This window comes from Bacillus sp. FSL W7-1354, from assembly GCF_038002405.1.
Classification (GTDB): Bacteria; Bacillota; Bacilli; order Bacillales; family Bacillaceae; genus Bacillus; species Bacillus paralicheniformis.
Window position 1 is genome coordinate 3,703,015 of record NZ_JBBOCL010000001.1, and the last position, 57,671, is coordinate 3,760,685.

50 protein-coding genes and 1 riboswitch (2 of these 51 only partly in view) are annotated in these 57,671 nt (G+C 46.6%); of the genes, 37 read left to right on the forward strand and 13 right to left on the reverse strand.

Features of this window, described 5'->3' with window-relative positions; all coding sequences use genetic code 11:
- On the reverse strand, positions 1–641 hold the 5' portion of the coding sequence (locus MKZ04_RS18860; RefSeq protein ID WP_026580491.1) for an ABC transporter ATP-binding protein. It extends 247 nt beyond the left edge of the window; the window shows 641 of its 888 coding nt (coding positions 1–641); its start codon is at positions 639–641; its stop codon lies beyond the left edge, outside the window.
- Positions 642–789: 148 nt separating this feature from the next.
- Between MKZ04_RS18860 and MKZ04_RS18865 the strand changes: the two genes are divergently transcribed.
- Both MKZ04_RS18865 and MKZ04_RS18870 read left to right on the forward strand, forming a co-directional pair.
- A complete protein-coding gene (locus tag MKZ04_RS18865) occupies positions 790–1,377 on the forward strand; it encodes a TetR/AcrR family transcriptional regulator (RefSeq protein ID WP_023857800.1) in 588 nt (195 codons plus the stop codon).
- A 113-nt stretch (positions 1,378–1,490) separates the two neighbouring features.
- The gene (locus tag MKZ04_RS18870; RefSeq protein ID WP_026580492.1) at positions 1,491–3,386 is read left to right on the forward strand and encodes a DUF2207 domain-containing protein; all 1,896 of its coding nucleotides are present in this window, start codon (positions 1,491–1,493) and stop codon (positions 3,384–3,386) included.
- A gap of 44 nt (positions 3,387–3,430) precedes the next feature.
- Here the strand turns inward: MKZ04_RS18870 and MKZ04_RS18875 are convergent, their stop codons facing one another.
- Both MKZ04_RS18875 and MKZ04_RS18880 read right to left on the reverse strand, forming a co-directional pair.
- Complete coding sequence (locus MKZ04_RS18875; protein WP_023857802.1) at positions 3,431–3,919, reverse strand: DUF4188 domain-containing protein; 489 nt, start codon at positions 3,917–3,919, stop codon at positions 3,431–3,433.
- The gene (locus MKZ04_RS18880; protein WP_025810795.1) at positions 3,912–4,475 is read right to left on the reverse strand and encodes a PadR family transcriptional regulator; all 564 of its coding nucleotides are present in this window, start codon (positions 4,473–4,475) and stop codon (positions 3,912–3,914) included. Before MKZ04_RS18880 ends, MKZ04_RS18875 begins: the two co-directional genes overlap by 8 nt.
- Positions 4,476–4,790: 315 nt before the next feature.
- On the opposite strand from MKZ04_RS18880, the gene MKZ04_RS18885 reads away from it, so the two are divergent.
- The 10 genes from MKZ04_RS18885 to MKZ04_RS18930 all read left to right on the forward strand — a co-directional run bounded on the left by MKZ04_RS18885 (position 4,791) and on the right by MKZ04_RS18930 (position 12,952).
- Complete coding sequence (locus MKZ04_RS18885; protein WP_020450063.1) at positions 4,791–5,393, forward strand: TerD family protein; 603 nt, start codon at positions 4,791–4,793, stop codon at positions 5,391–5,393.
- Between the two features lie 27 nt (positions 5,394–5,420).
- Positions 5,421–6,002, forward strand: coding sequence for a TerD family protein (locus tag MKZ04_RS18890; protein WP_020450064.1), 582 nt, complete (start codon positions 5,421–5,423; stop codon positions 6,000–6,002).
- Between the two features lie 78 nt (positions 6,003–6,080).
- Complete coding sequence (locus MKZ04_RS18895; RefSeq protein WP_020450065.1) at positions 6,081–6,659, forward strand: TerD family protein; 579 nt, start codon at positions 6,081–6,083, stop codon at positions 6,657–6,659.
- 65 nt (positions 6,660–6,724) lie between these two features.
- Positions 6,725–7,498: a TerC family protein gene (locus MKZ04_RS18900; RefSeq protein WP_020450066.1), complete on the forward strand. Its 774-nt coding sequence runs from the start codon at positions 6,725–6,727 to the stop codon at positions 7,496–7,498.
- A gap of 92 nt (positions 7,499–7,590) precedes the next feature.
- On the forward strand, positions 7,591–8,772 hold the full coding sequence (locus MKZ04_RS18905) for an HpcH/HpaI aldolase/citrate lyase family protein (RefSeq protein WP_020450067.1): 1,182 nt from the start codon (positions 7,591–7,593) through the stop codon (positions 8,770–8,772).
- Positions 8,773–8,921: 149 nt separating this feature from the next.
- Positions 8,922–9,143 carry a helix-turn-helix domain-containing protein gene (locus MKZ04_RS18910; protein WP_003178729.1) on the forward strand — a complete coding sequence of 74 codons (222 nt, stop codon included), beginning with the start codon at positions 8,922–8,924 and terminating at the stop codon, positions 9,141–9,143.
- A gap of 5 nt (positions 9,144–9,148) precedes the next feature.
- Complete coding sequence (locus MKZ04_RS18915; protein WP_043054041.1) at positions 9,149–10,753, forward strand: YceG family protein; 1,605 nt, start codon at positions 9,149–9,151, stop codon at positions 10,751–10,753.
- Positions 10,754–10,769: 16 nt separating this feature from the next.
- On the forward strand, positions 10,770–11,864 hold the full coding sequence (locus MKZ04_RS18920) for a toxic anion resistance protein (RefSeq protein ID WP_020450069.1): 1,095 nt from the start codon (positions 10,770–10,772) through the stop codon (positions 11,862–11,864).
- Positions 11,865–12,015: 151 nt separating this feature from the next.
- Positions 12,016–12,717: a cytochrome c biogenesis CcdA family protein gene (locus tag MKZ04_RS18925; protein WP_026580495.1), complete on the forward strand. Its 702-nt coding sequence runs from the start codon at positions 12,016–12,018 to the stop codon at positions 12,715–12,717.
- 64 nt (positions 12,718–12,781) lie between these two features.
- Positions 12,782–12,952 carry a hypothetical protein gene (locus MKZ04_RS18930; protein ID WP_020450071.1) on the forward strand — a complete coding sequence of 57 codons (171 nt, stop codon included), beginning with the start codon at positions 12,782–12,784 and terminating at the stop codon, positions 12,950–12,952.
- 88 nt (positions 12,953–13,040) lie between these two features.
- Here the strand turns inward: MKZ04_RS18930 and MKZ04_RS18935 are convergent, their stop codons facing one another.
- Positions 13,041–14,246, reverse strand: coding sequence for a nitrate/nitrite transporter (locus tag MKZ04_RS18935; RefSeq protein WP_023857806.1), 1,206 nt, complete (start codon positions 14,244–14,246; stop codon positions 13,041–13,043).
- A gap of 450 nt (positions 14,247–14,696) precedes the next feature.
- Between MKZ04_RS18935 and MKZ04_RS18940 the strand changes: the two genes are divergently transcribed.
- The 3 genes from MKZ04_RS18940 to MKZ04_RS18950 all read left to right on the forward strand — a co-directional run bounded on the left by MKZ04_RS18940 (position 14,697) and on the right by MKZ04_RS18950 (position 18,076).
- Positions 14,697–15,656: an L-lactate dehydrogenase gene (locus tag MKZ04_RS18940; RefSeq protein ID WP_020450073.1), complete on the forward strand. Its 960-nt coding sequence runs from the start codon at positions 14,697–14,699 to the stop codon at positions 15,654–15,656.
- A 49-nt stretch (positions 15,657–15,705) separates the two neighbouring features.
- A complete protein-coding gene (locus tag MKZ04_RS18945) occupies positions 15,706–17,328 on the forward strand; it encodes an L-lactate permease (protein WP_023857807.1) in 1,623 nt (540 codons plus the stop codon).
- 109 nt (positions 17,329–17,437) lie between these two features.
- A complete protein-coding gene (locus MKZ04_RS18950; protein ID WP_341047183.1) occupies positions 17,438–18,076 on the forward strand; it encodes a LysE family translocator in 639 nt (212 codons plus the stop codon).
- On the opposite strand, the gene MKZ04_RS18955 is transcribed toward MKZ04_RS18950, so the two are convergent.
- Complete coding sequence (locus tag MKZ04_RS18955) at positions 18,077–19,411, reverse strand: amino acid permease (RefSeq protein ID WP_023855683.1); 1,335 nt, start codon at positions 19,409–19,411, stop codon at positions 18,077–18,079.
- Between the two features lie 176 nt (positions 19,412–19,587).
- On the opposite strand from MKZ04_RS18955, the gene nadE reads away from it, so the two are divergent.
- The 7 genes from nadE to MKZ04_RS18990 all read left to right on the forward strand — a co-directional run bounded on the left by nadE (position 19,588) and on the right by MKZ04_RS18990 (position 27,928).
- Positions 19,588–20,406, forward strand: coding sequence for an ammonia-dependent NAD(+) synthetase (gene nadE / locus MKZ04_RS18960; protein ID WP_020450077.1), 819 nt, complete (start codon positions 19,588–19,590; stop codon positions 20,404–20,406).
- A gap of 121 nt (positions 20,407–20,527) precedes the next feature.
- Complete coding sequence (locus tag MKZ04_RS18965) at positions 20,528–21,055, forward strand: shikimate kinase (protein WP_020450078.1); 528 nt, start codon at positions 20,528–20,530, stop codon at positions 21,053–21,055.
- Between the two features lie 261 nt (positions 21,056–21,316).
- Positions 21,317–22,087, forward strand: coding sequence for a nucleotidyltransferase domain-containing protein (locus MKZ04_RS18970; RefSeq protein WP_020450079.1), 771 nt, complete (start codon positions 21,317–21,319; stop codon positions 22,085–22,087).
- A 370-nt stretch (positions 22,088–22,457) separates the two neighbouring features.
- Positions 22,458–23,369: a proline dehydrogenase family protein gene (locus MKZ04_RS18975; protein WP_173401204.1), complete on the forward strand. Its 912-nt coding sequence runs from the start codon at positions 22,458–22,460 to the stop codon at positions 23,367–23,369.
- A 23-nt stretch (positions 23,370–23,392) separates the two neighbouring features.
- Positions 23,393–24,943, forward strand: a complete 1,551-nt coding sequence (pruA, locus tag MKZ04_RS18980; protein ID WP_341046714.1) for an L-glutamate gamma-semialdehyde dehydrogenase — start codon at positions 23,393–23,395, stop codon at positions 24,941–24,943.
- 129 nt (positions 24,944–25,072) lie between these two features.
- Positions 25,073–26,527: a sodium/proline symporter PutP gene (putP, locus tag MKZ04_RS18985; RefSeq protein ID WP_026580502.1), complete on the forward strand. Its 1,455-nt coding sequence runs from the start codon at positions 25,073–25,075 to the stop codon at positions 26,525–26,527.
- Between the two features lie 156 nt (positions 26,528–26,683).
- Positions 26,684–27,928, forward strand: a complete 1,245-nt coding sequence (locus MKZ04_RS18990) for a PucR family transcriptional regulator (RefSeq protein WP_023855679.1) — start codon at positions 26,684–26,686, stop codon at positions 27,926–27,928.
- A 37-nt stretch (positions 27,929–27,965) separates the two neighbouring features.
- Here the strand turns inward: MKZ04_RS18990 and MKZ04_RS18995 are convergent, their stop codons facing one another.
- A complete protein-coding gene (locus MKZ04_RS18995; RefSeq protein WP_023855678.1) occupies positions 27,966–28,811 on the reverse strand; it encodes a TIGR03943 family putative permease subunit in 846 nt (281 codons plus the stop codon).
- Positions 28,812–28,815: 4 nt separating this feature from the next.
- A complete protein-coding gene (locus MKZ04_RS19000; RefSeq protein WP_049937190.1) occupies positions 28,816–29,727 on the reverse strand; it encodes a permease in 912 nt (303 codons plus the stop codon).
- 179 nt (positions 29,728–29,906) lie between these two features.
- On the opposite strand from MKZ04_RS19000, the gene MKZ04_RS19005 reads away from it, so the two are divergent.
- From MKZ04_RS19005 to MKZ04_RS19015, 3 genes are all read left to right on the forward strand, one after another.
- A complete protein-coding gene (locus MKZ04_RS19005) occupies positions 29,907–30,863 on the forward strand; it encodes an acetylxylan esterase (protein WP_023855676.1) in 957 nt (318 codons plus the stop codon).
- A gap of 86 nt (positions 30,864–30,949) precedes the next feature.
- Positions 30,950–31,378, forward strand: a complete 429-nt coding sequence (locus MKZ04_RS19010; protein ID WP_025810789.1) for a MarR family winged helix-turn-helix transcriptional regulator — start codon at positions 30,950–30,952, stop codon at positions 31,376–31,378.
- Positions 31,369–31,710, forward strand: a complete 342-nt coding sequence (locus MKZ04_RS19015; protein WP_020450088.1) for a DUF3147 family protein — start codon at positions 31,369–31,371, stop codon at positions 31,708–31,710. The genes MKZ04_RS19010 and MKZ04_RS19015 overlap by 10 nt, the downstream gene beginning before the upstream one ends.
- Before the next feature lie 86 nt (positions 31,711–31,796).
- On the opposite strand, the gene MKZ04_RS19020 is transcribed toward MKZ04_RS19015, so the two are convergent.
- The 3 genes from MKZ04_RS19020 to MKZ04_RS19030 all read right to left on the reverse strand — a co-directional run bounded on the left by MKZ04_RS19020 (position 31,797) and on the right by MKZ04_RS19030 (position 34,227).
- Positions 31,797–32,123 carry a hypothetical protein gene (locus MKZ04_RS19020; protein WP_229105605.1) on the reverse strand — a complete coding sequence of 109 codons (327 nt, stop codon included), beginning with the start codon at positions 32,121–32,123 and terminating at the stop codon, positions 31,797–31,799.
- Between the two features lie 533 nt (positions 32,124–32,656).
- The gene (locus MKZ04_RS19025; RefSeq protein WP_026580507.1) at positions 32,657–33,340 is read right to left on the reverse strand and encodes an amino acid ABC transporter permease; all 684 of its coding nucleotides are present in this window, start codon (positions 33,338–33,340) and stop codon (positions 32,657–32,659) included.
- A gap of 11 nt (positions 33,341–33,351) precedes the next feature.
- Entirely contained in the window at positions 33,352–34,227 is an 876-nt protein-coding gene (locus MKZ04_RS19030) for a transporter substrate-binding domain-containing protein (RefSeq protein ID WP_059230708.1), read from the reverse strand.
- A gap of 183 nt (positions 34,228–34,410) precedes the next feature.
- Between MKZ04_RS19030 and MKZ04_RS19035 the strand changes: the two genes are divergently transcribed.
- From MKZ04_RS19035 to MKZ04_RS19045, 3 genes are all read left to right on the forward strand, one after another.
- Positions 34,411–34,962, forward strand: a complete 552-nt coding sequence (locus tag MKZ04_RS19035; protein ID WP_039073173.1) for an NAD(P)H-dependent oxidoreductase — start codon at positions 34,411–34,413, stop codon at positions 34,960–34,962.
- A 95-nt stretch (positions 34,963–35,057) separates the two neighbouring features.
- Entirely contained in the window at positions 35,058–35,783 is a 726-nt protein-coding gene (locus tag MKZ04_RS19040; protein WP_020450093.1) for an AAA family ATPase, read from the forward strand.
- A gap of 69 nt (positions 35,784–35,852) precedes the next feature.
- A complete protein-coding gene (locus tag MKZ04_RS19045; protein ID WP_059230706.1) occupies positions 35,853–37,289 on the forward strand; it encodes a glycoside hydrolase family 1 protein in 1,437 nt (478 codons plus the stop codon).
- A 39-nt stretch (positions 37,290–37,328) separates the two neighbouring features.
- Here the strand turns inward: MKZ04_RS19045 and MKZ04_RS19050 are convergent, their stop codons facing one another.
- Both MKZ04_RS19050 and MKZ04_RS19055 read right to left on the reverse strand, forming a co-directional pair.
- A complete protein-coding gene (locus MKZ04_RS19050; protein WP_059230704.1) occupies positions 37,329–37,727 on the reverse strand; it encodes a competence protein ComJ in 399 nt (132 codons plus the stop codon).
- Positions 37,728–37,744: 17 nt separating this feature from the next.
- Positions 37,745–38,191: a NucA/NucB deoxyribonuclease domain-containing protein gene (locus MKZ04_RS19055; RefSeq protein WP_020450096.1), complete on the reverse strand. Its 447-nt coding sequence runs from the start codon at positions 38,189–38,191 to the stop codon at positions 37,745–37,747.
- Positions 38,192–38,493: 302 nt separating this feature from the next.
- Between MKZ04_RS19055 and MKZ04_RS19060 the strand changes: the two genes are divergently transcribed.
- Positions 38,494–38,664, forward strand: a complete 171-nt coding sequence (locus tag MKZ04_RS19060) for a hypothetical protein (RefSeq protein ID WP_023855671.1) — start codon at positions 38,494–38,496, stop codon at positions 38,662–38,664.
- A 5-nt stretch (positions 38,665–38,669) separates the two neighbouring features.
- Positions 38,670–39,473, forward strand: a complete 804-nt coding sequence (locus tag MKZ04_RS19065) for a serine/threonine protein kinase (protein WP_059230702.1) — start codon at positions 38,670–38,672, stop codon at positions 39,471–39,473.
- 404 nt (positions 39,474–39,877) lie between these two features.
- Here MKZ04_RS19065 and MKZ04_RS19070 read toward each other — a convergent pair whose 3' ends face one another.
- Positions 39,878–40,618: a ribonuclease YeeF family protein gene (locus MKZ04_RS19070; RefSeq protein WP_020450098.1), complete on the reverse strand. Its 741-nt coding sequence runs from the start codon at positions 40,616–40,618 to the stop codon at positions 39,878–39,880.
- A gap of 403 nt (positions 40,619–41,021) precedes the next feature.
- On the opposite strand from MKZ04_RS19070, the gene MKZ04_RS19075 reads away from it, so the two are divergent.
- The 7 genes from MKZ04_RS19075 to licA all read left to right on the forward strand — a co-directional run.
- A complete protein-coding gene (locus MKZ04_RS19075; protein ID WP_075212963.1) occupies positions 41,022–43,076 on the forward strand; it encodes a hydantoinase/oxoprolinase family protein in 2,055 nt (684 codons plus the stop codon).
- Between the two features lie 2 nt (positions 43,077–43,078).
- Positions 43,079–45,073 (forward strand): hydantoinase B/oxoprolinase family protein, encoded by a 1,995-nt coding sequence (locus tag MKZ04_RS19080; RefSeq protein WP_103750327.1) that lies wholly within the window; start codon positions 43,079–43,081, stop codon positions 45,071–45,073.
- Complete coding sequence (locus tag MKZ04_RS19085; protein ID WP_020450101.1) at positions 45,070–46,158, forward strand: ABC transporter substrate-binding protein; 1,089 nt, start codon at positions 45,070–45,072, stop codon at positions 46,156–46,158. Before MKZ04_RS19080 ends, MKZ04_RS19085 begins: the two co-directional genes overlap by 4 nt.
- A gap of 9 nt (positions 46,159–46,167) precedes the next feature.
- Positions 46,168–47,286, forward strand: coding sequence for an ABC transporter ATP-binding protein (locus MKZ04_RS19090; RefSeq protein WP_026580514.1), 1,119 nt, complete (start codon positions 46,168–46,170; stop codon positions 47,284–47,286).
- On the forward strand, positions 47,273–48,139 hold the full coding sequence (locus MKZ04_RS19095; protein WP_025810784.1) for an ABC transporter permease: 867 nt from the start codon (positions 47,273–47,275) through the stop codon (positions 48,137–48,139). The genes MKZ04_RS19090 and MKZ04_RS19095 overlap by 14 nt, the downstream gene beginning before the upstream one ends.
- A complete protein-coding gene (locus MKZ04_RS19100) occupies positions 48,132–48,944 on the forward strand; it encodes an ABC transporter permease (protein ID WP_101561643.1) in 813 nt (270 codons plus the stop codon). Before MKZ04_RS19095 ends, MKZ04_RS19100 begins: the two co-directional genes overlap by 8 nt.
- 467 nt (positions 48,945–49,411) lie before the next feature.
- A riboswitch (cyclic di-GMP riboswitch) is annotated at positions 49,412–49,498 on the forward strand.
- Between the two features lie 184 nt (positions 49,499–49,682).
- Positions 49,683–57,671, forward strand: the 5' portion of a protein-coding gene (gene licA, locus MKZ04_RS19105; protein WP_341046729.1) for a lichenysin non-ribosomal peptide synthetase LicA. The gene runs 2,772 nt beyond the window's last position; 7,989 of the gene's 10,761 nt are visible here — the first part of the coding sequence; its start codon is at positions 49,683–49,685; the stop codon falls past the right edge of the window.

Consider the following 57,671-nt stretch of genomic DNA (forward strand, 5'->3'; position numbering starts at 1 on the left):
AGTTCATGGATATCTTTGACGGCAATGATGATGCCGTCTTTTATAATGGCGGCTCTGTCACAGGTTCGTTCGATTTCAGGAAAGCTGTGGGAAGACATTAAAAACGTCGTTCCTCTCGCTTTTTCTTCGAGCACGATTTCAATAAACACTTTTTGCATCAGCGGATCGAGGCCTGAGGTCGGTTCATCAAGAATGATGACTTCAGGGCTGTGCATAAAGGCAGCGACAATCCCGACTTTTTGCTTCATTCCTTTCGACATTTTTCTGATCGGCGTATGAACATCGAATTGGAGCCGTTCGATGAGTTCATTGCGCTTAGCTGTATCTTTTAAACCGTGCATGTTTGCCATGAAATCGAGAAATTGTTTTCCCGTCATTCCTTCGATAAATGCAATCTCTCCGGGAAGATAGCCGATATGCCGCTGAATGTCGCCTTGATGATTCCGGATGTTCATTCCGTTTACTTTGATATCGCCTTGATCAGGCTTCATAAACCCCATGATATGTCGAATGGTTGTTGATTTTCCAGCTCCGTTTGGACCTAAAAATCCAAACACTTCACCTTTTTGAACATGAAATGAAACATCAAATATACCTTTGCCATTGGAAAACTTTTTCGTAAGACGTTCAACTGTCAGCATGTGACACCTCCAAAATGAAAATTATGAAATAATAGTGATTAATAATTACAAAACTAATTTTACGTTCTTATGAACTTTTTTGTCAACGGAATTAGTGAAATATTTTTATGTTATAATTTCATTAAGAAAGATATGTAAGGATGGTTATATGAACGGATTTGAAAAAAGGGCTTTGCTGATTAAAGAGAAAATCAAAAAGACGGCTTTGGATATGCTCAAAACATGGGAGCCAAAGCGCATCCGGATAACCGATATCGCAAAAGCGGCAAATGTTTCGCAGGTGACGATCTATAATTACTTTGGAAGCAAAGAAGCGCTCCTGAAAGAGGTTTTCAAAGACTATATCGATCAGTCCATCAGCGATTTTGAAGAATATATGAACAAAGATATTTCCGTTAAAGAAAAGATCGAATTGATGATTTTGCAGAAAAGGGAAGCCAATAATCAAAAATTTGCTCTAACGGTCGTCAAAGAGGTGATGATCGAAGACAGTGAAATAATGGATTATGTAAAGCGGCAATACGATGAAAAAATCATTCCCCTTATGCTCCAAATGATTGAAAAAGGTCATCGGTCAGGCGAAATCTCTCCCAAGATCACCGCGGAAAGCTTTCTCATCTTTATGAATATGATCATTGAACATTCAAAAACTCTGGGTGAAGCCTTTGAAAAAAACAGACAGTTTACAGAGGAAATGATGCATATTTTCTTTTATGGCTTGTGCGGCAGACCGTAGATGTGCTTTTATAATAAAATTGTCATCTCTGTCATTTCTGTGAACCGCTGAAACAATTTCCTTGCTTTTCCGTATATAAGGCAGATACAAAAAACGAAAGGATTTACTAAACGATGAAGCACTCCTTTTTCTTTTTTATGTTCATTGCCTTTTTTCTCGTCACAGGCTTTTCTGAAGCAGGCAAATCCTTTTCGATCGAGCGGGCTGATATACGCGCGACAGTAAAAGAAAACGGTAATTTAAGCGTAGAGGAAGTTTACACATACGATTTTAAAGGCTCTTTCGAAGGGGCGACAAGATCGTTCAGCGAAGAAACCGCGAGCCGCTTGAAGAATTTTAAAGCCTATCTGCTTCCCAATCATCAAAAAAAAGGCGATCAAGCCATCCCGTTGAAGACAAAGAAAGAAGACGGGACTTATTATGCTTATTCGGCATCAAAGGATGAAACAAAAAAAGTGATGTTTCGCTATGTGATCGAAGATGCCGCCCAAAAGTTTGAAGACACGTCGATTTTGATTCATTCATTTTACCAAAAGGCAAATACGGATTTCGGCCGGGTAAAGATTGAAGTGCATCTGCCTGATTCGGTAAAGGCACGTGATATTCATGCGTTTTTGCGTGAAAAAGGAAACGGAAAGATTACGAAGGTGAACGATTCATCAGTCATCTACGAGACAGGACTCTATCGCGCAGGCACGGGCTCGGAACTGAGGATATATTTTCCGCAGAGCGCCTTGAAAGAGGCGGTCCGGCACCCTTCTTATCAGACAAAGGATGAGCTGCTGAAGGAGGAGAAAGACGAGGCGAAACGCTACGCCGATCGGGATGAACGGATTGCCGGCGCAGACAGGATGATTTGGATATTTTCGGGGATTGTCGGGTTCATGGTCATCATGGCTGTCATGCTTTCGTTTTTGAAGAAGAGACGCCGTGCCATGCTTTCGTTTGCAGAACTCGAGTCCTTAGATCCTGTACTTGTCGCTTTTCTTTACAAAAAAGGCCGTTTCACAGACCGTGATCTCCTGGCCGGCATGCTTTCGCTTTATCAACGGGGATTGGTCACTATGCGGAAGGTACAGGCGGAAGAAAGGTTTCTTGACGATCCTGAGGCGCCTGATGACACATACCAATTCGAATTTTCCGGGAGCAAGGCGGATTTGCCAAAGCCTGATCAGCTCTTAATTGAAAAACTTTTTGAGCAAACGGGCAGCGATACCTATATGTTCAGGCTGGATTCCCTCAGCGGGCCGACTGAGGAAGAATGCAAGCATAAGGAACAGCTGGGCAAATATGAACGAAAGAGGATCATTCTTCAAAACGTGGTTCAAAAATGGACGGAAAGTGTCAGACAAGCGCCTGAATTCAAGGAGCTGTTTCAAGAAAACCGCTGGCTGAGAATGCTGTCGCTTTCACTGCTTTCGGTCCATACCGGACTCCTGCTCTTTATCCTGTATGCAGACGTGGTGCATCAGGCCGGATTCATGGCGGCTTGCGTCATATTTGGCTTTGCACTGTCGGCGGGCATTGTTCTTGCAAAATCAAAGCTGTATACGATTTTGTTTTTGGCCGGCTTGTTTTTAGCATCTGTGTTTATCGACAGCATCCATACCATTTTGTATTACGGCATATGCGTCGGGCTGTCTATCTTATTGATTGCCTTCATTCCGGCCGTAAAAGAGAGCAGGTACGCTTCCATCTGCCGAAGATCGATTCTTTCTTGGAGAAACCATCTGAGAAAAGAAGATTTGTTTTCAGGGAGAAGCCTGTCTCAAAACGAAAAGACGATGATCTATGCAATTGTGCTTGAAGTTGAGGATGAATCTGCAGGATGGTTTAATCAATCAGCAAGCAGGCTTGATTACGCTTCCCCTGTCCTGGGTATGGCCGCAGCAGGCTGTTTGCATTATCCGTTTTACAGCTGGCAGCTGCCGTCTTCGCAGGAGCACGCCGGGGCATATGATGCGGGCGGTCCCGGAGCGGGCGGAGGCGACGGGGCAGGAGCTTTTTAAGCAGAAAAGGGGCCTATCGGGTAACCGATAAGGCTCCTTTCTGCTTATTTCCCCGCTATATCTGATCCCCGCATTCGCTGCTCAGCGGTTTTGATTCTGCTGGTGACAGGTTGATGTCCGTACGCTTTTGCCAAGCCGAACAACGGCATGTTATGGTAAAAAGCCTCATAGCGCCCTTTTGGAACTGTATACGTTTCATGATAGATGCCAACGGCTCCTGATGCGGCAGTTTTCTGATAAAAACGGCGCCAAGCCGCCATATGTTTATCAGCCTTTGCATATGCTGTCAAATCTTCGAAAGAACGCCAATATTGAATGAGAAAAATCGTCCTGAAATTGATGGATGATTCCGTTGCCAGAAAGCCGAGGTCTTTGTTTTGATGAAGCTCTTTTATCATAGGGGCCATGGCGGTAAAAACCGGCCACCATTTATGAACAGCATGCCACTTGTTTATTCTCATCCCGATCACAAATACAACGACTTCATCTTCAGGGGCGGCAGTAAAAGGCTTGTTGATGATCGTTTTACCCATTGGTCCCTTCCTTTCCATTCAGCCGGTTGATTGTGGCTTCACACCATTCAATTCCGGCCGAGGTGGTGCGTTTTCCATAATCCAAAGTGAAAAGCCAGTACTCTCTGTCCTTTGAATGGGAGCTGCATGAAAGAATTGACTGCTCGATTGCTTGATATGCCTCAAGCCGTTCTTCAAGCTTTCGTTGGTACTCCTTGACTTTCAAAGCGGTTTTCTCCCGCTCTTCTTCCTTGCTGAAAAACAGCTTCAGCAAAAATTCGTTTTTTTCTGAGGCGATGCCATTGATCGGTTCTTCAAGCCAGCTATGCAGCGCTTTTTGACCTTCATCGGTAATCAGGTACTCTTTTCTGTCCGGCTTTTTGTCCGAGAGCGTCGGAGATGCAGCGACCCAGCCTGCTTCTGTTAATTGGCGCAGCGCGGGATAAATTTGGCCGTAGCTGATTTTCCAAAAATGATTCAAACTTTGGTCGATCATTCGTTTCATTTCGTAACCCGTCTGGTAGCCGGCCGTAATCAATCCAAGGAGAGCGTAAGTCGTGTGATTTCTTTTTGTCATACATACCGCCTTCTGTATCTTTTTGATATATATCTTTTAGATATACTATACCAAACACGATGACTTCGTGCAATCGCTACTATTGTCGTCTCTCTTTTGGCCAGGATGAAAAGATGATAAAAAAATATTGAAAAACCGCGAAACTTTCCCCTGAATCTTTCCGTATATATAGTTAAGCAGGTTAAATAATGATTCATTGGTCTTGTAGTTGTGAAGATATGAATCACGCTGGCGTGATAATTGGATCTATCAAACTCTTATTCTCATCCAGCACTGTGATCTTGAAAGTCATGATTCAACGGAGGAGTGAACAGTTTGGCTATTTCTTTAGAGAAAGGTCAGCGGATTGATTTAACAAAAGGGAAAGCGGGGCTTTCGAAGATTTTGGTCGGTCTCGGCTGGGACCCGGTAGCATCCGGAAGCGGCGGTTTTTTTGGAAAGCTGTTTGGAGGAGGAGCCCCGAATATTGACTGTGACGCATCCGTGCTGATGCTGGAAAACGGAAGAGTCACAGAGAACAAGAACGTCATTTATTTCGGAAACTTGAAGAGCAGATGCGGCAGCATCGAACATACCGGAGATAATCTGACAGGGGAAGGCAGCGGAGATGATGAACAAATCATCGTAGATTTGCAAAAAGTTCCTTCGCATATTCATAAGCTTGTCTTTGTCGTGAATATATACGATTGCGTGAAACGAAGCCAGCATTTCGGAATGATTGAAAATGCCTTCATACGCATCGTCAATATGAACGATCGCGTGGAGATGGTCAAATACAATCTGCGGGACGATTATTCTGGACGGACAAGCCTGATCGCGGGCGAGATTTACCGTGACGGCGCCGAGTGGAAATTCACCGCTGTCGGAGAAGGCACAAACGATACGAGCATTACGGAAATCGTCAAACGCTACGCCTGACATTCATAAAAGAAATGGGGAGATAACATGGCAATTTCATTAGCGAAAGGACAAAAGATCGATTTAACAAAAACAAATCCCGGATTGTCGAAAGTCGTCGTGGGCCTTGGCTGGGACGTCAATCAATATGACGGCGGCGCTGATTTTGACCTGGATGCGAGCGTGTTTCTGCTCAATGCAGAAGGCAAATGCGCTTCTGAAAAGGACTTTATTTTCTATAATCAGACCGAAGGCGCAGGCGGAGCTGTCATACATACAGGCGATAATCGAACAGGTGAAGGCGAAGGAGACGATGAGCAGGTAAAAATCAATTTGAATGCAGTGCCTGCCGACATTCAAAAGATTTCTTTTGTGATTACGATTCATGAAGCGGAAGCGCGCCGCCAAAACTTTGGACAGGTGTCAAATGCTTATGTTCGCGTGATCAATGAAGACTCGAATGAAGAGTTAATCCGCTATGATCTGGGTGAAGATTTCTCGATTGAAACAGCGCTGATCACGGGAGAGCTGTACCGTCACGGAGAAGAATGGAAATTCTCAGCGATCGGCTCAGGCTATCAAGGCGGGCTGGCGAGGATCGCCACCGATTTCGGCCTGCAGGTCGGCTGATTTTGACGATTGGACAGCAGTCGCCGCCCTGGCGTCCGTTTGTCCGGTGCCTGACATTTCTTAAAGGAGGTCCTATCGATGGCGATTCAATTATCTAAAGGGCAAAGGATCGATTTAACGAAAACGAACCCCGGTTTGACGAAAGCGCTGATCGGTTTAGGCTGGGATACAAACAAATATACTGGCGGCGCCGATTTTGATTTGGATGCGTCGGCTTTTCTTGTCGATCAGAACGATCGTTGCATCAATGAACGCGACTTCGTCTTTTACAACAACCTCGAGCATCCGAGCGGCGCCGTGATTCATACGGGTGACAACCGGACAGGAGAAGGTGAAGGCGATGACGAGCAAATCATCGTCGATTTCTCAAAAATACCCGACCATGTTGAAAAGATCGGCATCACGGTGACGATTCACGAGGCGGAAAGCCGCAGCCAAAACTTTGGACAAGTCTCAAATGCGTTTGTCCGGCTCGTTGATGAATCAACAAATGAGGAGCTGCTTCGCTTTGACTTGGGAGAGGATTTTTCGATTGAGACAGCGGTTGTTGTTTGCGAATTGTACCGTCACGGAGCCGATTGGAAATTCAATGCGATCGGCAGCGGATTTTCCGGCGGATTGGCATCGCTTTGCCGCAACTACGGCCTGCAAGTCTAGTTTTGCCGGCTGAATCACGTTTGCGTGGTTCAGTCTTGCTTTTTCATCATTAGGAGGTAACCAAAGTGGATTTATTTCATCATATTATGTCAGTTTACGCCTCATTTTTCGATTGGGAAATGTGGGTGGAAGTATTAACGGACCCCGTTTCCTGGGGGCTGATCGGCTCGCTGGTCGTGCTGGAAGGGCTTTTATCGGCGGATAACGCTCTCGTTCTCGCCGTCATGGTAAAGCACCTACCGGAAAAACAGCGCAAAAAAGCGTTGACGTACGGTTTAATCGGAGCCTACTTCTTTAGGTTTCTATTCATTGGACTTGGTATGATCCTGATTAAATTCTGGTGGATCAAACTGCTCGGAGCCGCATATCTGGCATGGCTCGTCATCAAGCACTTCTTCATCGGTGAGGGCGATGATGAATCAAACGCCATCAAAAAAGACAGCTGGATGGTACGCGTTTTCGGGGTCTTCTGGGCGACTGTCATTTCGGTAGAACTCATGGACCTCGCATTTTCGGTGGACAGCATCCTGGCGGCATTTGCCGTATCTGAAAAGGTATGGGTGCTTCTGATCGGCGGCATGCTCGGCATCTTAATGATGAGAACCGTTGCGAAATTCTTCCTGACGCTGATTGACAAAGTGCCTGAACTTGAAGCAACGGCCTTTGTTTTAATCGGGATCATCGCACTGAAAATGGCTGCGAGTGTATGGCATATTGAAATGCCGCACAGCGTCTTCTTTATCATTCTGATTATCGCTTTTGCCGTGACATTCATCATTCACTATATGAACAAGCAAAAAGCTGTGAAAGAGCAAACGGCGGCGTCAAAGGAAGAATAACAAACTGCAAAACATAAAGGGGGGAGTATATCTGCTCCGCCCTTTTTTACATCAAAGGGGTGTATGATTCTTATTCAAAGAAGGTGACCCATATGCAATACTTTGATTTTTTATCCGCCTCTCAAAAAGAAGATGTCTTTTTCAAACTGCCGGGTTCGGTTACTAAAGACTCTCCGAAGCACATTCTGGAGCATGCGCTTGGAGCTGCGCTTTATGTTCCGGGGAACCGAAAAGATATAGCAGATGTCATGATCAATAACAAGTATCCTGAGCTGTGCTCGGTCGTTTTTTGCCTTGAAGATTCGATCGGCGATTGTGAGGTTCTCCAGGCTGAAAACAATCTTGTCAGTCAGGCCGACATGATTTACCAGGCGCAAAAACTGCAGAACATCAGCGGCGATGTGCTGCCGCTGATGTTTATCCGGGTGCGGGAACCTGAGCAAATGCTCGAATTGGGCAACAAGCTCGGCCGCGCGCTTCACTTGTTTACCGGATTCGTATTTCCGAAGTTTTCGATGCTGAATGCGGAGCACTATCTTGATACTTTAACGAAATTGTCGCAAGAATCCGGCATTGTGCTGTACGGAATGCCGATCTTTGAGACACCCGACCTGCTGGCAATGGAAACGAGGGCAAAGGCGCTTCAAGAATTAAAATCAACGCTGGGCTTTTATCAAGATATCGTTCTGAATATTAGGATCGGCGCGACTGATTTGTGCGGTCTGTATGGGATAAGAAGAAAACCGGAAACGCCGATTTATGACGTTTTGGTCATCTCTGATTTCATCAAAGATATCGTCAATTATTTCGGCTTGCAATTTGTGATTTCGGGGCCTGTCTGGGAGTACTTTGAAGATGCTTCGCGAACAGTTCAGACTTTTGGGCCGAATTGGGCTGATGCGGGGGAATCTTCGCTTGTGATCAATCGGTATATAGACGGATTGATCAATGAAACGCTTCTTGATCTGGCCAACGGCATTCACGGCAAGAGCGTGATTCATCCGTCACAAATAAAAGCGGTCCAAAGCCTGCACGTTATCTCAATGGAAGATTATCTGGATGCCCTGAGCATCGTCGAAAGTGCCGACGGCACCCGAGGCGTTGTGAAAAGCTCTTTTTCAAATAAAATGATCGAAATCAAGCCGTACCTCAGCTGGGCCAAAAAAATATTATTAAAGGCTGAAATCTACGGTGTATATCATGAAAACCGCAGCTATACAGACATACTTAGAGCGTCCAAACCGCTTTCAAATCTTGGATCGTTCGGAAGTTAGGCCGGGCCGGGTGTTGAGAAATGGGCAAAGCGCCTTTGCTGTATAAATGCCGCACCATCACTCCGGTCTCAAAAATAAGAGCCGCAGACGGCATCATATATTGTGAATATTCTCAGGAGAAAACAAATGAATGTTTAGGATGAACAGCCATGATGAAAATAGTCGATCTCACGAGCAGCGAGATTCTCAGTTCCCAGCAGGCTTGTGAAGAGTGGGGGATTGATTCGTCTACGCTCCGAAAGAGAGCGCATGATTTTCCTGCAGGAACAATCCGAAAGTTCGGGACAACCTATGCCGTAACAAGAGCGGGCATGTGTGCCGTATTTGGACGGAAAAGTGACACTGACTCAGAAGAAAGGGGAGACGGCTGAGCGCTATGAATCAAGAGATTAATATTCAAAACGCCCTGGTCAATGATGATGAATGGAAGCAGATCATCAAGAAGCCGCTGCCGGAGAGAACCCCGTATGAAAAAAACGGACATCTGATGATAAGCCGTCTGGCGGGACGGATTCTCGGAACGCCGCACGATGAAACGGATTACTACATATATCTCCATGAGCTGTATGAGTCCGGTGATGTGCATGTGTTAAGCGAGACGCTTGATAAGACCATTTCTCCGGAAAGGTTTCAGGCCATACAGCGCATCCATATGGTCAATCAGAGAGAAAAAGGGCTTTCCGTCAATCGGTTTGCCGCTTTTCTCGACGGGGAGCAGCTCATTCCTAAGCACCCTGACGCCGCGATGCACCGCCATTTAAGGAAGGCGCTTATCGAAGTGCTGCAGATGTTTCAGTCCTTTCATGAAAAAGGATTGAACGATCCGGAGTTTCGCCGGGTCCTCCTCGACCTTGTCAAATGGATGGGCAATCATTTGGAGAAGTGGCTGAAAGAAGCCGACTGCGAAAATGCGATGCCGAAAGTGGTTTGGTATGGGGACACCACAAAGAGCCAACGGTATTTTTTATACTATTTGATGCTTGTCGGATGTGATGTGCTGCTGTTTCATCCGGAGGGAAAAGACGAATTTCGCCAGCTTGATCCTGAGCAAAAGCTTTCTTTTGTTTTCACATACCCGGGCACGTCTGCATTAGAGCCGTTCCCGACTGAAAAGCCTCAGCGAAAATCAACGGTGGCGTACCGTTCCGCGAAGGAGCTGGATACTGTTCTGCACAATGAGGATTCGCTCATGTACAAACCTTGGCAGTTCAGGGAGCATACCCCGGTCTCCGTGACTTTGAAGACCACATATGATGAACTGTTTTTAATTGCGAAGGAACGCGCCTTTATCAGACCCGATTTTCAAGCGTCTCAATCAACGGTCAACATTCCGAACTTATTCGCGATGGTCATGGGCGTCTCCGGCAATGAAAAAGAGTACTGGGACCGTCTGCAGACGCTGACGGAGTATAAGGAGTCGCATACGATCCGACGCTTCCCGTTTACAAAGGAAGAGACGTCCAATTATCAATTCCATTACAGCCATGCGCTTGATCAAACGGGGGCGATCGATCCGGGCCGATTAATGGAGAGCAATATATGGCGCTACAAGCATTTGCCTGAGGGAGTGCAGCGCGGCATTGCTCAAGCGGTTTCCAGGCTGTGCAAAAGCCCGAAGATGCTGGCCTTGAACAATGAAAAATCAGCCGATGTGCAGCTGTATTTGTTCACCCAGGCGGTACAGCTTCCGGCAGCGCTTTTGAATATGATTCAGACATTTGACTATTCACAGACAGTGCCGAAGCTGATCTTGTACCACACTGAACAGACGGGAACACTCACCCGTTCAGACGCGGCCGCCTTGCTTTTGTTAAATGAAATCGGCATCGATATCATCATCTATAATCCGCCGGGCTATAAGTGTATTGACCGCTATATCGATGGACAGCATTTCGATATCCATTGGCTTGATGACATGTCCTTCAACCAGGAGTTTAAAGAGCCGTCAATCGTCCGGAAGTTCATCAATAAAATCTTTTAAGGAGGGAGCCACTCTGATGGCAAATCCAAATGAAACAAGCATCGTCAATATCAGTAAAGAGGAAGAGATCACGATTGAAAAAGCGGAAGACATCCGTGCCAAACTCCGCCGGGAGCCCGATGTGCAAGCTCTGACACGGCAAATTGACGTGAAAAACCAAGTGGAGCTTTTAGAATTCGGAAAAGAGCCCGCTCTTGAAATATCCAAGTTCTCAGACCGTATTCTCTCTATGATGAGAACAAACAGTGTGACAGATTCAGGTGCGATGTTGACGCAGCTCGGAAAAATCATGGACCGCTTTGACAAGAATGACTTTGAAGAACAGAAAGGCCTGCTTTCCAAGTTATTTAAGCGCGGCAACAGCATGATCGAGAAAATATTTAAAAAATATCAAACGCTCGGCGGTGAAATCGAAAAAATCAACGTCGAAATTTCGAAATATAAAGATGAAATGACAAAATCGACCGTGACGCTTGATGAAATGTATGAAAGCAACCTCAATTACTATGTGGAGCTGGAGAAATACGTCGTAGCCGGCCAGATGAAAATAGAAGAATTGCAGCAGCTCATCCCTGAATATGAAGCGAAAGCGGCCAGCGGTAACCAAATGGCACAGATGGAGCTTGATACGCTTCGAAATGGCATTCAAGCGCTGGAAGAACGGGTGTATGATCTCGATATGGCGCGGATGGTTGCGATTCAAACCGCGCCGCAAATCCGCCTGCTTCAGCGCGGAAACACAAAGCTGATCGGAAAAATCAACTCGGCATTCATCATTACGATTCCGATTTTCAAAAACGGCATCATCCAGGCCGTGACCGCCAAGCGCCAAAAGCTTGTCGCCGATTCAATGAGCGAACTCGACCGCCGCACCAACGAAATGCTGAAGCGAAACGCGGAAAATATTTCGAGCCAGTCCGTTGAAATCGCGAGAATGTCCGGAAGGCCGAGCATCGATATTGAAACGATCGAACAGTCTTGGAATACGATTGTCAAAGGCATGCAGGAGACGAAGCAGATTGAAGATGAGAACAAACGCCTGCGCGAAGAAGGGGCAAAACGCATATTGGAACTTCAGGACAATATGAAAAAAGCCGCTTTAAACGGTTAAAAAGGATAGTGAAGAAGCCGTCCGCCGGATGATCTGGCGACGGCTTCAAATATACAAAAAATCACCGCCATGATAGGCGGTTTTTTATGTTATGCTAGAGAAAGAGAATCACATGGTAAAAAATATATAAACATGAAGGGGATGGAAGTGTATGGCCGCTTTATGGCTGGCATTCGGCGGCGGTTTCCTGTCGTTTATTTCTCCGTGCTGCCTGCCTTTGTATCCATCATTTATTTCCTACATCACCGGGATTTCGGTCAGCGATTTGAAAGACCGAGATGCAAAGCGCATCAAACAATCGGTGATGATTCACGCGGCTGCTTTTTTGGTCGGCTTTTCTGTAATTTTTTACATATTGGGTTTCTCCGCCAGCTCGTTTGGCCTGCTGTTTTTGCAATACCATAACTTGATCCGCATGCTGGGTGGAATATTTGTCGTCGTCATGGGCCTGTTCCTCCTCGGCGTTTTCCGGCCGGCTTTCATGATGAAGGAGCGGCGCCTTTCGTTTAGAAGAGGGAAAATAGGCTTGTTGAATTCAATGCTTGTCGGAATGGTTTTTGCGGCGGGCTGGACGCCGTGCATCGGGCCTATATTCGGAACGATCGCATATGCAAATTTTCAGAACCCTGATTTTGGGAGCGCATTCATGATGATCACCGCATATTCTCTAGGTTTTGCCATTCCTTTTTTGCTCATGGCGTTTTTTATCGGAAACATCAGGCCGCTTATGAAATATTCGAATATGCTCATGAAAATCGGCGGCGCGCTGATGATCGTCATCGGCATACTGCTTTATACGGACAACATGATATGGATGAATATCTGGTATTCGAATTTGACGAATCTCTTTTGAACAGCTTCCCGCGCCGCATTATGCGAGTAAGATTGTGAAAAACAGCAAAATCGCGGAGGATATCATGTGCTTGTTTGATCACTCATTTAAGGGACATGAGGATTTAGCCAATCGATTTTGGAAGGTTCGCAAATCTGAAGAGCCAAACGGGCTTTACCCGCTCGATAGCGGGATGCTGGAATTCGCGAAAAAAGTGCTTGAATCTTCATTTCAACAATCGGGAGGATCAGGGTGATATACGCTGCTTCTATTCACACGAGCATCCAATCGTCACGGTCCTAGCAGGAATAGAAAACCGCTCGAAAAGAATCGAGCGGCTCCCTTTATATTCGAATTGATTTCTCCTCGGTTTTCCACTGTTTTTTCCATCCGGCCTGAGCAAGCAAAAGCAGTCCGAGTGCCAAAAATGCGATAACGGTAAAGGTGAGGAATCCGCTTGAATACGTACCCGTGATTTGCTTCAGCGTTCCGAGAATATTCGGGAGGAAGAATCCGCCGATTCCCCCCGCAGCGCCCACGACTCCCGTCACCATCCCGATCTCTTGCTGAAATCGCTGCGGTACAAGCTGGAATATCGCGCCGTTCCCCATCCCGAGGCAGCCCATGCCGATAAATAATGCGGCTGTGACAACGCCAAGAGACGGGAGCATACTGACTGAGAACATGCACAGAGCCACCCCGATAAAGAGGAATTGCAGCAGACGCACGCCGCCGATTTTATCGGCAATCAACCCGCCGACAGGGCGGAGGCAGCTTCCCGATGCAACGACGAGCGTGACAAATTCGCCGGCCCTTACCGCCGGAACGGCATACTGGGATGCAAAAAAGTAGCTTAAAAAGTTGGACAAGCCGACAAAACCTCCGAATGTTACGCTGTAGAGAAGGCAAAAATACCAAGTGTCCCTTTCTTTGAAAACAGCAAAATAGTCTTTGAGCGGTTTAGGCGCCGGCTGATTCGGAGGTTCTTTTGCCATAAGGAAATAGCTGAATAACACGAGTATCAGAGGAATCAGCGCCAATCCCATGACGCCGTTCCAGCCCACTTGCTCCGCCAGGCGAGGGCCGAATAGTGTAGCGAGCAGTGTTCCGCTGTTTCCCGCTCCGGCGATCCCCATGGCAAGGCCTTGCAAGTGCGGCGGATACCAGCGGCTCGCCATTGGCAGGGATGCGGAAAAGCTTGCGCCTGCCACACCGAGTAAAATTCCGATGATATACAGCTCGGCGACCGATGAACCGAACTGCCACCCCCATATCAGCGGAATCATCGTCACCAGCATTCCGCCAATAGCCGTTTTTTTCGGTCCGAAACGGTCGGTTAAAATGCCGAGCACAATCCGGAAAAACGATCCGGCCAAAGTAGGTATGGCGACAATCAATCCGACCTGTGATGGAGATAAATCAAAATCAGCCGTAATATAAACACCAAGCGCCCCCAGCAACACCCAAATCATAAAGCTGACATCGAAATATAAAAAAGATGACAACAAGGAAGGCGCGTGTCCGCTCTTCCTCAAATCCGCCAATTTCAATTGCAACACTCCCCATCCGATAGATTCTAGAATTTATCATGACAAAATAGAATAGGGTTGGCAGTATTTTTGTCAGCTTTACTAACAAACTAAAAGATTGAATATTTAAAATGTTAATTTGGACGGCATTATACCCGGCGATGATTGAATGTTGCTGAAGATTTGAGGTGTTATGACTGTTGAAAAGGGGAAACTTAGATTGGAATGGGCCTGATGCACTTGCAGATAAAGCAGTCTTTTGCAGCACGTTTACCAATTTTTCTTTAGCTGTAAGGCATATTTTTACCAAAAAATGTACAAATTTAAGGAAGAAGTATGTAGAGACACAAAATAGACATAAATAAAAATGTATATCACTTGAAAAAGTATGTGAAGTATTGCACAATATGAATGTGAAGAGTTTCACAAACAGCTTAGATTTTAAAACAAACGGCAAAGGAATGATGAGTCATGAGAAACCAAAAAGTCAACCGTACAGTTTTGATCGGTGCGGGTTTTGTTGGAAGCAGTTATGCATTTACGTTAATTAACCAAGGTATCACAGACGAACTTGTGATCATTGATTTAAATAAAGACAAAGCAATGGGCGATGTCATGGATTTAAACCACGGTAAAGCATTTGCCCCACATCCTGTGAAAACATGGTACGGCACATATGAGGACTGCAAAGACGCCGACATTGTCTGCGTATGCGCCGGAGCAAACCAAAAGCCGGGTGAAACCCGTCTGGATCTTGTCGAAAAAAACCTGAGAATTTTCAAAGGAATTATCGGAGAAGTCATGGCCAGCGGTTTTGACGGCATCTTCCTTGTCGCTACAAACCCGGTCGACATCTTGACTTACGCGACTTGGAAATTCAGCGGACTTCCGAAAGAACGCGTGATCGGAAGCGGTACAACACTTGATACAGCCCGTTTCCGTTACTTGCTCAGCGAGTATTTCGGTGTCGCTGCCCACAATGCGCACGGCTACATCATTGGTGAACATGGAGATACGGAGCTGCCTGTCTGGAGCCACGCGAATATTGGCGGAGTTCCCGTCAGCGACTTGCTGAAAAGAAATGAGAAATACAAAGCAGAAGATCTTGATGAACTGTTTGACAATGTCAAAAACGCCGCTTACCACATTATCGAGAAAAAAGGTGCGACATACTACGGAGTTGCCATGAGCCTCGCGCGTATCACGAAAGCGATTTACCGCAATGAAGAAGCGATTTTAACCGTGAGCGCACATCTTGAAGGCGAATTTGGGGAAAATGATGTTTATATCGGAGTTCCGGCGGTTGTCGGCCGATGCGGAGCGAGGGAAATTGTTGAGCTCGACCTGAATGAAAAGGAAAAACAGCAATTCAAGCATAGCGCAGGTGTGTTAAAAGCAATTTTAAAACCGCATTTTGAACTGCAGGCATAACTGAACATCATGAAGATACTAACATCATGAAGATTGCGAGATGATGAAAATGTGGCAGCAGATATACGATCCGTTTGGGAATCTGTTTATCAGCGCTTTTGCCGCCATTCTGCCGATTCTTTTCTTTCTCCTTGCATTGACCGTGCTGAAGATGAAAGGAATCATCGCGTCATTTTTGACGCTGGCGGTCAGCTTTATTGTAGCGGTTTTCTTTTTTCACATGCCGGCTGCGAAAGCTGTCTCAGCCGTTTTACTTGGAATTGCAAACGGTCTTTGGCCGATCGGATATATTGTCCTGATGGCTGTATGGCTTTACAAAATTTCTGTCAAAACCGGAAAGTTTAAAGTGATCAGAGCGAGCATTGCCGGGATTTCGTCTGACCAGCGGCTTCAGTTATTGCTGATCGGGTTCAGTTTTAACGCCTTTTTGGAAGGCGCGGCAGGCTTCGGCGTGCCGATTGCGATCAGTGCCGTTCTTCTTGTCGAGCTTGGTTTTAAACCTTTAAAAGCGGCATCTCTATGTTTAATTGCGAATGCGGCATCCGGGGCCTTTGGAGCGATCGGAATTCCGGTAATCACAGGAGCACAGATGGGAGGCTTGACACCGGTTGAGCTTTCCAGAACGCTCGCTTTGATGCTGCCGTTCATCACTTTCTTTGTCCCGTTCCTGCTCGTTTTCATACTGGACGGGTTTAAAGGAATAAGGGAAACGCTGCCGGCTCTCCTTGTATTAAGCGGAAGCTATACGGCGGTGCAGACTATAACGATGATTGGATTAGGGCCGGAACTTGCGGACATTTTGGCCGCTTTAATCAGTATGGGAGCGCTGGCGCTGTTTTTGAAAAAGTGGCAGCCGCGCCACATATACAGAGAAACCGGGAATGAACATGAACCCGCTGAAAAATATCATGCAGCAGACATTATGAAAGCCTGGTCTCCGTTTTATATCTTGACCGCCGTCATTGCGGTGTGGAGCCTGCCCGGTTTTAAAGGACTTTTTCAGGAAGGCGGATGGCTGAAACAATCGACGATTTTATTCAACATGCCTTTTCTTCACCGGGAAGTGCTGAAAACGCCGCCAATCGCTCCGGAACCGGCACCGCTTGATGCCGTGATGAAGCTTGACTTCATTTCAGCGACGGGTACGGCGATACTGATCGCCGTGATCTTCACGATTGTGCTGAGCCGAAACATCAGTTTCCGCGGAGGACTTTCCAGCCTGAAAGAGACGGTCAAGGAACTGTGGCTTCCCGTTCTGACCATTTGCTTTGTGATGGGTTTTGCAAACCTGGCCAATTATGCCGGATTGAGTTCAACCATCGGACTGGCGCTTGCCAAAGCGGGGGATATTTTTCCGTTCGTCAGTCCCGTATTGGGCTGGATCGGCGTGTTTATCACTGGTTCAGTCGTCAGCAACAATGCATTATTCGGCCACCTGCAAGCTGTCACCGGAGCGCAAATCGGGACAAGCTCAGCGTTGCTGCTTGCCGCCAATACCGCGGGAGGCGTGATGGCCAAGCTGATCTCACCGCAGTCGATTGCGATTGCAACAGCCGCGGTCCAAGAGACAGGGCAGGAATCAAAGCTTTTCAGCCAAACCGTTAAATATAGCTTGATCCTGCTTTTCATCATATGCATTTGGACATTTGCACTTTCAAAGCTTGGCATATAAAGAAGAGCCTTTTCCCGCAATGGGAAAAGGCTTTTTAATCTGTTTGTTCTATCATGTCCTCTTTTTGAATACATTGTACAAGTTATCCGCGGAAGGGGGACGAGATATGATAAACATCTTCCTGAGTTATGTGTTTTTGGGCTTGTCTTTGGCCGCACCTGTCGGCCCTGTGAATGCGGCGCAGATCGACAGGGGGATGAAAGGTGGCTTCTTTCATGCCTGGCTGTTTGGTCTTGGCGCTGTGACGGCGGATGTCTTATATATGGCTTTGATCTATTTTGGAGTCGCTCAATTTTTGACAGCGCCATTTTTAAAAACATTTTTATGGCTGTTTGGTTTTTTTGTTTTGACCTATACGGGGATCGAGAGCCTGGTCAAGGCGAAGGAAGTATCGCTGATGAGAGGTGCGGGAGAGAAAGGTTCATACCGCAAATCTTTCTTGTCTGGGCTGGTGATCTCCCTTTCAAACCCGCTGAGCATCATGTTCTGGCTCGGCATTTACGGAAGCATTTTGGCGAAAACGGTAGAGACGTACGAATCATACCAGCTGCTAATATGCAGTTCAGGCATTTTAATCGGACTTTTTTTGTGGGACTTGGCCATGTCTTTTCTTGCGGGGACATTCAGAACATTTTTAAGCCCGCGGATGATCCAAGCAACGACTTGGCTCGCGGGCATCAGTCTAATTTTTTTCGGATGTTACTTCGGCTATCAGGGGATGCTCGAACTGCTGAAGGCGGGAGGCTGATTATGTCTGCCCGTTTTTCTGTTCCTGATGGGCCCACCTTTTTTTCATCAGCATTGTCACAACAGCAATAACGGCAAGAAACAGAAGGCTCACAAAAAAGCCGGGTCTACTGTTTTTTTCAAATAACGTACCTGAAACGGCAAATAAAATCAGGACAAGCGCTGTGATAATCTGGACATTCCCTTTCATTTTTGGCTTTGTGAGCTTTTTGCTGGAAAGCAGGATAAACATCCAGTTATAGAGCAGCATTAAGCTGGCGGCCGTTGTCATATGTTCATAAAGCTGCTTCGGCAAAAGCAGCGACAGAACGATGGAAGCAGCGAGAACGAGCACCGTCAGGCCGAGTGCCGGCCACGATACTTTCGCCTTTTCTTTTTTCGCAAAGCAGGCCGGTGCATCTCCATTTTTCGCCATTGTTCCCATCAGTGTGGTGACAGCGAACAGGGAAGCAGTCAGCGTTGAAAAACCGGCGATAATAAAAATGCCATTGAAAATATCCATGATCAAATCGAGATGAAAGTCTTTTAATGACGTAATAAACGGGCTGTTCTGTTCGGTAAATGCCCCGTGGGGGACTAGGAGCATGGCCAGCCCGATCGATGCGACGTAGATCACAGCAAGGGTTATGAGCATCAGGCTCCCTGATTTTGATGAATCTTTCGGATCTTTTAAGTGAATCGCCATCAGACCCATGACTTCTATTCCTCCATAGGCGTAAAATGTGTAAATCAACCCCGTCCATAATCCCATAAAGCCGAAAGGGAACAATTCGTGAACCCGATCAGGGAACTGCGCGTCAGGCGTTTTTCCTGGCAACAGCCCGCACAATGCCAAGACAGCGATGATGATAAACATTAAAATGGCCGCCGTTTTCAACACGGCCAGTATGTTTTCCGTTTTTTCAAAACTGCTGCGCCCTGTGAAAATGACGATCAGCCCGAGAATCGCATAAATGGAGGCGAACACCCACAGCGGAACCTGGTTAAACCAATGGCGTGTAAACAGGGAGATCGCCGTCAACTGACTCCCGATAATCAGCATTTCCGATGACCAGTAGACCCAGCCATTGCTAAACCCCGCCCAATTGCCGAAGGCTTCCCTGGCATAAGAACAAAAAGACCCTTCAACAGGATGATCCGCCGTTAATTTCGCCAGCTGCTGAAAGACGAGAAAAGTGCCAAGGGCAGCAAGAAGAAAGGCGGCTAATACGGAAAAGCCGCTTTTCTTAATCGCGATGCTTGAACCGAGAAAAAACCCCGTTCCAATTGTGCAGCCGACTCCGATCATGGAGAGCTGCCACCATTTTAAATCTCCTTTTTTCGCTTGTCGTTTCATCGTTTCAACCCCTCTAAATCTTCTTGTTATTTTGCCAGGGGGCGCCTTTTTTATTCACGAAGAAAAGAGGGAGGAAAGGCTCTCTGCGCACCTCAATATTCACTTTGAAATAAAACATATGCTATAGTTAAAGACATAATCATTACGGTTCATTCAGTCAAAAGGAGGAATGACGGATGACTTTACAAGAAAAAATCATGCAGGAACTGAATGTAAAGCCTTCTATCGAACCGAAACAGGAAATTGAAAAAAGGGTCGGTTTTTTAAAAAGCTATTTGAAAAAAACGGGTGCCAAAGGTTTTGTTTTAGGCATCAGCGGAGGACAGGACTCCACATTGGCGGGCAGGCTTGCCCAGCTGGCTGTTGAAGAATTGAGAGAAGAAGGCGTTCAGGCGGAATTTATTGCGGTCCGCTTGCCTTACGGCGTTCAGCAGGATGAAGATGACGCCCAGCTGGCGCTCAAATTTATCCAGCCTGACAAGTCTTTTGCTTTTGACATTGCTTCAACTGTAGGCTCATTTGCTGATCAATATCAGTCAGTCACGGGAGAGGCGCTTGCCGATTTTCACAAAGGCAATGTAAAAGCAAGAGTCCGGATGATTGCCCAATATGCGATCGGGGGTCAAAATCAGCTGCTGGTGATCGGAACAGACCATGCTGCAGAAGCTGTTACCGGATTCTTCACAAAATACGGAGACGGAGGGGCAGACCTTTTGCCGCTAACAGGATTGACAAAGCGCCAGGGCAGAAGCCTGCTGGAAGAACTGGGAGCGCCGGAGCGGCTTTATACGAAGTCTCCGACCGCCGATTTGCTTGATGAAAAACCTCAGCAATCCGATGAAACAGAGCTCGGCCTGACGTATGATAACATCGACGACTACCTTGAAGGAAAAGCCGTCTCCAGCGAGGTGGCCGAGGCGATCGAAAAACGCTATAAGGCATCCGAGCACAAACGCCAAGTCCCTGCTTCAATGTTTGACGACTGGTGGAAATAGCAAAAAAGAGGCTGACTTCAGCCTCTTTTTTTATTAACAGGCACCCTATATCATTCAAGCTGGATTTGCCATATAATTAAGATATTTGATTCCTTTATGCAAGGAGGAGTAGAAGCTGGAAATGAATGCCGCAATGAGAGATAAGAATATCGTGCTGATCGGGTTTATGGGCGTCGGGAAAACAACCATCGGTCAGCTTCTGTCAAAGAAATTAGACCGCGACTTTATCGATATCGACCAGCAGATTGAAAATGACTTTCAAATGACTATTCCGGAGATGTTTAAACAAAAAGGGGAAGCGTTTTTCAGACAGACTGAAAAAGAATATATTTTTCAGATGTGCGAACATACAATGGGCAGCATCGTATCTTTAGGGGGAGGCGCTTTCCAACAGGAGGACATCAGAAAGAAGTGTCTCGAACACTGCTTTGTCATCTTTCTTGATTTAACATGGGAGAGTTGGAAGCAGCGGATGGATCTCTTGATTGAGAACAGGCCGGTTCTTCATAACCGCTCAATCGAAGAAATGAAACAGCTGTTTAATGAGAGAAAGAGCATGTATGCATTCCACAACTTGAAAGTCGAAACAGATCACCGGTCTGCCGAGGAAACGGCCGACTACATTGTGGAGATGCTGGGGCTTAGCTGATCTTAAACAAACGTTTAATTAAGCTGTTTCTATCGCTGTGTCAATATATTGAGCCAATGATTTGTCTGATCATAGGCTCTTTCGGTCTTGTTTGACCGTTTGGCGTCCCGCCGCCATAAAAACGGGCAGGCCGAAGATACACGGCAGCCACTTCTCTGGATAAGATCTTTTCTGGCTCTGCGACCGCAAAAAAGTCGCTTAATGCCTGAGCAGACACTATAATGTAAATAATAGAAACGATAAACTGGCGGTGCACTTATTATGAAACAGCGAATTCAAGAAGAACTGAAAAACATTGAAGCGACATACGGTGTTAAAATCCTCTATGCGGTTGAATCGGGCAGCAGAGCCTGGGGCTTTCCCTCACAGGACAGTGATTACGATGTCAGATTTATTTATGTCCATCAAAAAGATTGGTATCTGTCAATTGATGCAAAGCGCGATGTGATTGAACTGCCGATTGACGATTCTCTCGATATCAGCGGTTGGGAGCTGACAAAAGCGTTAAGATTGTTTAGGAAATCAAACCCTCCGCTTCTCGAATGGCTTTCCTCGGGAACGGTTTATTATGAAGCCTATTCGCTGGCGGAAAACATGAGGCAGCTGAAAAGCCGCGCCTTTTCTCCAGTCTCCTGCATGTACCATTATCTCAATATGGCATCAGGGAATTTTCGCCACTATCTGCAGCGGGAAGAAGTGAAAATCAAAAAGTATTTTTATGTGCTCCGCCCAATTCTGGCTTGTCAGTGGATTGAAAGCCGCCGGACGGTTCCTCCGATTGAATTTCAGGTTTTGCTTAACGAACTTACGGAAGATGGACCGCTGAAAACGGAAATCCAACAGCTGCTTGAGAGGAAAAAGAAAGGGGAGGAGTTCAATCTTGAACCTCAAAACCCTATCCTCCACGCATTTATTGATCGTGAATTGGAGCGGCTTCAGACGGTTGCCAAAGCATATAAAACAGATCATGAAGATCTGACGCAGGAGCTTGACCGGCTGTTTAGAGAAACGCTAGACGAGGTGTGGGCATAACATAGTATTCCCTTTAAGTATTCTTAAAGGGTTTTTTCTTTGCATTCATAGGGAAATGGTTGAGTATAACAGAAAGCGTTTTCAAATAAAGCGGCGCGGAACGGCAGAAAGGGCATTCGCAAAAACGGGTTCGCCGAAAACGCATCCTGTTCTTTACCGAAGTTTCTTCCTGATTCTATTGTCGTATACCAACCAAGTTTTAGGAAGAAAGTTTCTGAAAAAATCCCAGCAGATGTAAAACATTGTGGAAAAACCACAAAAATCGTCAGCTTTTTTGTTTTTTCGAAATATTGTGAATCGACCCTTTGCTCTTATAAAATTAAGAATATAAAGAAATATTTCATGAGATGGCGGGGTGTGAGTAATGGAAGTGATAACAAGAGACTTTTTCCTATTCTTATCTAAAAGTAGCATCCTGAATCGCCTGGCGAGAAATTGGGGGAGTTCCGTCGCGACCGGAAAAATTATCGGAGGAAAAGATTTTGAAGCTTCAATTCCGATTATTAAGGGGCTGAACGAACAAGGGTTGACTGTCACAGTTGATCATTTGGGCGAATTTGTAGACAGCAGGGAAGTCGCAAGGGAACGCACGCAGGAATGCATTCGGGCCATTCAGCTGATTGCTCAGGAACAGCTTAATTCACATGTTTCATTAAAGATGACGTCACTGGGGCTCGATATTGACCTTGACCTTGTCAGGGATAATATGACCAGCATTCTGGAATGTGCCGAACAGCACAAAGTGATGGTCACAATCGATATGGAAGATGAAGTGCGCTGCCAAAAGACGCTTGACCTCTTTAAGGAGTTCAGGCAGAAATACGAGTATGTCAGCACGGTCCTGCAAGCTTACTTGTACCGGACCGAACAGGATTTGGAGGAGCTTAATCCGTATAATCCGTTTTTCCGTCTTGTGAAGGGAGCTTATAAAGAATCGCCACAAGTGGCGTTTCCTGACAAAAAAGATGTGGATGAGAATTACAAAAAGCTCATTAAAAAGCAGCTGCTGAGCGGCCATTACACAGCCATCGCAACTCATGACGACAAGATGATTGATTACACTAAAGAAATTGCGAAAGAGCATCAAATCGGCAAAGACCGCTTCGAATTTCAAATGCTGTACGGGATGCGCAGCAAAACTCAGCTGGAACTGGTGAAGGAAGGCTACAATATGCGTGTGTATCTTCCTTACGGAGACGACTGGTACGGATACTTTATGAGACGGCTTGCCGAACGGCCTGCCAACATCGCTTTTGCGTTTAAAGGCATGACGAAGAAATAAAACGATAAAAAGGGGAGATTAGCATGACAACACCTTACAAACATGAACCATTTACAAATTTCGGGATCGAAGAAAACCGGAAGGCATTCGAAAAAGCTCTGGAAACGGTAAATAACGAATGGCTGGGTCAGTCCTATCCTCTTGTTATCGATGGAGAAAGGTATGAAACGGAAGACAAGATCGTATCGATCAATCCTGCAAACAAAGAAGAAGTTGTAGGCACGGTATCCAAGGCTACTCAGGATCATGCGGAAAAGGCCATTCAGGCGGCTGCGAAAGCGTTTGAAACTTGGAGATACACAGATCCTGAAGAAAGAGCGGCTGTTTTATTCCGCGCGGCTGCCAATGTGCGCCGCAAAAAGCATGAGTTTTCTGCGCTTCTAGTCAAAGAAGCAGGTAAACCTTGGAATGAAGCGGATGCGGATACGGCAGAAGCGATCGATTTTATGGAATACTATGCGCGGCAAATGATTGAGCTTGCGAAAGGAAAGCCGGTTAACAGCCGTGAAGGCGAACGAAATCAATATGTGTACACACCGACTGGTGTAACGGTTGTTATTCCGCCTTGGAACTTCCTGTTCGCGATCATGGCCGGAACGACGGTTGCGCCGATCGTGACAGGAAACACGGTTGTTCTGAAGCCCGCAAGCGCAGCGCCTGTTATTGCTGCCAAGTTCGTTGAAGTGCTTGAAGAAAGCGGACTTCCAAAAGGAGTAGTCAACTTCGTCCCTGGAAGCGGAGCTGAAGTCGGGGATTACCTGGTGGATCATCCGAAAACAAGCATCATTACGTTTACAGGTTCAAGGGAAGTCGGAACGCGCATTTTTGAGCGCGCAGCGAAGGTTCAGCCTGGTCAGACACACTTAAAACAAGTGATTGCTGAAATGGGCGGAAAAGATACGGTCGTCGTTGATGAGGATTGTGACATTGAATTGGCTGCACAATCAATTTTCACATCTGCCTTCGGCTTTGCAGGCCAAAAATGTTCAGCAGGTTCACGGGCTGTCGTGCATGAAAAGGTATATGACGAAGTATTGAAGCGCGTAATCGAAATTACGGAGTCCAAGAAAGTCGGAGAGCCTGACAGCGCGGACGTTTATATGGGACCTGTCATCGACCAGGCATCGTATAATAAAATCATGGAGTATATCGAAATCGGAAAAGAAGAAGGCCGCTTAGTCAGCGGAGGAAAAGGCGATGATTCAAAAGGCTACTTCATCGATCCGACGATCTTTGCCGATCTGGATCCGAAAGCCCGGTTAATGCAGGAAGAAATTTTCGGACCTGTTGTTGCTTTCTCAAAAGTCAGCAGCTTTGATGAGGCGCTGGAAGTTGCCAACAACACCGAATACGGCCTGACAGGCGCGGTCATTACTAAAAACCGCGACCATATCAACAGAGCAAAACAAGAATTCCATGTCGGAAATCTGTATTTCAACCGCAACTGTACAGGGGCGATCGTCGGCTACCATCCGTTTGGCGGTTTCAAAATGTCGGGAACCGATTCTAAAGCGGGCGGACCTGATTATCTTGCGCTTCATATGCAGGCGAAAACGATCAGCGAAACGTTTTAAGGTGTAAGAAAAGGGATTAAACAGGGGACGAAGGCAGCCTTTCATAGGCTGCCTTCAAAAAAAGAGAAATTAGTCTAAAAATTTAGATAAACGGCATCTTGGGGGGAGATTCTTATTCAGAACGCACAATTGATCATTTCCATCGTAATTTACATGGTAGGGATGCTTTATATTGGGTATTACGCTTACAAACGGACAGCAAATCTCTCAGACTATATGCTTGGCGGACGGACGCTCGGGCCTGCTGTCACGGCGCTCAGCGCCGGCGCATCAGACATGAGCGGCTGGCTTTTGATGGGGCTGCCGGGCGCCATGTTTGCAACAGGCCTGAGCGGTTCATGGATTGTCATCGGCCTTGTACTCGGTGCATGGGCAAACTGGATTTTTGTGGCGCCGCGCTTGAGGTCATACACCGAGGTAGCAGGCAATTCGATCACCATCCCTGCATTTTTAGAAAACCGCTTTCATGACAAATCAAAGATCCTGCGAATATTTTCCGGAGTCGTCATTATTACCTTTTTTACGTTTTATGTATCATCAGGAATGGTTTCCGGGGGCGTTTTATTTAACAGCATGTTTAATTTGGATTACCATACAGGGCTGTGGCTCATTTCGGGCGTCGTCGTGGCTTACACGCTTTTCGGCGGGTTTTTGGCAGTCAGCTGGACGGACTTTGTCCAAGGTATCATTATGTTTGTCGCGTTAGTTCTTGTTCCGATTGTGACGGTCATTCAGACGGGAGGACCTGGAGAAGCCTTCAGCGAAATCCAGTCGATCGATCCTAACCTCCTCAATATTTTTAAAGGAACGAGTGTCCTTGGCATCATCTCCTTGTTCGCATGGGGCCTCGGCTACTTTGGACAGCCTCACATTATCGTGCGCTTTATGGCGATATCCTCTGTCAAGGAAACGAAGAAAGCTCGCCGGATCGGCATGGGTTGGATGATCTTTTCAAGTGCGGGCGCACTGCTGACCGGATTGCTCGGTATTGCGTATTACTCGAAGAACGGGCTTCACTTGGATGATCCGGAAACGATCTTCATTCAATTGGGGAACATCCTGTTTCACCCTCTGATCACAGGCTTTTTAATCTCGGCGATTTTAGCAGCGGTTATGAGTACAATTTCCTCCCAGCTGCTAGTTACATCAAGTTCTCTAACTGAAGATTTATACAAAACGCTATTTAAACGCTCTGCATCTGACAAAGAACTCGTCTTTTTCGGACGGCTTTCGGTTTTGGCGGTTTCCATTGTCGGACTCTGTCTCGCCTGGACAAAAAACAATACGATTCTCGGTCTTGTCAGCTATGCTTGGGCGGGTTTCGGCGCGTCGTTCGGCCCAGTGATCATCTTAAGTTTGTTTTGGAAGAGGATGACAAAATGGGGGGCGCTTGCCGGAATGGTTGCCGGAGCAGTTACCGTCATCATTTGGGCGGAAGCCGGACTTTCCGATGTTCTTTATGAAATGATTCCAGGCTTTGCCGCCAGCTTGCTGTTTGTGTTTGTCGTCAGTCTATTGACATCAAAACCGGAGCAGCAGGTGCTTGATGAATTCGAGCAATACAAACAAACACTGCAACGATGATGGAGATGGGGAACCATTCTCCGTCTCTCTTTTTATAGGCCTTCTCCCCCCCTTCTAACAGGGGATTGATCCCATTTTTTTAAAAGTCGCATATAAGTCTATACAAGAGTGTAAAGGAGAAGTATGATTAAGTTAAAAACGAGTAGGAGAAAGGATATGGAAGAGCTATTAGAACAAGTTGTTTCTCTTTCAAACATTAATGAGATCATTGACTTTATCAGCGGCGAGCTGAAAAAGCCGGTCATACTGGAAAGCGCAGATTTTTTCTTATTAGCTTATAACTCCTATTATATTAACCATTTTGATGCAGCAAACCAGCAAACGATTTTCTCCAAAAAATGTCCGCTGCCGATCTTTGAAAAGTTCGTCGAAGAAGGCATTATTGATCAATTGAAAACGATTCCGACTCCTTTTAGGGTAAAACAGATTGAAGAAATCGGGTTAAACCAGCGGGTTGTCGTCAGCGCCAAGTATAAAGACGAAATTATGGGCTATATCTGGGTGCAGGAGATTGAAGACGACTTGTCTGATGAAGAGCTTGATTTCTTATACAAAGCATCCTTTCATGTCGGGAAGATCATTTATAAGAAAAAACGCCTCAAACAAGAAAAAGAAGAACAGGCGGAAGAGCTTTACAAAAAGGCAATTAACGATCAGTTTCAAACGGAAAAAGAGCTGAAAGCCGCCGCCGATAAGGCGAGCGTTGTCCTGCCGGCCGTGTTTACCGTCATGGTGCTTCAAGTCGTTGACGGGGAGGATGAACTGCTCGAGGATCTGAAGGAAACAATTCGGTCTTATTTAAACCTGAAAGATAATATCAGTCACGTATTGGAGGATCATTCGAATATCGCCATCATTGTCGGCAGTGTGTCGCGCAAGCGTTCCGCGCTGGCTGCGGCCTCAGAACTGATCAACCGTCTGTTGACCCATTTGCGCTCGCAAATGCTGCCTCTTATTTTAATCGGGGTCGGCAATGAGTACAGCAGCCCGCTGTCCCTTGGCAGAAGCTACAGAGAGGCGCTCCAAGTGACGAAAGCAGCTGAAATCACGGGAAGCCAGGAACACATTCCCTATGAATACCAAAAGCTCGGGCTTTTCAGGTATCTTGACCAAATCGCCGCAAAAAACGATCATCTGCAATATGTAAACCCGGACCTTCAGCTGCTGAAAGAAAAAGATAAAGAAAGCCACACCGAATTTTTGAGAACGCTTGAAATTTATCTCGTCAACAACTGCAAGGTCAAGCCATCCGCAGAACAGCTGTTTATCCACCAAAACACGCTCAACTACCGTATCAAACAAATATTAGAAATGACATCGATCGATCTCAATGATTTTAATACTAGATGTCAATTGTTTATCGATTTAATGCTGATGAAGAAAGCAGGCTACAAATCGTAAACAGAAAAAGAAAAGCCGGTGCATGAAGTGCCGGCTTTTAATATGTCCGATAAACGTAAGGATCTTTCGGCTCTTTTATAGGAGACCAATCCTTCACCTTCATCACGGGAATCGTAGATTTGAAAGGCTGATAGTATTCGGAAGACAGCGTTCCTTTTACATGGAGCCACTGATCGTCTTTAATATTCGTATGTTCAGGGAATTCGACCAGCATACCGTAGACTCCCGAGTCGGCGATGCAATGAATGATTCCGAAGCGGAGAACAAACAGCTGTTTATCATTGATCGCTTCCCCTTTAAAGGCAAAACCGTCGAATTCGATCGTTCGGTCAAGGAATTCTCCCGGATATTGATAGATCGTTTCCATGCCCTTCAAAAAATCATCGTCTTTTAATGAAATATGCTGTTTTCCTTTATAATTTTTCAGCGCTTTATTCATCAATTCATCGTACCCTTCCTCGCCGTAGTAGATGCTTGTATCAGGGCGCAGGTACTGGGTTTGGGCATAATGCTCCGGCTGTTCGATCGCTTTGAACGAGAAGCCCTTCGACTTGACGATATTGGAATCAAGCGTCGCTGCCGGCAGAAAAAGTCCGGTGCATAAAGGGAAGATGAACACGAAATAAATGAACATCCTTTTCAGAAAAGGCTTATCTTTTTCATGATCGTGATCATGGCCGCATCCGCAGTCGCGGTCACATCCTTTTTCGTCTGAGCCTTTCATATAAATGTAGAATTGCACCGCTGTCAAAATGGCCAGAAGAAAAATAGCGATGTATGAAAGGTAAGCATATTTCATATTAATATATTTTGTCAGATTGCCGGATGCATGAAGATGAAAAAAGAAAAACGTAAACAACATTAAAATGAATGTGCGAAACATGTTCTCACCCCTTTACCAACAGTGATCCGGCTAAGACAATAACGGCGATGTAGGCGACTAAGACAAACACAAAACGTTTTTTAAAGATGCCGAGCATCATCAGCAGATTTTTGATGTCCACCATCGCTCCGAATACAAGAAAGGCGATAAGTGAGCCGAGTGAAAACGTGCTGCTGAAAGAAGAAGCAATAAAAGCGTCGACCTCTGAACAAAGGGACAGCACAAATGACAACCCCATCATAACAAGGGATGAAGACACATCATTCTGCCCGATCGCCAAAAGGGTAGATGTTTTAATATACGTCTGCATTGCCGCTGCGACAAATGCGCCGATGATCAAATATTTTCCGACTGAGAAAAACTCGTCAACTGCATGGCGGAGCGTCCCGCCGAGCTTTTGCAGGAAAGACTGGTTCGCATGGGTATGGTGGTGATGGCCGCGTGTCCCGTTCTCGATCAGCTGATTCCCTTTAAATTGATAAGAGATGATCAGCCCGACAATGAGAGACACCGCAATCGCCAATCCGCCGCGATAGAACACAACATCCCATTTGTTCCCGAAAGCGATGAATGTCGAGAATAACACAATCGGATTGATGATCGGGGCCGTCAGCATGAAGGCGACCGCTGCGTGAAGCGGTACGCCCTTTAAAAGCAGCCTGCGGGCAATCGGAACGATGCCGCACTCGCAAGCCGGAAACAATACCCCGGCAAATGTCCCTGACAAAACGGCGAGAAATCGGTTTTGCGGGATGATTTTCGCCATCATCTCCTCCGTCACAAACATTTGAATCAAACCTGATATAAAAACCCCGATCAAAACGAACGGAATCGCTTCTATTAATATACTGATAAATATTGAGTTCAGCTGCAGAAAGGATTGTGAAGCCACAAAAAAACCTCCGCGCAAATGCATATTTTTAGTTTCAATCTAGCATTATAACATAAATTGAAAAAGCGGTTTTGTGCGGCGGGGTCAGATAATGGGAGGAGCAGAAGTGACAGAATCAATACATATAAAATCCATACACAGCCTTGAAGGGGAATGTTATGATAAGAATATTCAAAAAATGAAAAGAAGAGGGGAAAGACAAGATGCAGCAGCCTTATGATATGCCGCTAGAACAGCTTTACCAGTATAAACCGGAACGGACGGCACCGGCTGATTTTGAAGAGTTCTGGAAGGGTTCATTGGAGGAATTGTCAAATATAAAAGCGGAGCCTGAGCTTGAACCGCATGAATATCCGGCTGACGGGGTAAAAGTCTACTGGCTTACATACAGAAGCACCGGGGGAGCGCGAATCAAAGGCTGGTATGCAGTACCCGACCGCCAAGGGCCGCATCCTGCGATCGTCAAATATCACGGCTATAACGCCAGCTATGACGGAGACATTCATGATATTGTCAATTGGGCTCTTCACGGTTATGCGGCATTCGGTATGCTGGTCCGCGGGCAGAGCAGCAGTGAAGATACAGAGACCTCTCAACACGGACATGTACCCGGCTGGATGACAAAAGGAATCCTCGATCCGAAAACATATTACTACAGAGGGGTCTATTTAGATGCCGTACGAGCAGTCGAAGTGGTCAGCGGTTTTGCTGAAGTCGATGAAAAGCGGATCGGAGTGATCGGGGCAAGCCAAGGAGGCGGGCTGGCTGTCGCGGTTTCGGCGCTGTCCGATATTCCAAAAGCAGCCGTGTCCGAATACCCTTATTTAAGCAATTTTCAACGAGCGATCGATATAGCGATCGACCAGCCTTATCTCGAAATCAACTCCTTTTTCAGAAGAAACACCAGCCCGAATATTGAACAGGCGGCCATGCGGACCCTGTCTTATTTTGATATCATGAACCTTGCTCAAGCGGTCAAAGCGCCCGTTCTCATGTCGATCGGACTGGTTGACACCATCACACCGCCATCCACCGTCTTTGCGGCTTACAATCACTTGAAAACGGATAAAGAAATAAAAATGTACCGCTATTTTGGACACGAATACATCCCGCCGTTCCAAACCGAAAAGCTGGCGTTTTTGAGAAAGCACCTGAAATGAATAAAAGTGAACACCCGGTGAAGCCGGGTTTTTTTATGTCTTGATTTAAGAATATATCGTATTATAAGATATAATTAGAGAGGGTGATGAAAATGAATACAGAGAAAATCATAGAAATGATGAATCAGGACTGGACGGATATTTACTACCATCTGCACACAAAGCATGATGATCATTTGTCTCACCACGCGGTTAGAATGCTTCAGCATATCGAAAAAAACCGCTTGGTGACCATTGGCCATTTAGCAAAATTATTGGATGTCTCTCATAATACGGCATCAGAACATGTGAAAAGACTGATACAAAAAGGACTTGTACAGAAAAACCGGGACAGCAGCGATGAACGCAAAGTCTACGTCACGTTAACGCCTGAAGGTGAAGAAGCAGTGAAACGGCATACGAGACTTCATCCGAAAAAACTGCAAAAGGTGCTGGAGCAATTAAATGAGGAAGAAGTCGAAATGATTAAAACAGCATTTTCCTTGTTGAGCCGGGAGGCAAAATCATGTTTTTAATAGTGAAAATCGGGGTTTCTGCAATATTGATCGCCATTATAACCGAAATTGCACGAAAATCGCCTGAAATGGGTGGAATGATTGCGGCATTGCCTCTTGTCAGTCTGCTGAGTTTATTTTGGCTTAGTGTACAAGGGGAATCTTTAAAGCATTTAAGCCAATTCGCGAAAGGCGTGCTATGGGGGTTTCCCGCCACGGCGGTTCTCCTTTTGATCGTGGTTTTGAGTTTAAAAGCATCATTTCCGGTTGTCATTTCTGTTGTGTTTGGAGTATGCGGATGGGGCGGGTGTTTAATGCTGCAAAAGGCTCTCATCCATGCGATATTCGGGTGAAGGGGAATGGAATAAGAAGCCGCTTGTGCTGCCGCACAAGCGGCTGAAACGATCAGGGAGCGGCATACCCCCCCTGTATGAGACTGTCACGTATAAAGCTTGGAGTAATAAATCATCCTCGCCGGAAAAGGAACGTCTCTGTATGGCCCCTCGGGCGGGATGGATGTCGACAGAAATCGGAAATAATGGCTCCCGAGTATTTTTAAGTTTATCGGATAAGTCTGGACGGTTTCAGGAGCGAGTTCATAGGAGAATGCTTGAGCTTTAGATTGACTGACCATGAACTTTTGATATTCCCCGTTTTCAAAGCAATATAAATAGCCCTTTAAACGATGCGCTTCCTGGTTGACCAAAGAGATATACAGATCTTCTCGGCCGTTTTTTTCAACCGGGTTTCCTGCTTTGTCAGACAAGTAAATCAATCTTGTTTGAGATGGGCTGCCGCTGTTCATTTGACAGTTAACAGGTTCAATGCAAGCAGGATGAGTCGAGAGCCGGTCAGAATGCGGGGCATGTGAAATCAATTCAAAATAGTAGGGTGCTACATCGTCGGCATCCCGATTCCATTTGCAATCGTGCTCAGCCTTTGGGTCGAACATGAAGGACTGGGTGATGATATAAACGATGTGTCTGCCCGCAGGAACATGCTGGAACCTGATTTTGATTTCCTTGGACGAATGAGCGGGAACGATGGATGGAAAGGTTTGCGAGGGCCGGTCATTTCCTTCAAAGAAAACGGATATATGGATGCGGTCTTCGGCATTCGTATGGTTGCAGCAGACGTATGATGCTTGGAAATGGCCTGATGGATCGGTTTGATAGCTTAATTTGTTTCTGTCGATCGTATAAAGGTGATCTGCGTGAAAATAAGTCGATCTGAGGATATGGATAATACCGCCTCCGTTTCACAGTATGGAAAGCCGCCGGAGCACCCGGCAGCTTCTTGCTATTTTTTGATATAAACCTCTGTCCGCTTTTCCAGGAAATCCTGGAGCAAAGCGATCGCCGAGCAAACGGCCCAGTAAATCAAGGCAACTAAAATATACATCGTCATATAGTCGAACTCCCGTCCGCCTACGATTTTTGCCTGTTGAAACAATTCAGGCACGGTGATCATGGCGGCGAGGGAAGACGCTTTAACGAGATCAAGCATTACGTTTGCAAGAGGCGGGAGTGCAATTCTAATCGATTGAGGGACAATCACGTGGCACATCGTCTGCCAGTAGGAAAAGCCGATCGATTTTGCAGCGTCCCACTGCCCTCTGTCAACGGACGACAGGGCCGAGCGGATAATCTCGGCAATGTATGCGGCGCTGTTCATGCTGAAGCCGATTAAGGCAGCAGTCAAAGCCGTAAATTGGATTCCGATATAAGGAAAACCAAAATAAAGAATAAATAGAATGACAAGGATCGGAACGCCTCTCATAAACGAAATATAGATTCTTGCCGGCCAACGAAGCAAAGAGATCTCCGACATGCGCCCAAGCGCGATGAAAAAACCGAGAATTAAACCGGCAAACATGCTCGCGAATGAAATAAAAAGCGTATTCCATATGCCTTGCATCACATAAGGAAACGATTTCGCAGCCAATTCTGCATTAAAAATATACTCCCATTGAATAGAGCCCAATTGACATCCCTCTATTTATTCACATCGACATCGACAAAGTCGATATCCTGCTTTTTCGAAACATCGGCACCGCCGAAAAACTTTTTCGAAATCTTTTTAATTGTGCCGTCCTTCAGCATTTCGTCAATTGTTTTGTCGAATTGTTTTTTTAGTTCTGCGTTTCCTTTTTTCATGATCATGCCTTGCTGATGCGGATAGTATTTAAGATCGGGATGAATAGTCAGATCCAGATCAGGCATTGCGGCGAGCGCGAGTTTTTGAAGGTAGTAGTCGTTTAAGATGACATCGGTTCTTCCATTCGCTACATCCTTTAAAAATTGGTCATTTGTTGCGTTGTCGTAAATGACTTCCTCAGCTCCGTATTGGCGCGCGATATCCATGTAAACTGTCGTAGCTGCGCCAGCGGCTTTCTTTCCCTTTAAGTCCTCAAGCGTGTGGATGCCTGATAGATCTTTTTTGCGGACGATAGCCGTTCCGAATGAATATTTATAAGGCGTAGAGAACAAAAACTTCTCTTTGCGGTCGTCGGTCATTGTAATATCGTTGGCAGCAGCGTCCACTTGTCCGCTCCCCACCGCCGTCAGCATGCCGTCAAAGCCCATTTCTTTAAATTCGACATCCAGGTCGAGCCGTTTAGCCGCTTCACGGATGACTTCCACTTCGTAGCCGGTCAGCTTGTCTTTGCCGGAATCAGTGTCATGATATGAAGTAGGATAAAGGGTTCCCGAAGTCGCCACAACGATCTTCCCTTTTTCCTTTATCTCATCCCAGGCTGTTTTTTGATTGTCAGCCTTATTTTGAGTAGTGCTGCATGCAGCTGTTATAAGAGCGAGCGCTAACAGTGTTATCAACAATGTAATGCGCTTATACGTATGCAATTTATTCACTTAAAAAATCCTCCTATTCCTTTAGTCAAGTAAACCATAGCACTGAAGTAGGGATTAGGCAATAAGATAATTAGTATTGGGAAAAAATAAAATAATTGATTGTGCAACCTGCTTTACTTTTTAAGGTGAAAGATGGAATCATAAAGATATTGGTAAATTGAAACACAAGGAGGATAAGAAAAGATGAAAAATATTTTAATCATCAACGGACATGAAGCCTATCCCCATGCAAGAGGACAGCTTAATCACACTATTTTTACAGCGATGGCGGACAAGCTGGGTGAAAAATATGAAGTAAAAAAAACAGTGGTGGCAGACGGCTATCAAATCCCGGAGGAGCACGAGAAATTCAAGTGGGCTGATGCTGTTATTTATCAGACGCCTGTTTACTGGTTCAGTGTTCCTGCTTTATTTAAAAAATATATTGATGAAATTTATGAGTACGGGCTTTTTTATCAAGGGTCTGAAGACTACGGCAGAGGCGGGCTGTTTACAGACAAAAAGTATATGTTTTCAACCACATGGAACGCGCCCAAGGATGTATTCTCCAAAGAGGGGACATTCTTCGAAGGTAAAAGTCTTGATGAAGCGCTCTTTCATTTGCACAAAATGCAGGAATTCGTCGGCATGAAGCCTTTAAAAACATTCTCTGTCCATGATGTCATCAGCAATCCGCAAGTAGATCAATATTTAGCTGATTTGGACGCCCATTTAAAAGAAGTATTTTCGATTTAAGTCAAGAGGTTTGTGCTCAGGCGCAAACCTCTTTTTTCGTTATCCGCTAAGAAAACGTGATACAGTTGAGTAAAAGCAAAGCAGGGGGTGCTCGCATGTTTTTAAAAAAGCTGACTTTACTTCGGGAAAAAGTTCCTTCTTATGCAAAATATCCTTTTTCAATTCCTGCTATTCAACATTTAAAAGAACTGACGTTTCAAAAAAACGTAACATTTTTTGTGGGGGAAAACGGATCAGGCAAATCGACGCTGCTTGAAGCAATCGCAGATAAATGCGAATTTAACACGGCTGGCGGGGGAAGAAATAATACATATGAAGTGTACGGTTCCGGTTCGGATTTGGGAGACTATATCAGATTGTCATGGCTTCCTAAAGTAACAAACGGCTTTTTTCTGCGCGCCGAATCTTTTTATCATTTTGCCACTCATATTGATGAAGTAGACATCACCGGTTTTCGAGGCTACGGAGGCAGATCTCTTCACGAGCAATCACACGGTGAATCTTTTTTATCGCTTTTCAAACATCGTTTTAAAGAGAAGGGAATCTATCTTCTCGATGAGCCTGAAGCTGCTTTGTCCCCGGCAAGACAGCTGGCATTTTTGAAAATTCTTCATGATTTGACGAAATCAAACCAAGCTCAGTTTATTATCGCCTCTCACTCCCCCATTTTATTAGGGTATCCGGAAGCCGACATCTTCAGTTTTGATGGTGAACAAATCACTGAAGTGAACTATGAGGATACGGATCATTACACCTTAACCAAGTATTTTCTTCAGCACCGGGAAAAGCTTCTGGCGGAGCTGTTTTTAGATGATGTTTGATCTGAAACGCGTTTCATAGGATATGATAAAGTGCATCCGGATCAAAATACGAAACAGGAGTTGAGCCATATGATTCATCAGCAATTACGCCCATTTCCAAACCATTTCCTATGGGGATCAGCTTCAGCAGCCTATCAGATCGAAGGAGCCTGGAAGGAAGACGGCAAAGGCCTCTCGGTTTGGGATGTGTTCACAAAGATTCCCGGCAAAACGTTTAAAGGAAGCAATGGAGACATTGCGGTCGACCATTACCACCGTTTTAAAGAAGATGTTGCTTTAATGGCCGAGATGGGGTTAAAAGCATACCGTTTTTCAGTCAGCTGGCCGAGGATTTTTCCCCAAGGCAGGGGAGAAGTCAATGAAGCGGGCTTGAGATTTTACGATGACTTGATTAATGAGCTCCTTGCTCATGATATTGAACCCGTTTTGACGCTTTATCATTGGGATCTTCCCCAGGCTTTAATGGATGAATACGGCGGCTTTGAATCCAGAAGGATTATAGAGGATTTCAATACGTATTGCGTTACGCTCTATAAGCGGTATGGGGACAGGGTCAAATATTGGGTGTCTCTTAACGAGCAAAATTACAATTTTAATCATGCCTTTATCACAGCGATGCATCCTCCGGGTGTGAAGGACAGGAAACGCTTCTATGAGGCTAACCATATTGCATTTCTGGCGAATGCAAAGGCAATCGATTCTTTTCGCCGGTATGTTCCCGATGGAAAAATCGGACCGAGTTTTGCTTATTCGCCTGCATATCCGCTCTCCAGCCGTTCGGATGATATCCTCGCTTTCGAAAATGCTGAGGAATTTACAAATTATTGGTGGCTTGATGTGTATTGCCGGGGAACATATCCGGGCATTCCTTTGAAATATCTGAAGGAAAAAGGCTGGGCGCCGACAATTGAGGAGGGGGATATGGAGCTTTTAGCAAAAGGAAAACCTGATTTCGTCGGTGTGAATTATTATCAAACCATCACATATGAAATGAATCCTCTAGACGGAGTAGCGGAAGGAAAGATGAATACGACCGGCCAAAAGGGCAGCAACCAGGAAACAGGTATGCCCGGTTTATACAAAACAAAGAGGAATCCTCATCTTGAGACATCGAATTGGGATTGGGCCATTGACCCGATCGGTCTAAGAATCGGGCTTCGCAGGATTTCCAGCCGCTACGGGCTTCCGCTTTTCATAACGGAAAACGGGCTTGGGGAATTCGATAAGGTTGAAAATGACGGCACAATTCATGATGATTACAGAATTGCCTACTTGCGTGCGCATCTTGAACAGTGCAGACAGGCTTTAAACGACGGAGTCGATTTAATCGGCTACTGCAGCTGGTCTTTTACAGATTTATTGAGCTGGCTGAACGGCTACCAGAAGAGATACGGTTTCGTTTATATTAATCGTGATGAAGAGAATGTAAAGGACTTGAAGAGGATTAAAAAAGACAGCTTTTACTGGTACCAAAATGTCATTCAGACAAACGGGGAAGAGCTTTAGGAGAAGGGCGCCGGTGACACCGGCGCCTTTATTCTTTGATCAGGCCTGTTTAAAATCGAGAATATAGGTGATCTTCGCAGTGCTGCTTTTATCAGGCATAATCGTATAGCATGTCAGCTGATAGACGCCTTGCGGGATGTCGCATGACAATTTCTTGGATAGGACGCTTGCAATTTCGACCCCGCCATGAAGCACGTCGAAAGAAACGGTGACGCGCCTGTTAAAGGAGGGAACCTGTTCCTGGACATTCAAACGAACTTCTACTAATGATGCCGTATTATCGAGAGCTTCAAACGAGACCGCGTGTTCTCCCGCTGTGTAGCCTCTTTTAATATCCTCGTCTGTCCAATCCATAACGGGCGGCTTTCCGCCTTTTTGATAAACGGTAAACTGATGGTATGACATCGTCATTTCTTCTGCTTCCCACTTTTTGATCAAAGAACGTACCTCCAGTGTTATTTAATCTTGAAAAGTATTTTCGTGCCGTCCGGATAATCGCTTACCTGATTGCCCACCCAAGATCCTGCTCCACGGTTATCAGAAGGACTGATATACTCGACGGAAGCACCTGTTCCGCCTTCTTCGCACATGGCCATCGGCCACTCGTCGCGGTCATAGCCCGATTTGGAAGGAACATCTTTTAACGATTCCTTTCGGCGTTCGTCGGCTCCGTCCCTGTCGATCGTACAGATTTTAGAATGCCCTTTCTTGATGGCCTTTCGAATGTGCGCGCCTGTTTCAGGATAGCGGTCCGACGGGAAAATCAGCACTTCATCATAGTCTGAGCCGTTTTGCCGGCCTGAAGGCTGGTGTTCTGAAGTGAAAAAATCGCCGGATATAATGCCGATGATCACGACGGCGACGGCGAGCAAGGTGATCAGCAAAGATTTAATTTTGTCCATTCGTGTTGTCCTGCTTTCTTATAAGTTGAATCACTCAGCCGCAGCGGGCCGGAAGTAAATACAACTTTATTATCGTAAAAATAATTTGAGAAATAAAGGGGAGATTAATAGGTTTTTCCTCCTGAAAAGCTGAATTTTAGTCTATCATATCGCCTTTTTTTAAAATTTTGCCGGTTCGTTTAGAAGGTTTTAGAGGTTCAAAATTTAAATTTCTCATATGGAAGAAAAACTTTCGAGCCCCCTTTATCAAGCTTTCCTGCGCGAATGATATGAAATACAAGACAGAAAAGGAGCTGACTGAGTTGCTTCGTAAGCTATTGAAGGCACTTCAAAACGGTAAAAACCGACGATACAGCAGCAGTGACTACGGACGGAAATCATACAAAAAATACAGCAGCAGCGATTATAAAAGAAAAGGGTACGGTCATCACCATTACAAAAGAAAGCATAAGAAATTTTTCGGCAGCAGCTAAATCGCGTGAAAACATTGATGAGATGGCTGTTTGACCGCCCGCTCAAAAAAGGAACCGTCTTGGAGGGGAGATATCGAATCAACCGTGTGCTCGGGATGGGCAGCTACGGTATCACATATCTTGCCGAAGAACTTGGGAGAGCTGGTTTCCGCGTCATCAAGCAGCAGAGAAAGACAAAAGCATGGACATCAGCCGGCCGGAGGTCTTTCAACCGCGAGGCTGAAATTTTGCGGGAATTAGATCTGCCTGTCGCGCCCCGTATATATGAGGTGCTTCATGCGGCCGGCGAGCGGTTTATCGTAATGGAATATATCGAAGGAAAAACCTTTGAAGATTTGCTCTTTTATGATGGACATGTCTTTGATGAACAGCAAACGATCAGCATATTGAAGGAAGTGCTTCACAGCGTTTCATTTCTTCACAGGAGAGGGATTATTCACCGCGATTTGAGGATTCCCAATTTGATTGTGAGCGGAGGAACGATCCGCATTATAGATTTCGGACTAGCATGCCATCTGACTGAAAGAGAACGTGTTGATGACCGGCACCCGGAAAAAAGGCTGATGCGTGCTGTTTCCGTCAAAAGTGACTTTTATGCGCTGGGACATTTCGCATTGTTTCTCCTGTACTCCGAGTTTACTCCGTCCGGCGAGGAAGAAAAAAGCTGGGAAGAAGAACTCTGCCTATCGTCCGGGTTTACATCCGTTCTGAGGAAGATGTTGCAAATTGATCAGCCGTATGAGCGTGCAGAAGATATTATCGGCGACTTGACTTCCTGTACGGCGAAAAAGATGAAGCAGCCGTTTTAACGACAGCCCAGCGTGTCGACAAACCCTCGCAGTCGTTGTCAGGCCTGCTAAGTCGGTCTGACGAATAGAAGGAGGATCGGGAGGCTGACGTTCTGAGGCGTCCTGCCTGAATACCGCGTCATTATATCCTGTGAAAGTCTTCTCCGATGCTCGGCCTTCCTAGACTGTAAGGGATGCGGGTCACGCTGAAAGGATGACAAAATCCCAAAACTAAAAGTCGTTTTGGGATTTTGTCAACGCGAGAAGATTAATTTTTGTCCCCAATTTCAACTTAAATCGTTTGCTCTTCACTGCATTCCCCTTTTTGTTTCACCAGTAAATACATATCGGTTAAGACGGAGACGTTTTGACAAGATGAACAAAAAACCCCGTTGTGAAAACGGGGTTTTAAACAATTTGAAAGCCTAAAGTTCCTCTGCTTTTTCGGCTTTTTTTGTTTCATACTGTTTTTGTTTATTTGCGATGTAGCTTCTGGCCTCTTGATGCATACGCTGTTTCAGTTTGTAGACTTCGCTGTTTTGATAGATATGTGAATTGTAGTTTAGCGGAGATGCATTTTTCCCTTTTCCTGTTGCGTCGATCAAGGCGGAGTAGTCGGACTGGATCATTTGCTGAATTTGCTCAGAGGCCGAGTATTCTCTTTTGAGCAGCCCGTCAAGATCCTCGACAGCTTTAATCGTGTCTTTTCTGTTTTGGTTTGCAGCATCGAGCTGCTGTTTGATTTCATCGGAAGAGAATGGCTGTAGCGATATTAAATCATCAATCTGTCCTAAAATATTCGACAGTTCTTGTTGCTGTGCAGAGACCATGTTTTGAGAGTGAATGTGGACATTTGCAAGCTCCTGTTCAAGAAATTGAACATCAACGAATGTGTCCTCTGAAAGTCCGGCATTTTCGGCCGCAGCAGATACACCATTCAGAAACTGAATCTGCATATCAGCTAAATCCAGCCAGCCGTCTACGATCCCTGATTGGTCTCTGTAAAACGCTTTAATGGCATCAGCGCCTTTTCCTTGGAACTCATCAAGTTCTGTGACGCTGTTTAACGATTGTTTTAAGCTGACGAGCTGTTCTCTCAAGTTTTTATATTCATCAGATCTTTGCTTCATAGCTGATAATAGGGTTTCCGCTTCGTAGACTTTCATTGGAAATCTGCCCTTCCTGCGACTTATATAGTACAGAGTGTACCACTTTGTCACAGGGGATTGGGCAATAAATCCTGAATATCCATGAAAATGAATCTTTGTGATCAAATTTGTAAGCTCTTTAGGCTTTTTGTCGTGATAGGAGACTTTTGATTTAATAGTTAATTAGTCCCTTTTATGGCGGAGTTGTGTCGTCGGACTGAAGAAAAGCAGACAACTAAAAATGTGAAATACTGTGAACAACACAATTGAAAATGTGATGATATGGTATCTTAAAATTAAATATTAAATAAAAAAGACTCGGAATATTGTAATTAAACATAATTGACTACTTTCTCATGCTTGATTAGTATAATAGTAAAATATTTTTAAAAAAGGATATTTTTAAAAGGGGGGATCGGGATTGAATGAAGAAGGTTACCGGCTTGGAATTGATATTGGAGGAACTTTTACCGATCTTACATTGTTAAACCAGGCGGACGGGAGCATGACCGCAGTTAAAACGCCGACCGTTCCCGAAGATCCGGCCCAAGGGATCATCAACGGTTTGGCTCTCTTGAAGACCCAGGGTGTTCACCCTTCAGAAATTCATCACTTCGTACACGGCATGACAATCGGTTTGAACACATTATTACAACGCAAAGGGGCTGATATTGCTTTATTCGTAACCGAAGGTTTCCGTGATATTCTTTCGCTTCAACGCCTCCGGCTTCCGATACCGTACGATTTTAGATCGAGAATGCCGGAGCCCCTTATTCCCCGGAAAAACGTGTTTCCCATTCAAGAAAGAATGCTTTATGACGGCTCTGAAAAGCTGCCGCTCCATAAGGAAGAGATCGATGAGGCGGTTGGACAAGTTTTAAGAAAAGGATTAAAAGGAATCGTTGTTTCTTTTTTGCACAGCTATCGGAATCCGCTTCATGAACGCCAGGCTGCAGAACGGATCAGACAAATAGCACCTGAGCTTGAGGTTGCAACGTCTGCGGAGCTTTGGCCGCAAATGAGGGAATACGAACGGACGGTTATGGCCGTCGCAAACCTATACATCAAACCGAATGTCCATCACTACTTTCGAACGCTGAAAGAGAGGCTCGCCCTGGAAGGAATTTCAGCGCAGCCGTTTATCACCCAGTCTAACGGAGGACTGATGGACATTGAATCGGCTGCCGAGGCACCTGTCAAAACGCTTTTTTCCGGACCGGCAGCAGGGGTCATCGGTGCCATCAGAACGGCGGAAACCGCCGGAGAGGCGAATATCATCACATTTGATGTCGGAGGAACTAGCGCGGATATTTCGATTGTTGAAGAAGGGGAGCCGACTTTTACACAGTCAAATCAAATCTCTGGATTTCCGATTACGATTCCGTCTGTAGCGATGTATTCGATCGGTGCTGGCGGAGGGTCGGTGGCATGGATTGACAGCGGCGGTCTCTTGAAAGTAGGACCGGAGTCAGTTGGATCTGATCCGGGGCCGGCTTGTTACGGAAAAGGAACAAAGGCCGCACTTACAGATGCGTTTCTTATATGTCATTATTTAAATCCAAACCGGTTTGCATCAGGAAATATGAAACTGTACCGGGAAAGATCCGAAAAAGCGCTCCTCCCGGTTGCCGAATATTTAGGCACAGATGTGGAGCAGGCCGCGGATCAGATGATTCAGGTTGCGCTTGCCAATATGTACACGGAACTAAGCAATGTTATGGAGCAAAACGGGTTTGACCCGCGTGAATTCAGCCTCATGGCCTTTGGAGGCGCAGGACCGGTCACTGCTAATTTTTTAGCTGAGGAAATTCAGGCCAAAAATGTGCTGATCCCGCCGCATCCGGGAACCTTGTCCGCTTTGGGCGCACTGACGGCGGATTTTATTTATGATGCTGTATGTTCAAGACAGGTGCTGCTTGAACAAATAAAAACGGCCGAGTTAAAAGCGGAGTTTGTAAGGCTGCAAGAGCAAGCGGAAACATGGCTGCGGAAACAGCAGGCGGAGATGCTGCCGGAAACCTCTCTTCTTTACTTGCTTGATGCCCGTTATAAAGGTCAGGCATACGAAATTGAGCTCCTTGTTTCACCGGAATGCCTGGAAGGCAAAAGCACGAGTGAAATCGCGGACTCCTTTCACCTCTTACATGAAAAGCAATATGGACACAGCGATGAGAAAGCAAGCATTGAGTTGATGAATATACGCGTCCGCATCATAGGCAAGACACCGAAGCCGCCAGGCGGAAAAGGAGGCCGAAGTGAGCTGCCCGAGGCTGAACCGGTCAGCCAAAGAAAGATCATCATTAAAGGCGGTACATATCAAACCGCTGTATACCAACGTTCAGATTTAAGGTGCGGTCAGAGAATAAATGGGCCGGCCATTGTTGAGCAAGATGATACAACGACGCTGATTTTGCCAAATTGGAGCGGAAAAACTGATCATGCCGGAAATTTGATCATTGAACGGAAGGAGAGCTGACCATGCGCACAGATCCTGCCCGGCTGGAAATGATGAGAAGCTACTTTAACGCGATAGCCGCGGGAATGGGACACGTTATTGAACGGACGTCCTTTACCACATTTGTAAAAGAGTCAGCTGATTTCGCTACTGCGCTTGCGACGCCGGAAGGGGAATTTTTCGTTTATCCGAAAACGGTCGGCGTCACGATTTTTTTAGGCCTTTCATTAAAACGGATCATCGAAGAAAGCGGCCCATTTGAACCGGGAGACATTATCCTCACAAATGATCCCTATACAACGGACGGATTGGCGACCCACTTGCCTGATATACATGTAGTGAAGCCGATTTTCATGGAGGGCGAGGTCATCAGTTACGCGTGGTGTTTTGTCCATTGCAGCGATGTCGGCGGCCTTGTTCCGGCAAGCATTTCGCCGACAGCGACAGACATCCATCAGGAAGGCCTGAGGATACCGCCGGTGAGAATTTACAAAGCGGGAAGAGAAAATCGCGATATATTGAATGTGCTGCGGGCAAACAGCAGGGTTCCCGACTTAAATGAAGGGGATATTCATGCGATGGTGGCCGCGGTCAATACGGCGGAGAACCGATTGACAGAGATGGTCGGCAAGTTTGGAAAAGAAGCGGTCCAACAAGGAATGGATGATTTGCTCGAACAAGCAGCGATGAGAGCCGGCCGGGTTATCAGCGGGATTCCGGAAGGCACATACAGTTTTTCAGACTATCTTGATGACGATATGATTTCTGACGTTCCGATCCGCTTGGCTGTTACGGCAAACGTCTCGGGAGGGGAAATCACATTGGACTTTTCAGACTGTGATCCCCAGGTGAAAACCGCATTTAACCTTGTCACTAATGGAAGCAAACATTCATTTCTATTTCAGGGCCTGATCAACTTTATCATAAGTGAAGACCCGTATATTCCGGTTAACGGGGGACTGACAAGGCCGATCAAAGTCATCGCTCCGAAAGGTACACTGGTTCATCCGGAATATCCAGCGGCCGTCGGAATTCGTCATTCGATTACGATGAGACTTTATAATGCCGTACTGGGCGCTTTGGCCAAGGCGCTTCCGAAAGCTTTGCCTGCAGCAGGCGCCGGTCAGTCAGCGATTGTCGTACTGTCGGTTCCCGGCGAATCAACGGGCGGCCGGAAGATGTCTGTGGTCGAACCGATGGGAGGCGGAGGAGGCGGCCAGCATGACATGGACGGAGCAGACGGTATTGACCATGCATCCGGATTTTTAAAAAATACGCCGATTGAAAGCCTTGAACAGCACATTGACATCCATGTCCGCCGCTATGAGCTGATTAAAGATACCGCCGGAGCCGGTTTTCACAGGGGCGGCCATGCAATCGGGCTGGAGTTTGAAGCGACGGCGCCAGAATCAATTGTGACCGCAAGAGGGATGGAGAGAATGCGATTTCATCCGTGGGGGCTCGCCGGGGGAACGGCAGGAGCGCTCGGACGGGTGCGTCTTTATCCGGAGCAGCCTCAGGAGAAAACGATTTCGAAGATCGACGTTCTAAAGCTCAACAAAGGGGATGTTATCAGCATTCATTCGCCTGGCGGCGGAGGCTGGGGAGATCCATACAGCCGGGAAGCTGAATCGATTTTGAGGGAAGTTGAATCGGGCTTGCTGAGCCCGGAAGCGGCATACCATCAATACGGCGTGGCTGTAAAAGAAAACGATGCAGGCTCATTCATTATTGATCTGGAAGAAACAGCTGAAATCAGAAAAAAGAAAGCAGGCGAACCTCGGAAACATTGGGATTTCGGGCTTGCTAGAGAAGAATACGAACGGTGCTGGACAGAGGAAGCCAGCAGCACATTGGCCCGGATTCTGCGACAGCTTCCGGCTCATCAAAGATCACATGTTAAACATCTAGTCCACCGTTATTTTTCAAAAGAACATAACGGTTCGATCAGCAAAGGCGATGTTGCGGCCGCTGTGGAAAAACTGGCTGGCAAAAATAACACGGGAATGGTGAGATGACAATGAAAAGTAAAATTTCTGCTTTATTTATTCTGTCTCTTGTAGCGGTGCTCCTTCTTTCGGGCTGCGGCGGAAAAGGTAGTCAGGAAAGCAAACAATCAGATACAGTCGTTATCGGCGTCTATGGAGGCGATTGGGAAAAACATATTAAGCCTAGCCTTGAATCTTTTGAAAAAGAAACAGGGCTGAAGGTCAAAGTCGTCGCAGGGACAGACTCTGAGTGGTTTACAAAGCTCAAAGCTGCAAATGGCAGAAATGCTCCGTATGATCTCTTAATCCTGCAGCCGGATACGATTCACAGGGCACAGTCGGCGGGATTACTGGCGCCGATTGATCAGGAAAAGGTTCCGAATGTCCGCGATCTGTATCATTCCGTTCAGAAACGCTTCACTGATGATGGAAAGCAGTATGCGGCCGGTTTCAGTATGGGGCAGCTCGGAATTGTCTACCGAAAGGACCTTGTACCGCAGGAGCCTAAACGCTGGACGGATCTTTGGAACAGCAGCTATAAAGGTCATGTGGCCATATCATCGCCGGCTTATTCGGCGGGACTTCAGTTTTTTGTAGGATTAATCAATGCCCAGGGCGGCCTGGAGTCAAATGGGAAAGACGTGGATAAAGCGTTCAACAGTTTGACGGATTTAAAGAACAACATAACAGCCTATCCCGATAATCCGGGCTCGATACAAACGCTTTTGGAACGCGGGGATGCATGGGTTGTCCCGTTTTGGGACGGACGCGCTTTTTCTTTGCAGGACGCCGGTCTTGACCTGGGATTTGCATATCCCGAGGAAGGTGCCGTCGCAGCAGTTGCAAGCTGGGCTTTGATGAAAGGAAGCCCTAATCAGGATAACGCATACAAGCTGTTAAATCACCTGCTCAGTCCAAAAGTGCAAGGAGATTTTGCCGATAGAACATTTTACGGCATGGCCAATAAAAAAGTGAAATACAGCGATAAATTAAAAGGAAAGATTAAAGTAGGGGAGGACTATTACAGGAATTTAAAATGGGTTGACTATGAAGTCGCGGCAAAAGATCTAGGCGATTGGACAAATCGCTGGAATCAAGTACTTGGCGGAAAATAGGTGACAAACATGAGCGCAATTCAGATTCAGCATGTCAGCCGGCATTTCGGAAACACCATCGCATTGGAAGACGTACAGCTTGAAGTCAAAGAAGGGGAATTTTTCTCTCTCCTCGGTCCGAGCGGCTGCGGAAAGTCAACGCTCCTTCATATCATTGCCGGGTTCCTTGAACCGACGTCAGGGTTTGTATATATAGGAGGAAGAGATGTAACTGATTTGCCGCCATACGACCGACATATTGGAATGGTTTTTCAGGATTATGCTTTATTCCCGCATCTCAGCGTATTTGACAATGTTGCATACGGATTGAAAGTTCGAAAATGGCCCCGCCGCAAGATTGAAGAACGGGTGATGGAAAGCCTCGCCCTTGTCAGGCTTGAAGCGTTTGCTAATCGCATGCCCCGTCAGCTGAGCGGGGGCCAGCAGCAGCGGGTGGCGATTGCCCGGGCATTGGCGATTCAGCCGTCTGTGCTATTGCTAGACGAGCCGCTGAGCAACTTGGATGCGAAACTTCGAAAAGAAATGCAGACGGAGCTGCGCAGCATCCAAAAGCGCGTCGGCATTACAACGATTTTAGTGACGCACGATCAGGAGGAGGCTTTAAGCTTATCAGACAGAATTGGAATCCTCGGCTGCGGCAGGCTTCAGCAGCTCGGCACTCCGTTGGACGTGTACCGCACGCCTGCTAATCAATTTGTCGCCGAATTTATCGGACAGGTCAATTTGCTGAAAGCGCGTGCGTCGGAGATACAGCCTTCATCAGGCGTTTATGGCTATGAAGCGGTCGATTTTGAAATATATGAAGGTGTTCCGCTGACTTTTGAAATCAGCCGGAATCTCTTAAAAAAATCCTCTGTATTGTTCATGGTGCGGCCCGAGAGAATCTCAGTCTCTTTCGAGAAGCAGAAGAACAGGCTGATTGAAATGCCTGCAACGATAACGGAAGTCAGTTATGCCGGGCATGCTCTCAGGCTGAAAGCCGCTGTTTTCAAAGGAGAATGGATCATTCAGGCGCCCGATCCTCAATTTCCAAGATTGCCGAAGGCGGGGGATCAAGTGTATCTTTCTTTGGATCCGGACGATTTTGTTCCGCTCGATGTAAAGGAGGATGCAGATGGGTGCTCTTGAACAAAAACGGTTTTATTGGGTTTTGCTTGTTCCCGTCCTTTTATTTCTCGGCGTTTTTCTCGTGTTGCCGCTTGTTCTGCTGCTGTTATTAAGTTTCAGAGACGTGGACGCTATGATGAATACGCTCGATACGTACAGTTTTTCTCAATATGTCGAAGTGTTCTCTTCGGACATTTATTTGAAAACAATCGGTATAACGCTTTGGACGGCGTTGAAGACCACTGTATTATGCCTTGTGATGGCGTATCCGGCAGCATATTTACTCGTTAAGGCGCCGACCGGCAGGCTGCGGGCTTTGTTTTATATATTGCTTGTTTCTCCTTTACTGACCAGTGTTGTCATTCGGACGTTTTCCTGGATTGTGCTGCTTTCGCAAAACGGGATCGTCAATGAGGCGCTTATCAGCTTGAAGCTGATTGAAAAGCCCCTGCCGCTTTTATGGAATATGAACGCCGTCATCATCGCATATGTCCAGGTTATGCTGCCGTTTGCTGTGCTGCCGCTTGCCGGTTCTTTAAGCGAAATGAAACCGGATCTTAAATTTGCTTCGATGAGCCTTGGAGCGGGGAGGCTTCGGACATTTTTTTTCGTGACCTTGCCAATGACGGTTCCAGGATTGCTGACAGGAGCAATGATCGTGTTTTCGCTTTCGGCCGGAAGCTATATTACGCCTCTTCTCGTCGGCGGAAGGATGCAGCCGCTGCTGCCGTTATCAATCTATCAGCAGGTCATGCAAGTCTTTCATCTTCCTCTTGCAGCAGCTATGTCGATTACTTTATTAGCCGTTGTCAGCGTGGTTATTGGAATCCTTGGCTTTTTCCAAAAGCGTTGGGAGGCGAGAATAAATGGGTAGACGATTGCGCCGTCTGTCTGGGGGAAAGTGGATTGATGTGTGCGTTTGGGCGGCGGGTTTATTGGTATACCTTTTTTTGGCGCTGCCTGTATTTGTGATTATACTGTCGGCTTTCAGCCCGGACGAATATCCGAAGTTCCCGCCATCCGGCGTCTCGCTGCGCTGGTTTGCCGGAGTTTTCAGCAGCAGCGGCTGGATGGAATCGATTTGGGTCAGCGGTATGCTGCTTCTCGTTGTAACGCCTCTTGCGGTGATCCTCGGAACAGTTGCAGCCTATGCATTGGCGCGGCTGAACTTTCCTGGAAAACAGGGGATTCAAGCTTTTATTTTATCGCCGTTGATGATTCCTCAAATCGCATTAGGCGTGTCATTTCTCTATTTATTGACAATGCTTGGGGTAAACGGCACATTTGCCGGGCTGGCTGCCGGGCATATGCTGATCAGCCTTCCGTATGTCTTACGGACGGTCGGGGTCAGCATGGCGAACGTGGATCCGAAGCTTGAACTGGCATCCATGAATCTCGGCGCAGGTCCATGGTATACCTTTTTTCATGTTACCTTGCCGCTCATTAAACCGGGAATCATTGCGGGAGCCGTTTTTGCCGCTGTGACGTCATTCGGGGAAGTATCAATCAGTCTGTTTGTTTCTTCACCTGCTGTCACGCCTGTACCGGTGCGCACGTTCAGCTATATTGACCAGACGTTTGATCCGAGTGTTAATGCGATTTCGGTTATTTTTATCACAGTTTCAGTGATCGCGCTGATCATCATCGAGCGGACGATCGGGCTTTCAAAAACCGTGTAGCAGGCGAAACTCAGCCTGCTTTTTTGTATGGAACACCGAAAGTATTTCAAGATACCGTTTAGGAGGAGACAGTTCAGTGATTTTCCGTTCTGCTTCAATGTTTTCGCAAGCTGTTTGTCTTTTCTCGTATCAGTTTAAACGGCTGGGTAAAAGAAACGTTTTATTTGAATGAACATTGTAAAAGAAAACGCCTAAGCCTTAACGGATTTTCATGATTTATTCATGAAGTTAAGGCTGTTTTTTTAATATTTTAATATATTCTTTATCTAGGATTTGGAATTTTTTGCGGAATTAAGCGGTTTTTTTCGTTTTCCCGCATATTTTTTTGTCGATTTCGGTATCACGCATTAACATTCATGGATAACATTCGGCATCCCGCATGAAACTTTTCACCTATTTTTCGGTGAAAAAAACAAAATTTTCATTTAAAGTGAACTGTGAGCAGAAAATGAATTTATATCAATAAAAGCAGATAAAGGCAAACCTGCGGAAACGCAGGGACGCAAAGCCATGGCCTAAGGTACTGACGGTGCTACGGTTGACAGGTTGCCGAATAAACAGGGAGTTCGCCCGTTTTTATTCGGGTGGACTCTTTTCTTTTTTATTTCCAAAATAATGTTTTATTGGAAATGACAAATCTGTGACAGCGTTTTTCGCTCATCGCAATACCGCAACATTGCATTGCGGCTTGGCTGTTCGCATCGTCATACATAGCAAAAGATAAAGGAGGAATAAAAAATGGGAAACACATGTTACCCGCTGACACATGCTCAAAGGAGAATTTGGTACACTGAAAAGTTCTATCCCGGCACAAGTGTTTCAAATTTGAGCGGTTTTGGAAAATTAAAATCTGCCTCCGGAATCGATTCCGGGTTATTGACTGAAGCCATTCGCCAGTTTGTCCGTACAAATGAAACCATGCGATTCAGACTGTTGTTTGAAGGAGGGGATGAGCCGAAGCAATATATAGCGGAAGACGAACCTTTCCGGATTGAATATTTCGACGCTTCAGAAATCGGAGGAGCGGACGGCGTTCTTAAATGGGGACAAGCTGAGGCGCGCCGACCCCTGCCTTTGTATGAAAGTCCGCTGTTTAAATTTGCCGTCGTTCGCATCAGTGAGGAAGAAAGCTGGTTTTTTGCAAAAGTTCATCATATGATTTCCGATGGTATTTCGATGACGATCTTGGGCAACCGCATTACAGACATTTATTTGAAGCTTGCTAAAGGGGAAACCGGCCTCGAACCTGTTCAGTCATCATTTACGGAACATATTCAGAGTGAGTTGGAGTATGAAAATTCGAAGCGGTTCCAGAAGGATAAAGCATATTGGAACGCACAATATGAAGAGATTCCGGAGCCCGTATCGTTAAAGGCGAGCGATACGTATCAGATCCAATTGAATGCAGCCCGCTTTTCAAAAGAGATTTCCCCTGTCCTGTATAAAAAAATTCAAACGTATTGTAAGGAACACAACATAAGTGTGCTCTCCCTGTTCTTATCCATTTTGCACATTTATATGCACCGGATAACCGGACAAAAAGACGTCGTTCTCGGAACTTTTATGGGTAACCGGACAAATGCAAAAGAAAAACAGATGCTCGGGATGTTCGTATCGACGATTCCAATGAAAGCCTCCATTGATGTACACCAGGACTTTAGTGCATTTGTGCAGGAAAGAATGAAAGATCAGCTTAAGATCATTCGGCATCAAAAGTATCCGTACAATCTGCTGATTAATGATTTGCGGGAAAGACAGCCGCATGTCAGCAAATTGTTCGCCGTCTCACTGGAATATCAAGTTATGCAATGGCAGAGGAAAGAAACGTTGTCATTTCTTACTGAGCCGATTTTCAGCGGCAGTGAAGTAAACGATATTTCCATTCACGTGAAAGAGAGATGGGATACCGGGACGCTTGCGATTGATTTTGATTACAGGGAGGAGCTTTTCACCTGTGAAGAAATGGCCGTTTTATATGAACGGCTGATGACGCTGCTTGAAGATGCCTTGTTGTTTCCGCAAAAAACAATCGCTGAACTGGAGATTGTTCCCGCATTTGAAAAAGAGCGGCTGTTAAAGCGTGCATCAAGCCAAACCATCGCATATGACAAGAACATGACCCTGCACGGTTTATTCGAACAAAAAGCAGCCGATCATCCCGAAAAAACCGCCGTTGTATATGAAGGACAAAAACTTTCGTACCGTGAGCTGAATGAACAATCGAATCGTCTGGCAAGGGCGCTTCGAAGAAGAGGTATCGGGCCTGACGCTCCGGCTGCGATAGTGATGGAGCGGTCAGAGCGGGTTATTACGGCGATGCTGGGCGTTTTGAAAGCCGGCGGAGCTTATGTACCGATCGATCCCGGATTTCCGGAAGAAAGAATTCGCTTTATGCTGGAGGATTCAAAGGTCAAAGCGGTTATCACAGACAGCGGTCTGACTTTTGAAACGGCCGAAACTGTGCGGTTCAGCGAAGCGCTTTCTGAATCGCTGGAAAACGGTCATCCGTCTTCAGAGGCAGGCGCCGGGCACCTTGCATATATCATTTATACTTCCGGGACAACGGGCCGTCCAAAAGGCGTCATGATTGAACACAGGCAGGTCCACCACCTTGTAAGAGGGCTTCAGCAGGCCGTTGGTGCATATGATCAGGATGATTTGAAGCTGGCACTTCTGGCTCCGTTTCATTTTGACGCTTCCGTTCAGCAGATTTTTACGTCTCTATTGCTTGGCCAAACGTTGTACATCGTACCGAAAAAGACGGTTTCCGACGGACGCGCTTTATCGGATTATTACCGCCGCCATCAAATCGATGTGACAGACGGTACGCCGGCTCATTTGCAGCTTTTGTCTGCTGCCGATGATCTTTCAGGTGTCAAACTGAGGCATATGCTTGTTGGAGGAGAGGCATTATCAAGGGTCGCAACGGAAAGGCTGCTTCAATTATTTGCAGAAACAGCTGAATCCGTGCCTGATGTAACGAATGTTTACGGCCCGACTGAAACTTGTGTGGATGCTTCTTCTTTTACGATGACAAACCACGCAGATCTTCAAGGCGATACGGCCTATGTCCCGATCGGCAGACCGATTGGAAACAACCGTTTTTATATTTTGGATGAAAACGGTGCACTCCTTCCTGATGGTGTCGAAGGGGAATTGTATATTGCAGGAGACGGAGTCGGCCGAGGCTATTTGAACTTACCTGACATGACCGCAGACAAGTTCTTGGAAGACCCGTTTGTCCCCGGAGGTTTCATGTATCGAACAGGGGATGCAGTACGTTGGCTTCCTGACGGTACGGTTGATTTCATCGGCCGAAAAGACGATCAAGTGAAAATCCGCGGCTACCGGATCGAGCTTGGCGAGATAGAGTCGGTGCTGCAAGGAGCCCCTGCTGTCGGAAAAGCAGTTGTCCTCGCGCGGCCCGAAACCGGCGGCAGCCTTGAGGTTTGCGCTTATGTCGTGCCAAAACAAAGGGGGGAAATTCACCTTCAGGGGCTGAGGGAGCATTTATCCAAGCATCTGCCTGACTATATGATACCTTCCCACTTTGTCGAGCTTGATGAAATACCGCTGACGGGAAGCGGCAAAGTCGACCGGAAAGCGCTGCTTCGCCATGAAGTCTCTGTCAGCGGGACTGCAGAGTATGCGGCACCGAGAAATGAATATGAAGAAAAAATGGTGGGTATATGGCAGGAAGTGCTCGGAACTGAACAAGTCGGAATCCACGACCAGTTTTTTGAACTGGGCGGCCATTCTCTCAAAGCGATGGCCATGCTGGCAAAAATTCATAAAGCTTTCGGTGTCGAGGTTCCGTTGCAAGTCCTGTTCGAAAAACCGACAGTGGCGGCATTAAGCGGCTTTGTTTCTGAAGCGGAGAAAGACGGATTCACGGTTATTGAACCTGCGCCGGAAAGTGACGATTATCCTCTCTCATTGGCGCAGCAGCGAATTTATATCGTCAGCCAGCTGGAGGATGCCGGAGTCGGCTACAATATGCCGGCCGCGGCGATGCTTGAGGGCACCCTTGATGTTCAGCGCCTTGAAGCTGCTTTTCAAAAACTGATTGATAGGCATGAGGCGCTGCGCACTTCGTTTACAGTTGTCGATGGCGAGCCGAGACAGAACATTCATCAAAGGGTTCAGTTCAAGATTGAGAAGGTTAAAGCAGATGGGAAGCCGATCGAACAAATGGCGAAATCTTTTGTCCGCCGCTTTGATCTCGCCAAAGCTCCGCTGATGAGAGCAGTTCTCGTCCGTCTCGCAGACGGCAGACATGTGCTGTTGTTCGATATGCATCATCTTGTGTCTGACGGCGTATCGATTTCGATCATATTGAATGAGCTGGCCGCACTGTATAAAGGGGAAGAACTGCCGGAGCCGAATTTGCATTACAAAGATTATGCTTTCTGGCAAAGGACGCAGGCACAAAAAGGTTTTCAAAAAGAAGAGGCTTATTGGCAAAGCGTGTTCGCCGGCGAGCTTCCCGTACTGCAGCTGATAACGGATGAGCCGAGGCCGTCTGTTCAAAGCTTTGAAGGAGACAGGGTATCCGCAGTCCTGCCAAAAGACATGAAAGAAAAATTAGCCGTGCTGGCAGAGCAAAACGGCGCGACATTGTATATGGTCATGCTGGCCGCATACAACATGCTGCTAGCAAAGTACTCCGGGCAGGAAGATGTGATCGTCGGAACGCCGGCGGCCGGCCGCAGACATTCCGATCTGGAAGGAATCATCGGCATGTTTGTCAATACGCTGGCGATCCGTTCAAAAGTGGAGTCGGGCAGAACGTTCAGAGACTTCCTGCATGATGTAAAGAAAACGGTAATCGACGCTTTTGAGCATCAGGAATATCCGTTTGAGCGGCTTGCGGAAAAGGTTGGTGCATCGCGCGATTTAAGCCGTCATCCCGTCTTTGACACGATGTTTATTTTGCAAAATGCATGGGAAGACATTCCGATGCTCGGCGATTTGCACCTCTCGATTTATGAAACGAACTTCAATATTGCAAAGTTCGACCTAACGCTGCAGGCGAAAGAAGAGCAGGGAGAATTGATTCTCGATTTGGATTACAGTACGAAGCTGTTTAAAAAAGATACGGCAGAAAGGATGCTGAAAGCATATTTGCACCTTCTGGAGGGCATGACGGCTGATCCGCTGCGCAGAATCGGCGAGTACAGCCTTTTGACAGAAGAGGAAACGAATCGTCAGCTCGTCGCGTTCAACCCCGCGGCAAGCGATTATCCGCGGGAGAAAACGATCGTTCAGCTATTTGAGGAACAGGCGGCGGAAAGAGGCGGACATCCCGCCCTGCAATTTGAAGACAAAGTATGGTCATACGGTGAGCTCAATCGGAAAGCGAACCAATTGGCGAGGCGCCTCCGCGAAAGAGGTGTGCAGCCCGGCACGACGGCAGCCATTCTCACCGCCAGGTCGGCTGAAATGGTCATCGGCATTCTCGCTGTGCTGAAAGCTGGCGCTGCTTATGTGCCGATCGATCCGGACCATCCTGAAAAACGTGTGCAACATTTCTTCGAGGACAGCGGAGCGGCGGTTCTTTTAACGCAAAAGGCGATGAAGCCGCTCGCTGAGGCGGCTGAATTTGGCGGCGACATTCTATTTCTTGAGGATGAACACCTTTATCTGGGAGATGCGTCTGATTTGCGCCTTCCGATTTCACCGGAAGCAATGGCCAATCTAACGTATACATCCGGAACGACTGGGACGCCTAAGGGCAATATGGTTTCTCACCGGAATATATTGCGTACGGTAAAAAACACAAATTACTTGAATGTGATGACATCCGATATCGTTCTTTCCATTTCAAATTACGTGTTTGATGCCTTTATGTTTGATGTGTTCGGTTCATTGCTGAACGGCGCCAAGCTGGTGATAGCTCCAAAAGACACGATTCTTGATATGAGCCGGCTCGCACATGTACTTGAAAAAGAAAAGGTTACCGTCTTAATGATCACGACCGCATTATTCAATCTGCTGACAGACATGCGGCCGGACAGTTTGAAGGGACTCCGCAGGGTTCTGTTCGGCGGCGAACGTGCATCTGTCGATCATGTCAGAAGAGCTCTGAACACAGTTGGCAAAGGACGGCTGCTTCATATGTACGGCCCGTCTGAGAGCACTGTCTTTACAACCTATTATCCAGTCAACGAAGTGCCGGACGATGCCCAGGCTATACCGATCGGAAAGCCTGTCAGCAATACGGAGGTTCTGATTCTTGATTCATTCGGCAATGTACAGCCGGCAGGGGTTGCGGGAGAATTGTGCGTCGGCGGAGACGGCCTTGTCCGCGGCTATTTTAACCGCCCGGAACTGACGGCTGAAAAGTTTACGGAACATCCGTTCAAAACCGGTGAGAAGATTTACCGGACGGGCGATATGGCGAGATGGCTTGCCGACGACGGATGTCTCGAATTTATCGGACGGATTGATCATCAGGTCAAAATTCGCGGACAGAGGATCGAGCTGGGCGAAATCGAGCACCATCTCCTCACACATGAAATGGTACAGGAAGCCGCTGTTCTTGCTGTTGACACCGGGAAGAGAGATCAAATGATCTGTGCTTACTTTACGGCCGATCAGGAGCTTTCTAGTGAAGAGCTTCGCCGATATGCGGCAGAAGGTCTGCCGGGCTACATGATCCCGTCCGTGTTTATGCAGCTGCAGGAGCTTCCGCTCACAGGCAATGGAAAGGTCGACAGAAGGGCGCTGCCTGAGCCGGATGTCACGCAGGCCGCGCAAAAGGAATATACGGCGCCAAGGAGCCGAACAGAAGCACAGCTTGCCGATCTTTGGCAGGAGGTGCTCAATGTACCGAAAATCGGTGTGCATGACAATTTCTTTGAACTTGGCGGACACTCTTTAATCGGAATGACGCTCATTGCCCGTATCCAGCAAGAGATGAATGTTGATCTGCAGCTGAAAGATTTGTTCCAGGCGCCGACAATCGAAACCCTGGCGCAGGCTGCGGAAAAAACTGAGAAAAAATCAGCCGTTTATATTGAAGCGGCGCCGGATCAGGAAACGTACCCCGTATCTTCGGCGCAAAAACGGCTGTACGTCCTACAGCAGATCGAAGGCGCTGAGAAAAGCTATCACATGCCGGCCGTTCTCCAGCTTGAAGGGAAGCTTGATTTGAAGCGCCTCGAGTCTGCCGCGCAAATGCTGATCAAGCGCCATGAAGCATTCCGCACGACATTTGAAATCAAGGGCGGCGAACCTGTTCAGCGGATTTGGGAAGCTGCGGAATTGACCATTGATGTCATCGATGCAGATGAACAGGAAGTGGAAAAGCTGATTAAAGAATTCATCAGGCCGTTTGATTTAACAAAAGCCCCGTTATTTAGAATGAGCATCATACGTTTCACGGGAGAAAAACATCTTTTGCTTGTGGATATGCATCATATCATTTCAGACGGCGCTTCTGTCAGCGTCCTGATCGATGAAATGACAAAGCTTTATGCGGGAGAGGCGCTTGAACCGCTGAGGATTCAGTATAAAGACTTTTCTGTATGGCAGCAGCATCTGCTGACAGAACGGCACAAAGTGCAGGAGGAATACTGGCTCAAGGAGCTGGCCGGTGAGCTGCCTGTTTTGACGCTTCCGGCAGACTATCCGCGTCCTTCTATTCAAACGTTTGAAGGAAGCCGTCTCAGCTTTGCGCTGAAACCGGAGCTTGTCCAGCAGCTGAGAAAACTGGCCAAGGAAACGGACAGCACTTTATACATGGTGCTCGCTGCCTCATACAGCGCGCTTTTATCCAAACTGAGCGGACAGAGCGAGGTCATTGTCGGCTCTCCGGCTGCCGGGCGGCCGCATACTGATTTGAGCCGGATCATCGGCATGTTTGTCAATACGCTTGCAATAAGAACGCGTCCTGAAGGAGACAAGCCGTTTTCTGCATTCCTTGAGGAAGTGAAAGAAACGACGCTCGGCGCGTTTGAGCATCAAGATTACCCGTTTGAAGAACTCATCGAGAAGCTGAACATCCAGCGCGACATGAGCCGAAACCCATTGTTTGATGCCGTCTTTTCAATGCGAAATGCCGATTTGAAGGACTTGTCAATGGAAGAGATCACACTCAAGCCGTATGATTTTGCCCATCAGACCGCGAAGTTTGACCTGACGCTGACAGCGGCGGAAGAGGACGGACTTCTCGTTTTTGAAATGGAATACAATACAGCTCTCTTTAAGCATGAATCGATCGAGCGCTGGCGCGGGTACTGGGTCAATCTGCTCGAAGCGGTTGCCGAAAACCCGGATGCCCGCCTTTCAGAGCTTTCGCTTCTGGATGAAGCGGAAAAACGGCGGATCGTTCAAAATTGGAATGAGACGAAGCTTGATGTGCCGGAGGACAAAACGGTCCATGAGCTGTTCGAAGCGCAAGCCCTCCGCACGCCTGACCATGGGGCAGCGGTGTACAACGGCGTGAAGTGGACGTACAAAGAGCTGAACGCGCGCGCGAACCGTCTGGCTCGGCTGCTGATCGAAAAAGGGGTCCGCCCTGAACAGCGGATCGGGATCATGGTCAAGCCTTCGCTTGAAATGGCCGCCGGCGTGATCGCGATTTTGAAAGCAGGAGCGGCCTATGTGCCGATCGATCCTAGCTATCCGGCCGAGCGGATCGGATACGTGCTGAAAGACAGCGGCGCAGAGCTGCTTTTGACGCAAAGCGGATTAACGGTGCCGGACACATTTACCGGAGACGTG

Coding starts and splice junctions, on each gene's coding strand:
- MKZ04_RS18865 (WP_023857800.1), top strand. CDS start 790: ATGAACGGATTTGAAAAAAGGGCTTTGCTGATTAAAGAGAAAATCAAA.
- MKZ04_RS18870 (WP_026580492.1), top strand. CDS start 1,491: ATGAAGCACTCCTTTTTCTTTTTTATGTTCATTGCCTTTTTTCTCGTC.
- MKZ04_RS18875 (WP_023857802.1), bottom strand. CDS start 3,919: ATGGGTAAAACGATCATCAACAAGCCTTTTACTGCCGCCCCTGAAGAT.
- MKZ04_RS18880 (WP_025810795.1), bottom strand. CDS start 4,475: ATGACAAAAAGAAATCACACGACTTACGCTCTCCTTGGATTGATTACG.
- MKZ04_RS18890 (WP_020450064.1), top strand. CDS start 5,421: ATGGCAATTTCATTAGCGAAAGGACAAAAGATCGATTTAACAAAAACA.
- MKZ04_RS18895 (WP_020450065.1), top strand. CDS start 6,081: ATGGCGATTCAATTATCTAAAGGGCAAAGGATCGATTTAACGAAAACG.
- MKZ04_RS18905 (WP_020450067.1), top strand. CDS start 7,591: ATGCAATACTTTGATTTTTTATCCGCCTCTCAAAAAGAAGATGTCTTT.
- MKZ04_RS18910 (WP_003178729.1), top strand. CDS start 8,922: ATGATGAAAATAGTCGATCTCACGAGCAGCGAGATTCTCAGTTCCCAG.
- MKZ04_RS18915 (WP_043054041.1), top strand. CDS start 9,149: ATGAATCAAGAGATTAATATTCAAAACGCCCTGGTCAATGATGATGAA.
- MKZ04_RS18920 (WP_020450069.1), top strand. CDS start 10,770: ATGGCAAATCCAAATGAAACAAGCATCGTCAATATCAGTAAAGAGGAA.
- MKZ04_RS18925 (WP_026580495.1), top strand. CDS start 12,016: ATGGCCGCTTTATGGCTGGCATTCGGCGGCGGTTTCCTGTCGTTTATT.
- MKZ04_RS18930 (WP_020450071.1), top strand. CDS start 12,782: ATGTGCTTGTTTGATCACTCATTTAAGGGACATGAGGATTTAGCCAAT.
- MKZ04_RS18940 (WP_020450073.1), top strand. CDS start 14,697: ATGAGAAACCAAAAAGTCAACCGTACAGTTTTGATCGGTGCGGGTTTT.
- MKZ04_RS18945 (WP_023857807.1), top strand. CDS start 15,706: ATGTGGCAGCAGATATACGATCCGTTTGGGAATCTGTTTATCAGCGCT.
- MKZ04_RS18955 (WP_023855683.1), bottom strand. CDS start 19,411: ATGAAACGACAAGCGAAAAAAGGAGATTTAAAATGGTGGCAGCTCTCC.
- nadE (WP_020450077.1), top strand. CDS start 19,588: ATGACTTTACAAGAAAAAATCATGCAGGAACTGAATGTAAAGCCTTCT.
- MKZ04_RS18965 (WP_020450078.1), top strand. CDS start 20,528: ATGAATGCCGCAATGAGAGATAAGAATATCGTGCTGATCGGGTTTATG.
- MKZ04_RS18970 (WP_020450079.1), top strand. CDS start 21,317: ATGAAACAGCGAATTCAAGAAGAACTGAAAAACATTGAAGCGACATAC.
- pruA (WP_341046714.1), top strand. CDS start 23,393: ATGACAACACCTTACAAACATGAACCATTTACAAATTTCGGGATCGAA.
- MKZ04_RS18990 (WP_023855679.1), top strand. CDS start 26,684: ATGGAAGAGCTATTAGAACAAGTTGTTTCTCTTTCAAACATTAATGAG.
- MKZ04_RS18995 (WP_023855678.1), bottom strand. CDS start 28,811: ATGTTTCGCACATTCATTTTAATGTTGTTTACGTTTTTCTTTTTTCAT.
- MKZ04_RS19000 (WP_049937190.1), bottom strand. CDS start 29,727: ATGCATTTGCGCGGAGGTTTTTTTGTGGCTTCACAATCCTTTCTGCAG.
- MKZ04_RS19005 (WP_023855676.1), top strand. CDS start 29,907: ATGCAGCAGCCTTATGATATGCCGCTAGAACAGCTTTACCAGTATAAA.
- MKZ04_RS19010 (WP_025810789.1), top strand. CDS start 30,950: ATGAAAATGAATACAGAGAAAATCATAGAAATGATGAATCAGGACTGG.
- MKZ04_RS19015 (WP_020450088.1), top strand. CDS start 31,369: ATGTTTTTAATAGTGAAAATCGGGGTTTCTGCAATATTGATCGCCATT.
- MKZ04_RS19035 (WP_039073173.1), top strand. CDS start 34,411: ATGAAAAATATTTTAATCATCAACGGACATGAAGCCTATCCCCATGCA.
- MKZ04_RS19040 (WP_020450093.1), top strand. CDS start 35,058: ATGTTTTTAAAAAAGCTGACTTTACTTCGGGAAAAAGTTCCTTCTTAT.
- MKZ04_RS19045 (WP_059230706.1), top strand. CDS start 35,853: ATGATTCATCAGCAATTACGCCCATTTCCAAACCATTTCCTATGGGGA.
- MKZ04_RS19055 (WP_020450096.1), bottom strand. CDS start 38,191: ATGGACAAAATTAAATCTTTGCTGATCACCTTGCTCGCCGTCGCCGTC.
- MKZ04_RS19070 (WP_020450098.1), bottom strand. CDS start 40,618: ATGAAAGTCTACGAAGCGGAAACCCTATTATCAGCTATGAAGCAAAGA.
- MKZ04_RS19080 (WP_103750327.1), top strand. CDS start 43,079: ATGCGCACAGATCCTGCCCGGCTGGAAATGATGAGAAGCTACTTTAAC.
- MKZ04_RS19085 (WP_020450101.1), top strand. CDS start 45,070: ATGACAATGAAAAGTAAAATTTCTGCTTTATTTATTCTGTCTCTTGTA.
- MKZ04_RS19090 (WP_026580514.1), top strand. CDS start 46,168: ATGAGCGCAATTCAGATTCAGCATGTCAGCCGGCATTTCGGAAACACC.
- MKZ04_RS19095 (WP_025810784.1), top strand. CDS start 47,273: ATGGGTGCTCTTGAACAAAAACGGTTTTATTGGGTTTTGCTTGTTCCC.
- MKZ04_RS19100 (WP_101561643.1), top strand. CDS start 48,132: ATGGGTAGACGATTGCGCCGTCTGTCTGGGGGAAAGTGGATTGATGTG.